Source organism: Glycomyces dulcitolivorans (genome assembly GCF_003265355.1).
GTDB classification, from domain to species: domain Bacteria; phylum Actinomycetota; class Actinomycetes; order Mycobacteriales; family Micromonosporaceae; genus Glycomyces; species Glycomyces dulcitolivorans.
On record NZ_QFRW01000068.1, the window covers coordinates 1 to 57,517 of the forward strand.

The 57,517-nt window shown below is 70.4% G+C and carries 51 protein-coding genes and 1 other RNA gene (1 of these 52 cut by a window edge); 29 read left to right on the top strand and 23 right to left on the bottom strand.

Annotation, left to right across the window (positions count from 1 at the left end; genetic code table 11):
* Positions 1-228 precede the first annotated feature (228 nt).
* A complete protein-coding gene (locus tag DI269_RS05015) occupies positions 229-1,695 on the top strand; it encodes an AAA family ATPase (protein WP_112134019.1) in 1,467 nt (488 codons plus the stop codon).
* A gap of 91 nt (positions 1,696-1,786) precedes the next feature.
* Here DI269_RS05015 and DI269_RS05020 read toward each other — a convergent pair whose 3' ends face one another.
* The 6 genes from DI269_RS05020 to DI269_RS05045 are packed head-to-tail and all read right to left on the bottom strand — an operon-like array spanning position 1,787 to position 9,271.
* Positions 1,787-2,203 carry a roadblock/LC7 domain-containing protein gene (locus tag DI269_RS05020; protein ID WP_112134020.1) on the bottom strand — a complete coding sequence of 139 codons (417 nt, stop codon included), beginning with the start codon at positions 2,201-2,203 and terminating at the stop codon, positions 1,787-1,789.
* A 14-nt stretch (positions 2,204-2,217) separates the two neighbouring features.
* Complete coding sequence (locus DI269_RS05025; RefSeq protein WP_157974767.1) at positions 2,218-4,728, bottom strand: sensor histidine kinase; 2,511 nt, start codon at positions 4,726-4,728, stop codon at positions 2,218-2,220.
* A 28-nt stretch (positions 4,729-4,756) separates the two neighbouring features.
* A complete protein-coding gene (locus tag DI269_RS05030) occupies positions 4,757-5,467 on the bottom strand; it encodes an ABC transporter ATP-binding protein (RefSeq protein WP_112134022.1) in 711 nt (236 codons plus the stop codon).
* Positions 5,460-7,160 (bottom strand): branched-chain amino acid ABC transporter ATP-binding protein/permease, encoded by a 1,701-nt coding sequence (locus DI269_RS05035; RefSeq protein ID WP_112134023.1) that lies wholly within the window; start codon positions 7,158-7,160, stop codon positions 5,460-5,462. Before DI269_RS05035 ends, DI269_RS05030 begins: the two co-directional genes overlap by 8 nt.
* A complete protein-coding gene (locus tag DI269_RS05040) occupies positions 7,160-8,038 on the bottom strand; it encodes a branched-chain amino acid ABC transporter permease (RefSeq protein WP_198667165.1) in 879 nt (292 codons plus the stop codon). The genes DI269_RS05035 and DI269_RS05040 overlap by 1 nt, the downstream gene beginning before the upstream one ends.
* Positions 8,039-8,095: 57 nt before the next feature.
* Positions 8,096-9,271, bottom strand: coding sequence for an ABC transporter substrate-binding protein (locus DI269_RS05045; protein ID WP_112134024.1), 1,176 nt, complete (start codon positions 9,269-9,271; stop codon positions 8,096-8,098).
* 322 nt (positions 9,272-9,593) lie between these two features.
* Between DI269_RS05045 and miaB the strand changes: the two genes are divergently transcribed.
* Together miaB and DI269_RS05055 are read left to right on the top strand one after the other, a co-directional pair.
* Positions 9,594-11,102: a tRNA (N6-isopentenyl adenosine(37)-C2)-methylthiotransferase MiaB gene (gene miaB / locus DI269_RS05050; protein WP_232822627.1), complete on the top strand. Its 1,509-nt coding sequence runs from the start codon at positions 9,594-9,596 to the stop codon at positions 11,100-11,102.
* 46 nt (positions 11,103-11,148) lie between these two features.
* Positions 11,149-11,949 carry a class I SAM-dependent methyltransferase gene (locus tag DI269_RS05055; RefSeq protein WP_112134025.1) on the top strand — a complete coding sequence of 267 codons (801 nt, stop codon included), beginning with the start codon at positions 11,149-11,151 and terminating at the stop codon, positions 11,947-11,949.
* Here DI269_RS05055 and DI269_RS05060 read toward each other — a convergent pair.
* From DI269_RS05060 to DI269_RS05075, 4 genes are all read right to left on the bottom strand, one after another.
* Entirely contained in the window at positions 11,946-13,817 is a 1,872-nt protein-coding gene (locus DI269_RS05060) for an ABC transporter ATP-binding protein (RefSeq protein ID WP_232822628.1), read from the bottom strand. The genes DI269_RS05055 and DI269_RS05060 overlap by 4 nt on opposite strands.
* Complete coding sequence (locus DI269_RS05065; RefSeq protein ID WP_112134026.1) at positions 13,814-15,532, bottom strand: ABC transporter ATP-binding protein; 1,719 nt, start codon at positions 15,530-15,532, stop codon at positions 13,814-13,816. The genes DI269_RS05060 and DI269_RS05065 overlap by 4 nt, the downstream gene beginning before the upstream one ends.
* Before the next feature lie 260 nt (positions 15,533-15,792).
* Complete coding sequence (locus DI269_RS05070) at positions 15,793-16,527, bottom strand: tyrosine-protein phosphatase (RefSeq protein WP_157974768.1); 735 nt, start codon at positions 16,525-16,527, stop codon at positions 15,793-15,795.
* 159 nt (positions 16,528-16,686) lie between these two features.
* The gene (locus DI269_RS05075) at positions 16,687-17,904 is read right to left on the bottom strand and encodes a DUF349 domain-containing protein (protein ID WP_112134028.1); all 1,218 of its coding nucleotides are present in this window, start codon (positions 17,902-17,904) and stop codon (positions 16,687-16,689) included.
* On the opposite strand from DI269_RS05075, the gene miaA reads away from it, so the two are divergent.
* Positions 17,903-18,973: a tRNA (adenosine(37)-N6)-dimethylallyltransferase MiaA gene (gene miaA / locus DI269_RS05080; RefSeq protein WP_408612264.1), complete on the top strand. Its 1,071-nt coding sequence runs from the start codon at positions 17,903-17,905 to the stop codon at positions 18,971-18,973. The two genes, DI269_RS05075 and miaA, sit on opposite strands and share 2 nt — an antisense overlap.
* On the opposite strand, the gene DI269_RS05085 is transcribed toward miaA, so the two are convergent.
* The 5 genes from DI269_RS05085 to nadA form a co-directional block, all read right to left on the bottom strand.
* Positions 18,930-19,925 (bottom strand): aldo/keto reductase family protein, encoded by a 996-nt coding sequence (locus DI269_RS05085; protein WP_112134030.1) that lies wholly within the window; start codon positions 19,923-19,925, stop codon positions 18,930-18,932. The two genes, miaA and DI269_RS05085, sit on opposite strands and share 44 nt — an antisense overlap.
* A 57-nt stretch (positions 19,926-19,982) precedes the next feature.
* Positions 19,983-21,062 (bottom strand): WG repeat-containing protein, encoded by a 1,080-nt coding sequence (locus DI269_RS05090; RefSeq protein WP_157974769.1) that lies wholly within the window; start codon positions 21,060-21,062, stop codon positions 19,983-19,985.
* 131 nt (positions 21,063-21,193) lie between these two features.
* Positions 21,194-21,847 carry a DUF3043 domain-containing protein gene (locus DI269_RS05095; RefSeq protein ID WP_157974770.1) on the bottom strand — a complete coding sequence of 218 codons (654 nt, stop codon included), beginning with the start codon at positions 21,845-21,847 and terminating at the stop codon, positions 21,194-21,196.
* A gap of 69 nt (positions 21,848-21,916) precedes the next feature.
* Complete coding sequence (gene murA / locus DI269_RS05100; RefSeq protein WP_112134085.1) at positions 21,917-23,242, bottom strand: UDP-N-acetylglucosamine 1-carboxyvinyltransferase; 1,326 nt, start codon at positions 23,240-23,242, stop codon at positions 21,917-21,919.
* Between the two features lie 349 nt (positions 23,243-23,591).
* Positions 23,592-24,758 carry a quinolinate synthase NadA gene (nadA, locus tag DI269_RS05105; protein WP_112134033.1) on the bottom strand — a complete coding sequence of 389 codons (1,167 nt, stop codon included), beginning with the start codon at positions 24,756-24,758 and terminating at the stop codon, positions 23,592-23,594.
* Between the two features lie 235 nt (positions 24,759-24,993).
* Here nadA and DI269_RS05110 point away from each other — a divergent pair, with 235 nt between their 5' ends.
* From DI269_RS05110 to DI269_RS05145, 8 genes are all read left to right on the top strand, one after another.
* On the top strand, positions 24,994-26,097 hold the full coding sequence (locus DI269_RS05110) for a glycerate kinase family protein (RefSeq protein WP_198667166.1): 1,104 nt from the start codon (positions 24,994-24,996) through the stop codon (positions 26,095-26,097).
* Between the two features lie 146 nt (positions 26,098-26,243).
* Positions 26,244-26,612, top strand: coding sequence for an iron-sulfur cluster insertion protein ErpA (erpA, locus tag DI269_RS05115; protein ID WP_112134035.1), 369 nt, complete (start codon positions 26,244-26,246; stop codon positions 26,610-26,612).
* A gap of 154 nt (positions 26,613-26,766) precedes the next feature.
* Complete coding sequence (locus DI269_RS05120) at positions 26,767-27,471, top strand: carbohydrate kinase family protein (RefSeq protein WP_157974771.1); 705 nt, start codon at positions 26,767-26,769, stop codon at positions 27,469-27,471.
* Between the two features lie 215 nt (positions 27,472-27,686).
* Positions 27,687-29,351 carry a peptide ABC transporter substrate-binding protein gene (locus tag DI269_RS05125; protein WP_112134037.1) on the top strand — a complete coding sequence of 555 codons (1,665 nt, stop codon included), beginning with the start codon at positions 27,687-27,689 and terminating at the stop codon, positions 29,349-29,351.
* 97 nt (positions 29,352-29,448) lie between these two features.
* Positions 29,449-30,459: an ABC transporter permease gene (locus DI269_RS05130; protein ID WP_112134038.1), complete on the top strand. Its 1,011-nt coding sequence runs from the start codon at positions 29,449-29,451 to the stop codon at positions 30,457-30,459.
* Positions 30,452-31,372 carry an ABC transporter permease gene (locus DI269_RS05135; protein WP_112134039.1) on the top strand — a complete coding sequence of 307 codons (921 nt, stop codon included), beginning with the start codon at positions 30,452-30,454 and terminating at the stop codon, positions 31,370-31,372. The genes DI269_RS05130 and DI269_RS05135 overlap by 8 nt, the downstream gene beginning before the upstream one ends.
* 5 nt (positions 31,373-31,377) lie before the next feature.
* Positions 31,378-32,415, top strand: coding sequence for an ABC transporter ATP-binding protein (locus DI269_RS05140; protein ID WP_112134086.1), 1,038 nt, complete (start codon positions 31,378-31,380; stop codon positions 32,413-32,415).
* Positions 32,405-33,445 (top strand): ABC transporter ATP-binding protein, encoded by a 1,041-nt coding sequence (locus tag DI269_RS05145; protein WP_112134040.1) that lies wholly within the window; start codon positions 32,405-32,407, stop codon positions 33,443-33,445. Before DI269_RS05140 ends, DI269_RS05145 begins: the two co-directional genes overlap by 11 nt.
* Positions 33,446-33,483: 38 nt before the next feature.
* Here the strand turns inward: DI269_RS05145 and DI269_RS05150 are convergent, their stop codons facing one another.
* From DI269_RS05150 to DI269_RS05160, 3 genes are read right to left on the bottom strand one after another with little or no spacing between them, the layout of a single operon-like run.
* Positions 33,484-34,347 carry a metallophosphoesterase gene (locus DI269_RS05150; RefSeq protein WP_112134041.1) on the bottom strand — a complete coding sequence of 288 codons (864 nt, stop codon included), beginning with the start codon at positions 34,345-34,347 and terminating at the stop codon, positions 33,484-33,486.
* Between the two features lie 9 nt (positions 34,348-34,356).
* Positions 34,357-34,890, bottom strand: a complete 534-nt coding sequence (locus tag DI269_RS05155; protein ID WP_112134042.1) for a hypothetical protein — start codon at positions 34,888-34,890, stop codon at positions 34,357-34,359.
* A 42-nt stretch (positions 34,891-34,932) separates the two neighbouring features.
* On the bottom strand, positions 34,933-35,412 hold the full coding sequence (locus DI269_RS05160; protein ID WP_112134043.1) for a GNAT family N-acetyltransferase: 480 nt from the start codon (positions 35,410-35,412) through the stop codon (positions 34,933-34,935).
* A 156-nt stretch (positions 35,413-35,568) separates the two neighbouring features.
* Between DI269_RS05160 and DI269_RS28565 the strand changes: the two genes are divergently transcribed.
* From DI269_RS28565 to DI269_RS05175, 3 genes are all read left to right on the top strand, one after another.
* Positions 35,569-36,093, top strand: a complete 525-nt coding sequence (locus tag DI269_RS28565; protein WP_408612265.1) for a TetR/AcrR family transcriptional regulator — start codon at positions 35,569-35,571, stop codon at positions 36,091-36,093.
* Positions 36,094-36,235: 142 nt separating this feature from the next.
* Positions 36,236-36,757 carry a hypothetical protein gene (locus tag DI269_RS05170; RefSeq protein WP_112134044.1) on the top strand — a complete coding sequence of 174 codons (522 nt, stop codon included), beginning with the start codon at positions 36,236-36,238 and terminating at the stop codon, positions 36,755-36,757.
* 67 nt (positions 36,758-36,824) lie between these two features.
* A complete protein-coding gene (locus DI269_RS05175) occupies positions 36,825-37,712 on the top strand; it encodes a Vgb family protein (protein ID WP_232822632.1) in 888 nt (295 codons plus the stop codon).
* A 70-nt stretch (positions 37,713-37,782) separates the two neighbouring features.
* Here DI269_RS05175 and DI269_RS05180 read toward each other — a convergent pair whose 3' ends face one another.
* Complete coding sequence (locus tag DI269_RS05180; protein ID WP_112134045.1) at positions 37,783-38,385, bottom strand: superoxide dismutase; 603 nt, start codon at positions 38,383-38,385, stop codon at positions 37,783-37,785.
* Positions 38,386-38,538: 153 nt separating this feature from the next.
* Positions 38,539-39,669 (bottom strand): cysteine desulfurase family protein, encoded by a 1,131-nt coding sequence (locus DI269_RS05185; protein ID WP_408612266.1) that lies wholly within the window; start codon positions 39,667-39,669, stop codon positions 38,539-38,541.
* Positions 39,670-39,800: 131 nt separating this feature from the next.
* Between DI269_RS05185 and ctaC the strand changes: the two genes are divergently transcribed.
* From ctaC to DI269_RS05200, 3 genes are all read left to right on the top strand, one after another.
* Positions 39,801-40,721, top strand: coding sequence for an aa3-type cytochrome oxidase subunit II (gene ctaC, locus DI269_RS05190; protein ID WP_112134047.1), 921 nt, complete (start codon positions 39,801-39,803; stop codon positions 40,719-40,721).
* Positions 40,722-40,731: 10 nt separating this feature from the next.
* Entirely contained in the window at positions 40,732-41,178 is a 447-nt protein-coding gene (locus DI269_RS05195) for a cytochrome c oxidase subunit 4 (protein ID WP_112134048.1), read from the top strand.
* Between the two features lie 78 nt (positions 41,179-41,256).
* The gene (locus DI269_RS05200; RefSeq protein WP_408612267.1) at positions 41,257-41,778 is read left to right on the top strand and encodes an NUDIX hydrolase; all 522 of its coding nucleotides are present in this window, start codon (positions 41,257-41,259) and stop codon (positions 41,776-41,778) included.
* Here the strand turns inward: DI269_RS05200 and rnpB are convergent.
* An RNA gene (gene rnpB / locus DI269_RS05205) (RNase P RNA component class A) lies at positions 41,767-42,155 on the bottom strand. The two genes, DI269_RS05200 and rnpB, sit on opposite strands and share 12 nt — an antisense overlap.
* A gap of 31 nt (positions 42,156-42,186) precedes the next feature.
* Here rnpB and DI269_RS05210 point away from each other — a divergent pair.
* From DI269_RS05210 to DI269_RS05225, 4 genes are all read left to right on the top strand, one after another.
* Positions 42,187-42,945 (top strand): sulfite exporter TauE/SafE family protein, encoded by a 759-nt coding sequence (locus DI269_RS05210; RefSeq protein ID WP_112134049.1) that lies wholly within the window; start codon positions 42,187-42,189, stop codon positions 42,943-42,945.
* A gap of 60 nt (positions 42,946-43,005) precedes the next feature.
* The gene (locus DI269_RS05215) at positions 43,006-44,754 is read left to right on the top strand and encodes an NAD+ synthase (protein ID WP_112134050.1); all 1,749 of its coding nucleotides are present in this window, start codon (positions 43,006-43,008) and stop codon (positions 44,752-44,754) included.
* A gap of 145 nt (positions 44,755-44,899) precedes the next feature.
* Entirely contained in the window at positions 44,900-45,760 is an 861-nt protein-coding gene (gene panB / locus DI269_RS05220) for a 3-methyl-2-oxobutanoate hydroxymethyltransferase (protein WP_112134051.1), read from the top strand.
* Between the two features lie 91 nt (positions 45,761-45,851).
* On the top strand, positions 45,852-46,532 hold the full coding sequence (locus DI269_RS05225) for an HAD family hydrolase (protein WP_198667170.1): 681 nt from the start codon (positions 45,852-45,854) through the stop codon (positions 46,530-46,532).
* 121 nt (positions 46,533-46,653) lie between these two features.
* On the opposite strand, the gene DI269_RS05230 is transcribed toward DI269_RS05225, so the two are convergent.
* Entirely contained in the window at positions 46,654-47,358 is a 705-nt protein-coding gene (locus tag DI269_RS05230) for an MOSC domain-containing protein (RefSeq protein ID WP_198667171.1), read from the bottom strand.
* Positions 47,359-47,465: 107 nt separating this feature from the next.
* Here DI269_RS05230 and glnA point away from each other — a divergent pair, with 107 nt between their 5' ends.
* From glnA to DI269_RS05255, 5 genes are all read left to right on the top strand, one after another.
* Entirely contained in the window at positions 47,466-48,818 is a 1,353-nt protein-coding gene (glnA, locus tag DI269_RS05235; protein WP_112134054.1) for a type I glutamate--ammonia ligase, read from the top strand.
* A 17-nt stretch (positions 48,819-48,835) separates the two neighbouring features.
* Positions 48,836-49,519: a type 1 glutamine amidotransferase gene (locus DI269_RS05240; protein WP_112134055.1), complete on the top strand. Its 684-nt coding sequence runs from the start codon at positions 48,836-48,838 to the stop codon at positions 49,517-49,519.
* The gene (locus DI269_RS05245; protein WP_112134056.1) at positions 49,512-52,151 is read left to right on the top strand and encodes a bifunctional [glutamine synthetase] adenylyltransferase/[glutamine synthetase]-adenylyl-L-tyrosine phosphorylase; all 2,640 of its coding nucleotides are present in this window, start codon (positions 49,512-49,514) and stop codon (positions 52,149-52,151) included. Before DI269_RS05240 ends, DI269_RS05245 begins: the two co-directional genes overlap by 8 nt.
* Positions 52,152-52,180: 29 nt before the next feature.
* The gene (locus DI269_RS05250) at positions 52,181-53,263 is read left to right on the top strand and encodes a CorA family divalent cation transporter (protein ID WP_112134057.1); all 1,083 of its coding nucleotides are present in this window, start codon (positions 52,181-52,183) and stop codon (positions 53,261-53,263) included.
* Positions 53,264-53,456: 193 nt separating this feature from the next.
* Positions 53,457-54,923: a glycosyl hydrolase family 18 protein gene (locus DI269_RS05255; protein ID WP_232822633.1), complete on the top strand. Its 1,467-nt coding sequence runs from the start codon at positions 53,457-53,459 to the stop codon at positions 54,921-54,923.
* A gap of 65 nt (positions 54,924-54,988) precedes the next feature.
* Here DI269_RS05255 and DI269_RS05260 read toward each other — a convergent pair whose 3' ends face one another.
* On the bottom strand, positions 54,989-56,293 hold the full coding sequence (locus tag DI269_RS05260; RefSeq protein ID WP_112134059.1) for a heparan-alpha-glucosaminide N-acetyltransferase domain-containing protein: 1,305 nt from the start codon (positions 56,291-56,293) through the stop codon (positions 54,989-54,991).
* 241 nt (positions 56,294-56,534) lie between these two features.
* Between DI269_RS05260 and DI269_RS05265 the strand changes: the two genes are divergently transcribed.
* Both DI269_RS05265 and DI269_RS05270 read left to right on the top strand, forming a co-directional pair.
* Positions 56,535-57,179, top strand: coding sequence for a response regulator (locus DI269_RS05265; protein WP_112134060.1), 645 nt, complete (start codon positions 56,535-56,537; stop codon positions 57,177-57,179).
* Positions 57,176-57,517: the beginning of a sensor histidine kinase gene (locus DI269_RS05270; protein ID WP_232822634.1), read on the top strand. It continues 753 nt past the right edge of the window; 342 of the gene's 1,095 nt are visible here — the first part of the coding sequence; its start codon is at positions 57,176-57,178; its stop codon lies off the right edge, out of view. The genes DI269_RS05265 and DI269_RS05270 overlap by 4 nt, the downstream gene beginning before the upstream one ends.

Sequence of the window (57,517 nt, forward strand, 5' to 3'; positions counted from 1 at the left end):
GCCGCGAAGCGGCGCCCGGCCCTCCGGTTCGCTTGAGTGCTGTTCGGACCGCAACCCGGCGCGGGAATGAGCTTCCCTGTTTCCATTTCCGGGGCGAGAAAGGCGGACATGGCACTGAGCATCGAAGGCCCGACTGCTGTCCGACCCCGCCCGGCGGGTCGATTCTTCCCGACATGGATTTGTAGGGGTACAGTTTTATAAACCGTACCCCTACAAGTTGGAGGCCGGGTGGAGAAGCCGAGCGAGATGTTCGACCGGGACGGCGAATGGGCGGCGCTGGACCGGTTCGTTTCGAACGCGAAGCCGGGCGCGACGCTCGGGGTGGTTTCGGGACGCCGAAGGCAGGGAAAGACCTTCCTGCTCGACGCGGTGGTCAGGGCGACCGGAGGCTTCTACTTCGGGGCCACCGAGGCTGCCGACGCCGAGTCGCTGCGGCGGTTCAGCGACTCGCTCACCAGGTACGCGAATCCGCCGAGCGCGTTCCACTTCGCCGACTGGTTCGAGGCGGTCGACGCACTCCTCGCACTCGGACGCGAGCGGCCGGTCCCGGTGGTCATCGACGAGTTCCCGTACCTCGCCCGCGCCAACCCCGAGCTGCCCTCGATCCTCCAACAGGCGTTCGGCCCGCTGCGGCCCGAGCGGACCGGGTCCCGGACCCGGCTGCTGCTGTGCGGCTCGGCGATGTCCTTCATGGGACGCCTGCTCTCGGGGTCGGCTCCGCTCCGCGGCCGCGCCGGACTCGAACTGCTGGTCGCGCCCCTCGACTTCCGGATGGCCGCCGAGTTCTGGGGAATCGGCGACCCTGCGCTGGCGGTGCGGACGCATGCGGTCGTCGGCGGCACCCCCGCCTATCCCAACGAGTTCCTCGGAGGCGATGTCCCGCGCGACCTCGACGACTTCGACGACTGGGTGGTCAGGACCGTGCTCAACCCGCAGACGCCGCTGTTCAGGGAAGGGCGCTACCTGCTCGCCGAAGAGGCCGACGTGCGCGACCCGGCGCTGTACCTCTCAGTGCTCTCGGCGGTCGCCGACGGCAACTCGACCCGCAGTGGGATCGCCTCCTACCTGGAGCGCAAGGCGGTCGACATCGCCCACCCGATCCAGGTCCTCGAAGACATCGGCCTGCTGCGGCGGGATGCCGACGCCTTCCGCCGCAACCGGTCGGCGCACCGCATCGCGGAGCCGCTCATCGCCTTCTACGCCGGGATCATGCGGCCGATGTGGGACCAGCTCCAGCGGCCGGGCATGGCCCGGCGGGTATGGCAGGCGAGCCGGCACCGGTTCGCCAGCAAGATCCTCGGACCGCACTTCGAGCAGCTCGGCCGGGACTGGGCGATGTACCACGCCGACCCCGACCTCTTCGGCGGCCTGCCGACGACGGTGGCGAGCGGCGTGGTTCCCGACCCGGCCGCCAAGACCTCGCACGAAGTGGACGTCGCGGTGATCGCCGCCTCCGACGAGGGGCGACCGCGACTGCTCGCCATCGGGGAGTCGAAATGGCAGGACACCATGGGCCGGGGCCACCTGGACCGGTTGGAGCGCATTCGGACCCTGCTGGCCGCGTCCGAAAGGTTCGACACTTCCGGCACTCGCCTCATGTGCCTCTCGGGTGCGGGATTCAACGGGCACCTCGCGGGGCTGGCCGCGGAGCGGAGCGACGTCCTCCTGGTCGGCCTCGACGATATGTACGCCTGAGTCCCTATAGCGCCAGGGGCCGGGAACCGCGAAGCGGTTCCCGGCCTTTTCTTGCACGTGCGATCTGCAGAACCGCAGACCTGACGAAGTGTCAGTGCTGCTGCTGGTACTGGGTGGCGTACATCTGGCGGGCCGCGGGGGTGAGGGCCGGGCCGACCTGGTTGATGAGGTTGGCGAGTTCGTGGCCGACCTGGCCGATGTCGCAGTTGAGGCCGGCGAGGGCGAGGATGCTCGCGCCGCTCGACACCGACATCGAGAACATGAAGCCGCCGTTCATCTCCGTGAGGTTGGAGATGACCGGGTCGGCCTGGAGCGACCGGGCCGCGCCGGCGAGGAGGCTCGTCAGACCGGAGGCGATGGCGGACAGGCGCTCCGCCTCGTCCCTGGGCAGGGTGTTGTTCGAGGCGATGAGCAGACCGTCCGCCGCCACGGCGATCACGTGCGTCACGTGCGGCACCCGGCCGACGAAGTCGTTGAGAAGGAAGTCCAGTTGCGCGCTAGTGGTCATGGTCGATCTCCGGGTCATTTCTCATTGTGGGGTCCAGCGGTCCTGCTACTCGAAAGGCCGCGGGCGTACGCGGAGTACGTCGCGCCGATGCTCCGGGGATTGCGTTCGATGGCAATGTTCTCCTGGCCCGGGCTCGGGGCGACCGCGCCGGGGACCAGGTTGGTCATCGGGTCCCGTCGCGGCAGGCCGTTCGGGCCGAACGCCGGTGCCGGTTTCGATTGGGGCAGCATCTGCCCTGCTCGCAGGGACGGGTCCGCGTGGACCACGGTGACATCGAACTTGATCTCCGGGAGCTCGGAGAGCAAGGCCGTCGTCGAGGTGGAGAGTACCGGGAGCGGACGGGTGTCGTCCACTGCGGAGACTCGCTGGCTCGGGCCGGCTGGAAGCGCCTTCTGTTCGGGCGCAACGTGTCTGGGCTGGCGCTGCTGCGGGACCTGGTTCGGGTCGCCGCCGTCGGGTCGGGCGAAGAGCGGGGCGTTGCGGCGCGGGCGCGGCAGCGGGATGGTGCGGCCGCCCTCGACCGAGCGCGCGGCGGGCGCCCGGCGCGGAGGCGGGGTGAACGAGAGCAGCGTCCCGGGGACGGCGATCTCGGCGACCACGCCGCCGCCGATGGACGGCCGCAGCTCGACCTCGATGCCGTGCCTCCCCGAGAGGAAGCCGACCACGGTGAGCCCCATGGCCTGCATGGCCTCCAGGTCCACCGGGGTGTCGCGGCGGAGGCGGTCGTTGAACCGCTCCATCCGGTCCGGCTCGATGCCGATGCCGTGGTCGCGCACCTGGATGATGACCTTGCCGGTCAGGACCCTGGCGGTGATCTCGGCGGCGGACTCGGAGTAGCGGGTCGCGTTGTCCATCAGCTCGGCGAGCAGCTGGACGACGTCGTCGACGTAGTCGGCCTTGACCCACGCGCCCTCGTCGGCGGCGGCCTCGATGCGCGTGTAGTACTCGATGCGGCTCTGGGCCGCGATGAGCACGTCGTCGAGCGAGGCGTCGGTGGTGCGGACCTTCGCGGCGGACGAGCCGCCGAGCACCAGCAGCGAGTCGTTCGCGCGCCCGATGAGCGAGGCCAAGTGGTCCAGGCGGAACAGCCGCTGGAGGCGCTCGGGGTCCTGCTCGTTCTGTTCCGCCGCATCGAGTTCGGCGGTGAGGCGGCCGGTGAGCGAGTGGCCGCGGCGGGCGAGCCGGACGAAGATCGCGCCGACGTGGTACCGCAGGAGGGCCTGCTGCGCCGAGACGCGGATGGCCTCGCGGTGGACGATGTTGAACGCCTCGCCGACCTCGCTGAGCTCGTCGTCGCCGCGGACCCGCATCGGCGGGGTCGTGCGCGCGGCGTACTCGAACGGGCTGAGCCCGCCCAGGCCCTGCTGCTGGTCGACGCGCTTGACGGCCTGCGGGAGGTCGACCATGGCGATCTGCCGGGCCGAGCCCGACAGGTCCCTGAGGCCGCGGGTGACGGAACGGCCGATGGTGAACGCGATGATGAACGCGATGGCGAGCGCGACGATCGCGATGCCCGACTCGATGAGCAGGCGCTGGATCGCGGCCTCGCTGACGGCGTTCGCCTCGTCGGTGGCCTCGTCGAGCGACTCGGTGATGAGCGCCGACGTGTCGGTGTGCCGGGCGTCGTAGGCGGCCATGAGCGCGTAGTGCTCGACCTCCTGCGACTCGTCGGATCGCGAGCCGGCGATCGTGGACTCGAACGCGTTGGCGTCGCGGGCGTCGGAGGAGCCGATGCCGCCCACTTCGAAGACGGCGGCGTCGGGGTCGGTCTGGGCGACGATGCGGCGGTACTCGTTCAGGGACTCCTCGCGGGCGGCGGTGAGCCGCATGAAGGTCCGGTGCTTGCCCGCGAGCGGCTTGCCGTCCTCAAGGGACAGCACCAGCATGCGGATCTGCTCGGAGTACTCGTCGATGGTCGACAGGAGGCTCGCGGTGCGCACGATCCGGGTCAGCTCGGCGGTCCCGGCGAGGTCGACCGCGTGGTCGAGCACGGCCGACAGGCGCCCGACCATCGAGTTGTACACCGTCAGGTGGACCGCTTCCACCGTGCCGCCCGAGACCGCGTCGCGCGCGGTCTCCAGCCGCTCCAGCGGGGCGTCGGCGCGGTCGAGCAGCGCCTCCGACTCCGCGTCGAGGGCGAGGGTCCGGCGGGTCGCGGCGAGTTCTTCGAGGGCCTCGCCGGTGGCGGCCTCGTGGTTCGCGAAGGACGTCGCGATCGCCTCGGCGTCGGTGCTGCCGGTCTGCTCCTGGTACACGAGCCTCGCGGCGTCCTTGCGCTCGGCCTGGATCGCGGCGATGACCGCGTTCACGTCGCGGGCGAGTTCGACCGCGTCGGCGGTCGCGCCGATGTCGCGGGCCTCGTCGGCCGACTCGACCAGCCGGAGCGCCACCATTCCGGCCAGGGTGAGGGCCGGGACGAGCAGCATGATCGTCAGTTTGGTCCGGATTCGCATGCGGGACCAGGGACCGCCGCGCGGCTGCCGCTTCGTTCGCGACGGCGGGGACTCGGCTAGCTCATCGTTCATCTAGGGGTTCCTTCGGCGGGCGCCGGCGCTATTCGACGCCCAGATAGGCTTTCACGACTCGGGGGTCTTGCAGGAGTTCGGAGGCGGGGCCGCTGTGCGCGATCTCCCCGGTCTCCAGGACGTGCCCGGTGTCGGCCGCCCGCAGCGCCCTGCGGGCGTTCTGCTCGACGAGCACCACCGTCACGCCCGAGGCGCGGATCTTCTCGATGACCGCGAAGACTTCGTCGACCATCTTGGGGGCCAGCCCCATCGAGGGCTCGTCCAGCAGGACGACCCGCGGCCTGGCGATCATCGCGCGGGCGATCGCCAGCATCTGCTGCTCGCCGCCGGACAGCGATCCGGCGGGCAGGGCCCGCCGCTCGGCCAGGACGGGGAACAGGTCGTACATCTCCGATTCGGGGGCCGCCTCGCGGCGGCGCCGGTGGGCGCCGAGGAGCAGGTTCTCGGCGACGGTGAGGGTCCCGAGGATCTGACGGCCTTCGGGGACGAGGACGAGCCCGGCGCCGATGCGGCGGTGGGCGGGCTTGCGGGTGACGTCGTCGCCGTCGAAGCGGACGCGTCCGGCAGCGGGCTTGACGAGCCCGGAGACGGCGGCGAGCACGGAGCTCTTGCCGGCGCCGTTGGCGCCCACCAGGGCCACGAGTCCGCCTTCGGGGACCGAGAAGGACACGTTGCGGACGGCCTGCACTCGGCCGTAGGCGACCCGCAGGCCCTCGACTTCCAGGATCGGCTCAGGCATGTTCGATCTCCTCGCGCTCGTCGTTCTGCGCGGCCTCGGTGCCCAGGTACGCCTCCACGACCCGCGGGTCGGAGGCGACCTCGCGGGGCTCGCCTTCGGCGATGACCTCGCCGAAGTCGAGGACGACGAGGCGGGTGCAGGCTTCGAGGACCATCTTCACGTTGTGCTCGATGAACAGGACGGTGACGCCGTCGTCGGCGAGGCCGCGGATGAGCGAGGCGAGCTCGGCCGCCTCGACGTGGTTCATGCCGGCGGCGGGTTCGTCGAGGATGAGCAGGGTCGGGTGCGCGGCGAGCGCGCGGGCGATTTCGAGGCGCCGCCGGTCGCCGTAGGACAGCGCGCCGGGGCGCAGTCCGGCGCGGTCGGCGAGGCCGACGCGCTCCAGTTGGGCCCAGGCGAGGGCGAGCGCGCGGCGCTCGTCGCGGCGGGCCGAGGGGAGCCACAGGAGCCGCCGCAGGTAGGTGGAGCGGCTGACGACGTGGGTCCCGACGAGGACGTTGTCGAGGACGGTGAGGCGCTCGAACAGCTTGGAGTGCTGGAAGGTCCGGCTGACGCCGGCCTGCGCGAAGCGGTGGGGGCGCGAGCCGAGCGGGACGCCGAGGATCTGGCCCTCGCCGGCGGTGGGCGGCTCCAGGCCGTTGAGCATGTTGACGAGGGTGGTCTTGCCGGCGCCGTTGGGGCCGATGACGCCGAGGACTTCGCCGGAGCGGATCTCCAGGTCGACGCCGCGGACGGCGTCGACGGCGCCGTAGCGCTTGGCGAGGCCGCGCACCTTCGCGATGGGCGTCCCGGGGTCGGGGAGCGGGTCGAGCGCGTCGAGGGGGGCGTAGTCGGGTCCGGGCCTCATCGGGGCGCGGCGCAGGCGGCTGAAGAGCGTCGACAGGCCGCCGGGGAGGAACAGGACGACCAGGAGCAGGAACACGCCGGTGACGAACGGGTGGATCCACCCGGCTTCGAGGCCGAGCGCGTTCTGGAGTTCCGGTACGGCCGTGAGGAACCCGGAGCCGAGGATCGGCCCGAAGAACACGAGGTAGCCGCCGAGGACGGCGGTGACGAGGCCGCTCACGGTGAGGCCGAAGTCGAACGTGGCGGGGGTGATGCGCCCGAAGAAGTAGGCGAACATGACCCCGTAGACGCCGGCGATGGCGCCCGAGGCGATGAAGGAGGCCATGCGGGTGCGCACGACGTCGACGCCCATGGACCCGGCGGCGAGCTCGTCCTCGCGGACGGCGGCGAACGCGCGGCCCGAGCGGGAGGGCCCGAGGCGCCAGAACAGGTACGCGAGGACGGCGACGACCATCCACGCGAAGTCGAAGGTCACCCACTTCTCGACGCGCATGCCGAGGGCGCCGTTCGTCCACTCGGCGTTGTTGATGACGACGCGGACCATCTCGCCGAAGGCGATGGTGGCGATCGCGAGGAACACCCCGCGCAGGCGCAGGACCGGCAGGCCGACGACGAACGCGGCGGCGGCGCCGACGAGGGCGCCGACCGGCAGGCCCACGACGACCGGCGAGATCGACCCGGCGATGGGCTCGGTCGGGACGACGAGCGTGGACGTGTAGGCCGCGAGGGACGCGAAGCCGGCCTGGCCGAGGCTGAGCTGCCCGGCCATGAGGACGACGTGGAAGGAGTAGGCGAGGATCGCGCCGAGGGCGGCGACCGTGATGAGGGTGTTGTACCCGTCGAGCATCAGACCTCCCTGACCTTGACGTGGCCGAAGAGGCCCCGCGGCCGGATCACGAGCACCGCGAACAGGAGCGCGAAGGCGACCATGCTCTTCCAGGTGGAGTCGAACAGGTGGATCGTCATGGCCTCGGCGACGCCGAGGACCACTCCGGCGGCCATGGCGCCCCACAGGGAGCCGAGGCCGCCGAGGATGATGACCGCGAAGCCGACCAGTTCGATCGAGGCGCCGAGGTCGCGCCCGGCCTGGCCGAGGTTGAGCGCGAGCAGGGCGCCGGCGACGGTGCCGAGGGCCGACGAGAGCGCGTACGTCCCGGCGGTCACCCGGCCCACGTTGACGCCGAGAACCTTTGCGGCCGTTGGGTTCTCGGCCACGGCCCGCATGGATCGCCCCAGCGGGGTGGCCGAGACGAGCCAGGCGAGTCCGAGCATGAGCACCAGGGCCAGAGCGAGCGTTACCAGCTGCGTCGAGGTGACGCGGATGCCGGCGAACTCGAAGAGCCGGCTGGGGAAGTAGTCCGTCGCGAAGCTCTTCGGCTCGGTGCCGTAGCGGGCCTGGAGCAGCGCGATGACGACGCCGCCGAGGGCGACGGAGGAGATGAGGCCGGCGAAGTGCTCGTCGTCCCGGCCGCGCAGCGGCCGGAACGCGATGCGCTCCACCAGGACCCCGGCGAGCGCCCCGAACAGCGCCACCACCGGGAACAGGATCCACACCGGGATTGCGGTCCGCGCCGCGACCTCGATGCCGACGAACGCGCCGGCCGTGAACACCGCCGGGTGGGCGAGGTTCAGGTGGCGGAGCACGCCGAAGACGAGCGTGAAGCCGATCGCGAAGAGCGCGTAGATCGAGCCTGCGAACACGCCGTTCGCCAACTGTTGCAGCATGTCTGTCCTGTACGGAGGTGGGGGGACGGGGGGTCCGCCGGGGTTCCGGCGAAGGTTCTAGAGGATGGTGAAGACGCCGTCGCGGATGATCTGGACGACGGGCTCCTGGTGGACCTCGCCGTTCTCGTCGATCGAGATCGGGCCGAGGATGGAGTCGTATTCGAGGATCTGGCCGAGGTTGTCCTTGATGGCCTCGCGGTTCGCGTCGCAGTCGGCGCGGATCGCCTGGTCGAGCAGGTAGGCGGCGGTGTACGCCTGGGCGGCGAACTGGTCGGGCGCGCGGCCGTACTTCTCGGTGTAGTTGGCGATGAACTCGGCGTTGCCGGTGGTGTCGGAGGCCGCGCTCCAGGCGCCGCCGACGATGAGGCCCTCGGCCGCGTCTTCGAGCAGGCCGATGAGGACGGGGGAGTTGAAGGCGTTGCCGCCGACGATGGGGGCTTCGATGCCGAGCTCGCGGGCCTTCTTGACGAGCGGGACGGTCGCGCCGGGCAGGGCCGAGAGGATGACGGCGTCGGGGTCGGCGTCCTGGACGGCGGTGAGCTGCGCCGTGAAGTCGGTGTCAGCGGTCTCGAAGGTCTCTTCGGCGACGATCTCGATGCCCTCTTCGGTGAGGACGTCCTTGATCGTGTTGAAGGCCGAGGCGGTGAACTCGTCGGCGCTGTCGTAGAGGACGGCGACCTTGGTCAGGCCCAGGGACTCCTTGGCGGCCGGGATGCTCGCGGCGAGGGCGACCTCTTCGGGCAGCGAGGCGCGGAAGATGTAGTCGCCGATCTCCGGGATGCCCTCGGCGGTCGTGGAGACGCCGAGCGCGGGGACGCCGGCGCTCTGCGCGTCGGTGTAGGTCGTGAAGGCCATGTTCGAGAGGGTCGGGCCGACGATGGCGCTGACCTCGTCGCGGTTGATGAGCTTCTCGAATGCGGCGACGGAGTCCTCGACGGTGGTCTTGTCGTCCTCCTGGATCACCTCGTAGGTGATTCCGCCGGCGGCGTTGAGCTCCTCGAAGCCCATTGCCAGTCCTTCTTGCTGGTAGGCGCCGGCGAATGCGGCGGCCTCGGTCAGGCTGAAGACGGCGCCGATCTTGACGGTCTCGTCGATGGTGCAGTCCTCGCCGGCGCCCGAGCCGGAGAGGGCGCTGTCGGAGGAGGCTTCATTCGTGTCTTCCGAGACACAGGCACCGGTCGCGAGCAGGGCGGCAACGGCCAAGGCCGCGCCGGTGGTGGATTTGAGGCGCATGTTCTTCCTTGATCGGAAAAGATGATTAGAGAGGCTGGTGGGGTCTTTGGTGGGGAAGCCGCCGTCTCGTGGGGGAAAGGGCGGCACGCAGGCCACCTTATAAGGACGGTCGGGCACGCACAAGACCGGACAAGAATAAGTTTTGTCGGCTTCTGGGCTTTACCGTGGTCAATAAGGGACGACATCGCGCATTCACAGAATTGTTGCGAACTGGTGTACGGGCGACAGTGCACTGTAGGCGGTCGCGCGATCACACTGCGTGCGCGTCCCGTCGCGCTCCCGGCCCTGATCGTGTGACGGCCCTCGCGTCTATCCTGGGGAGGTGGCTGTCAACGGTGTGAAGACGTACCAGGTGAAGACGTACGGCTGTCAGATGAACGTGCACGACTCCGAGCGCATCGGGGGCCTGCTCGAAGCGGCCGGGTACGTCCCGGTCGCGAGCGACGGCGCCCCCGACCTCGTCGTGTTCAACACCTGCGCCGTGCGCGAGAACGCCGACAACAAGCTGTACGGCAACCTCAGCCACCTGGCCCCCGCCAAGCGCGAGAACCCCGACATGCAGATCGCCGTCGGCGGCTGCCTGGCGCAGAAGGACCGCGGCGAGATCGTCAAGCGCGCCCCCTGGGTCGACGCCGTCTTCGGCACCCACAACATCGGCTCGCTCCCGGCCCTGCTGGAGCGCGCCCGCCACAACCGGGCCGCCGAGGTCGAGATCCTCGAATCCCTGGAGACGTTCCCCTCCACGCTCCCGACCAAGCGCGAGTCCACCTACTCCGGGTGGGTCTCGATCTCCGTGGGCTGCAACAACACCTGCACGTTCTGCATCGTGCCCGCGCTGCGCGGCAAGGAGAAGGACCGCCGCCCCGGCGAGATCCTCGCCGAGGTCCGCGCCCTGGTCGCCGAGGGCGTCACCGAGGTGACCCTCCTGGGCCAGAACGTGAACACCTACGGCGTCGAGTTCGGCGACAAGCTCGCCTTCGGCAAGCTCCTGCGCGCCTGCGGGGCGATCGAGGGCCTGGAGCGCGTGCGCTTCACCAGCCCGCACCCGAAGAACTTCACCGACGACGTCATCAGCGCCATGGCCGAGACCCCGAACGTGTGCCACTCGCTGCACATGCCGCTCCAGTCCGGCTCGGACAAGGTGCTCAAGGAGATGCGCCGCTCCTACCGGTCCGGCAAGTACCTGGAGATCATCGACAAGGTCCGCGCCGCCATGCCCGACGCGGCCATCACCACCGACATCATCGTGGGCTTCCCCGGCGAGACCGAGGAGGACTTCCAGGCGACCCTCGACGTGGTCGAGCAGGCCCGCTTCTCCAGCGCCTTCACGTTCCAGTACTCGATCCGCCCCGGCACCCCGGCCGCGACCATGGACGACCAGATCCCCAAGGCCGTCGTCCAGGAGCGCTACGAGCGCCTCGTCGCCCTGCAGGAGCGCGTCTCCTGGGAGGAGAACCGCAAGCTCGAAGGCACCGTCGTCGAAGTCCTCGTCACCGTCGGCGACGGCCGCAAGGACGAGGCCACCGGGCGCCTCTCGGGCCGCGCCCGCGACGGCCGCCTCGTCCACTTCAACGTCACCCCTTCGCAGGCCGACCCCACCGGGAACGCCGAGGGCGTCCGCCCCGGCGACGTGATCACCACCCGGATCACCTACGGCGCCCCGCACCACCTCGTCGCCGACGGTGAAGTCCTCTCGCACCGCACCACCCGGGCCGGCGACGCGTGGGCCTCCGGCAAGGCCACGAAGCTCCCCGGCGTCAGCCTCGGCATGCCCTCGATCGGCAAGAAGCCCTTGCCGAAGCAGGACGCGCCCGGCTGCGGCTCCTGCTGACGCGCCGCATGAGACGCCCGTCGCCCGCCCGTGCCAGAATCGGGCGATGGAACAGGAAATCGACGTACAGGCCATGCGCGACCAGATGTACGGGGAGCTGGACCTGGGGTCCCTGACGATCTTCTCGGGGTCCTTCATCAACTACGGGTACTGGGGCGACCTCGCCGCCGACCGCGACATCACTCTCGCGGAGCGCACCGCCAGCCAGGCCGAGCTGTACCGGCGGGTCGTCTCGCGCCTGCCCACGCCCCCGGGCGTGGAACTGCTCGAACTCGGCTCCGGGATCGGCGTCGGCACGGCCCTCGTCGCCCGCGAGTTCGCCGCCTACGTCTCGGGACTCGACCGCTCCGCGGCCCAGCTCGCCCGCGCCGCCGAGGCGAACGCCGACGACCTCGAACGGCTCTCGGGCCGCCTGTCCTTCCACGAGGGCTCGGTCACCGAGATCCCCTTCAAGGACGACTCCTTCGACGGCGTCTACTCCGTCGAGGCCCTCCAGCACGTCGACGACCTCGCCGCCGTCGCCCGCGAGGCCCGCCGGGTCCTCAGACCCGGCGGGCGCTTCGCGGCCGCGACGTTCTTCGCCCCCGACGACACCGACACCCCGGTCGCCGACCTCATCGAGACCGTCGCCTCCGGCGTCGACGTGGTCCGCCCCGTCGGCGCCTTCGCCGCCGACCTGGAGGCCGCCGGCTTCAAGGACGTCGCGGCCGAACCGATCGGCGAGCACGTGTGGCGCCAGTTCGACCGCTGGGTCGCCCAGACCGAGTACCGCGACTCCTGGGGCCGAAACTGGCTGCGCTGCTACGAGAACGGCTGGATCGACTACTACGTCCTGACCGCGGCCTAGACCAGCGAGTCCTCCCACTGGCGGTGGAGGACGGCGTACTCGCCGCCGCGGTCGATCAGCTCGTCGGGGCGGCCGTCCTCGATGATGCGGCCGTGCTCCAACACCAGGACCCGGTCGGCGATCTCCACCGTCGAGAGCCGGTGGGCGATGATGATCGCCGTCCGGTCGGCCAGGATCGTGCGCAGCGCCCGCTGCACCAGGCGCTCCGACGGGATGTCGAGCGAGCTCGTCGCCTCGTCGAGGATGAGCACCCGCGGGTCGGCCAGGAACGCCCGCGCGAACACCACCAGCTGCCGCTGGCCCGCCGACAGGCGCCCGCCCCGCTTGCGCACGTGCGTGTCGTAGCCCTCCGGCAGCGACTCGATGAACTCGTGCGCCCCGACCACCTTGGCGGCCTCGGTGATCCGCTCCCGGCTCGCGCCGGGCATCCCCAGTTCGATGTTCTCGGCGATCGTGCCGTTGAACAGGAAGTTCTCCTGGGTGATCATGACGATGTTCTTGCGCAGCTCGGCCTCGGAGAGGTCGCGCAGGTCCACGCCGTCGAGCCGCACCGTGCCCGAACCCGGGTCGTAGAAGCGGCTCACCAGCTTCGCGATCGTGGTCTTCCCCGCGCCGGTCGCCCCGACCAGGGCGAGGGTCTGCCCGCCCGCGATCCGCAGATCGAGGCCCGGCAGGACCACCTGGTCCTCCCGGTACTGGAAGTGCACGTCCTCGAAGCGCAGCTCGCCGCGCGGGTTCGCGATCGACTGCGGCGCTTCGGGCTCGGCCACGTCCACGGTCTCGTCGAGGACGCCCGAGAGCTTCTCCAAAGCCGAGGTCGCCGACTGGAGCACGTTGTAGAACTGCACCAGCTCGTTGAGCGGGTCGAAGAACCGCTTCATGTACAGCAGGAACGCCGCCAGCACGCCGAGCTCGGTGTTGCCCTGCATGACCTGCCAGCCGCCGAACAGCAGCACGACCACCGTCGCGAGGTGCCCGATGCCGCGCATCCCGCCGGACATGAACGCGTTCTGCTGGTGGCCCTTGGCCTGCGCGAACCGGTTGTCGGTGTTCAGCCCCGCGAACAGCTCCCGGTCGCGCGGCTCGCGCCGGTACGCCTGGACCGCGCGGACCCCGCCCATCGACTCCACGAAGTAGACGATCAGCAGCGCCACGGTCTCGCGGGCCTTGCGGTACGCCAGCGCCGACACCTTGCTGAACCAGCGGCCCAGCAGCAGCATCAGCGGGAACGTCACCAGCGTCGCCGCCGCCAGCAGCGGGTCGATCACGAGCATCACGATGGTGATGGTGACGACGTTGAGCGCGGCCAGGACCAGGTCGTCCACGCCGTTCTCGGTCATCTCCCGGATCGACTCCATGTCGGAGGACTGCCGGGCCGTGACGCGCCCGGACGTGAACCGCTCGTGGAAGGACACCGACAGGTCCTGGAACTTGCGGAACACTCGGTTCCGCAGCGCGAACAGCATCGCGTTGCCGACCTTCGCCGACTGCGCGATGTACAGCCGCACGCACACGTACTTCAGGACCGACACCAGGGCGAAGACGCCCGCGATCCCGACCAGCAGCGTGTAGTCGCCGCGCTCGGAGATCGCCGGGATGGCGTTGTCGATGCCGAACATGACCAGCAGCGGCGTGGCCATGCTGGTGAAGTTCTGCACCACCAGGATCGCGCACAGAAAGGAAATAGCCCTTCGATGCGGGCGCATCATCCAGCCCAGGAGGCGCCGGCTCTGGAGCCGCAGCTCCTTGATCGACTCGGCGTCGTCGGTCTCGGCGCTGGTCCGGTCGGCCTCGGCCGACTCGGCCCGCCCGCGCCACGACGCGTGCTTGTCAGGCTTTTCGATCTCAGTTTCGGTCGTGATCGTCACGCCGCCACCTCCTCGGACTCAGCGGAGAGCACCTCGACGTACTCGGGACTGGAGGCCATCAGCTCGGAGTGCGCCCCGAAGGCCGCGATCCGGCCCTCGTGGAGCAGCGCCACCTTGTCGGCCAACGCGACCGTGGACGGCCGGTGGACCACGACGAGCGCGGTCGTGTCGCGCAGGACCTGCGCCAGGGCCCGCTCGACGAGCTCCTCGGTGTGGACGTCGAGCGCCGACAGCGGGTCGTCGAGGACGAGCAGGGCCGGGCGGACGACGACGGCGCGGGCGAGCGCGAGGCGCTGGCGCTGGCCGCCGGACAGGGACAGGCCCTGCTCGCCGATGCGGGTGTCGAGCCCGTACGGCAGGTCGTACACGAACTCGGCCTGGGCGACCCTGACGGCCTCTTCGAGGTCGCGCTCGTCGGCGTCGGGGCGTCCGAGGGCGAGGTTCTCGCGCACGCTCATCGAGAAGAGCGTGGCCTCCTCGAACGCGGTGGTGACGACCGACCGGAGGTTATCCAGCCTGAGGTCGCGGATGTCGGTGCCGTCCAGGAGGATCCGGCCGCCGGTCGGGTCGTTCAGGCGCGAGGGGAGCGACACGAGCGTGGTCTTGCCCGAGCCGGTCTTGCCCGCGATGGCGACGGTCTCGCCGGGCTGGACCCGCAGGTCGACGCCGCGGAGGATCTCGCGGGAGTCGTCCTCGAACGCGAAGCGCACGTCCTCGAAGACGAGTTCGCCGCGCACGTCGCCGCGCTCGATCACCTTGGCGTTCGGCCGGTCCCTGATGGCCGGTTCGGTGTCGAAGACCTCGTAGACGCGGTCGGCGGCGGTCATGGCCTCGTTGCCGTGGGCCATGACCCAGCCGGTGGCCTCGATCGGCCACAGGAGCGCGAGCTGGAGCATGATGAACGCGGTCAGGTCGCCCACCGACAGCGTGCCGCCGGCGACCATGGTCGCGCCGAGCACGAGGACCCCGCCGACGGCGGCGGTGGCGATGGCGTCGTAGCCCGACCAGGACCGGGACGCGATCATGCTCTTGAAGATGCTGCGCGAGCGCAGCTCCTCGGCCTCCTTCTCGAAGCGGGCCGCCATGAGCGGGCCGCGTCCGAGCGCCTTGATGGCGCGGATGCCGAGCGCCGACTCCTCGGCGGCGCTGGAGACCTCGCCGGACTGGTCCTGCTCGGAGCGCGCCGCGGGCAGGTACTCGCGGAAGAACTTGCGGCCGATGAGGAACAGCGGGACGGCCGAGGCCGCGACGATGAGGGCCAGGTGCCATTCGATGAACAGCAGCTGCCCCATGATGATGAGGATCATGCCGGTGGAGGTGATCGCGAAGACCAGGCCGCCGGCGAAGAACCGCCGGATCATGCCGAGGTCGGAGGTGACGCGGGCGAGGAGCTGCCCGGTCTGCCACCGGTCGTGGAACCCGGTGTGGAGCACCTGGAGGTGCTCGTACAGGGCGCCGCGGATGTCGGCCTCGATGGCCATCGCGGTGGTGGTCTGGAAGTAGCGCCGCGTCAGCTGGAGGATCGCGTCGGCGGCGCCGAGGACGGCGATGACGGCGACGATCGACCACAGGCCGGCCATGTCGCCGTGGTGGATCGGCCCGTCGATCGCGCGGCCGACGAGCGGCGGAATCGCGAGGCCGGACACGATGTTGAGGAGCACCATCGTCCACAGCACGCCGAGGCGGTACCGGTACGGGTACAGGTACTTCTTCATCCGCCAGAGGTTCGTCAGCGCCGACCGACGGTCCGGGGGGAGGTCTGATTCGGGTGTATCTGGAGTTTTCAACCGCTCTGAGCCCACCGTCTTAAGTTACGAGCGGAGTGTGACATCCGGCAATCGAATTTCACCTGCCGACCGGTAAGTAACACTGCGGTGGGCGAACAGAGCCACCGGACCCGTTGCACCGCAACGGGTCCGGTAACCGCTTCGTCGGCGAGATTTAACATTCGCCCGTCCCAAAGAGCGGGCCGGGACTATTCCAGCAATTGCGAGCGAAGCGCATCGTCCCGGTCGAAACCGGTCGCCGCCACGTACTCGCGCATGGACCCGAAGCGGGCGTTCATCTCCGCGATCGTCTCCAGCATCGCCTCGGCCGGCGTCGTCAGGCCGCTCTCGGTCTCCGGCTTGCCGAGGTTCGCGTCGCGCCAGGTGCGCCACCGCGTGATCCCGAAGTTCGACAGCTCGTACTCGCGGGCGATGTCCGCCTCGCCGACGCCGAGCACCGACAGGAGCGCCGCGGCCACCAGGCCCGTCCGGTCCTTCCCCGCCATGCAGTGGAACAGGACCGGCTCCCCGGCCGCGATCACGTCGAGCGAGTCGCGGACCGCCAGGTACCCGGCCTCGTACATGCCCGAGTACCGCTGGCGCAGGAACGGCACCACGTCGGCGCCCGCCGGGTACTCGCGGCCGATGTTCTCCCACTTGACGTGCAGGAGCTCGAAGTGGTGGAACTCGACGCCGTCGATCTCGGGGAAGCGCCCGGCGATCTCCCACTCCTCGGCCCGGCGCAGGTCGATCACGTGGCGGACCCCGAGCCGGTTCACGAGCAGGTCGAGGTCGTCCTCGCTCGCCATCCCGAGGTTGTCGGAGCGGAACACCCGGCCGGTCCTGACCTTCCTGCCGTCCGCGGCGTCCCAGCCGCCGACGTCCCGGAGGTTGAAGACCTTCTCGGCGTCGATGAACTGCTGGGGGAGCGTTTCGAGGGTCATTCGGCTGCCTTCCTGTCTGGGGGACATGGTCGGTTCGGGCAAAGCGAACGGCGCGGACCGCACCGGTCCACGCCGTCGTAGCCCTCATCCCATTATCCCGACGAGTCCGTGAACGCCCTCATGCGTCCGAACCGACCCCGGGAGAACGGCGGCCGTCGTCTACTTCGCGCCCTCCGCAATGGCGAGGAACTGCTTCTTCCCCGCGAGCTCGGACTCGGCCTTCTTGATCCGGCCGGCGTTCCCGTCGGCCTTGGCGCGCGCGAGCTTCTCCTCGGCCTCGGCGACCTGCTGGCGCATCTGGAGCAGCAGCGGGTTCTCGTCGACCGGGACCTTGCGCCACGCCGTGTCGAGCGCGTCGCGGAGCTTGTCCTCGACGGTACGCAGGCGCCGCTGGAGCTTCGCCTGGTTCTTGCGCGGGACCGCGCCGATGTCGTGCCACCCGGCCTGGAGCTCGCGGAACGCGTTCTGCGCGGCCTTCGGGTCGGCCTCGATGTCGAGCGCCTCGGCCTGCTTGAGCAGCTCCTCCTTCGCGGCCTGGTTCGCCTCCAGCTCCGCGTCGCGGGCCGAGAACACCTCGGAGCGCGCGTTGAAGAAGACGTCCTGCGCCGCCCGGAACCGCTTCCAGGCCTTCTGCTCGGCGTCCGGCGCCAGCCGCCCGGCGTCCTTCCACTCGGCCATCAGGCCCTTGAGCGCGTCGGCCGTCGGCCCCCAGTCCTGCGAGGTCGACAGCGCCTCGGCCTGGGCGATCAGCTCTTCCTTCTTCGACCCGATCACCTTGCGCTCGGCGTCGAGCTGCGAGAAGTAGGCCCCGCGGTGGCGCGTGAACGTGTCGCGCGCGGCCGAGAAGCGCCGCCACAGCTTCTGATCGGTCTTCCGGTCGACCCCGTGGATCGCCTTCCACTCCTCGATCATCTCGCTGAAGCGCTGCCCGGACGCCTTCCAGTGGCTGTCGCGGGACGCCAGGTCCTCCGCCTCGGCCACGAGGGCCTCCTTGGCGGCGACGGCCTCGGCGCGCTCCGACTCCTTCGCGGCCTTGAACTCGCCGAGCTTCTCCTCGGCGTGCTTCGACAGGCCGTCCAGGCGGGTCGCGAGGCCCTCGACGTCCCCGACGACGGCGGCGGTGTCCAGGCCCTCGCGGAGCTTGCGCAGCTGCGAGGCCGCCTGCTCCACGTCGGCGGACTCCGAGTTCAGGCGGGCGGCGATGAGATCGACTTCGACCACGAGGTCGGCGTACTTGCGCGCGAAGTGCGCGAGGCCCTCCTCGGTGGAGCCGGCCTGCCACGAGCCGACCGCGCGCTCGCCGGAGGAGGTCTTCACATAGACCGTGCCGTCGGCGTCGATGCGGCCGAAGCTGGTCCAGTCTCCGAGGTCACTCATCGCGGTAATCTCAAATCCTTCACACGAACTTGGGGACGTATTTCCCGTACCTTACGGTGGTCGGCGGGTCGCCGCCAGCCGGGTCGGGGCCGCACGATTCGAGGGGGTCATTCAATTGAGGAGCGAAATCGGCGGCACACCCACCCTACAACCGCCGGTGATCGCCGTCGTAGGGCCCACCGCGGCCGGCAAGACCGCGCTGTCGGTCGCGCTCGCCGAAGCGCTCGACGGCGAGGTGGTCAACGCCGACTCGATGCAGCTCTACCGCGGGATGGACATCGGCACCGCGAAGATCACCGCCGAGGAGACCCGCGGCGTCCCCCACCACGTCTTCGACGTCCTCGACGTCACCGAGCCCGCCGACGTCGCCAGCTACCAGCGCCTCGCCCGCGAGGCGATCGGCGACATCCGAGCCCGCGGCAAGCGACCCGTCCTCGTCGGCGGCTCCGGCCTCTACGTCCAGGCCGCCCTCGACGAGATGGACTTCCCCGGCACCGACCCCGTCATCCGCGCCCGCCTCGAAGCCGAACTCGAACGCGACGGCTCGGCCGCCCTGTGGGAGCGCCTCAAGGAGCGCGACGCCGAGGCCGCGAAGGCGATCCTGCCCTCGAACGGCCGCCGCGTCGTGCGCGCCCTCGAAGTCGTGGAGCTCACCGGCTCCTTCACCGCCTCCCTGCCCGAACCCAAGGCCCACATCGAGGCCGTCCGCATCGGCGTCGACCTCGACACCCCCGTCCTCGACGAGCGCATCGAGCACCGCGTCCAGACCATGTGGGACGCCGGACTCCTCGCCGAAGTCCGTGAACTCGAATCACAGGGACTCCGCGGCGGCCGCACCGCCTCACGAGCCCTCGGGTACCAGCAGGTCCTCGCCCACTTCGCGGGGGAGTACGACGAGTTCGAGGCCTTCCGCCTCACCGTGCAGGGCACGCGGCGCTTCGTACGCCGCCAGCGCTCCTGGTTCAAACGGGACGGCCGCATCGAATGGTTCGATGCGGCCGATCCTCAGTTGTTCGCGAAGGCGCTCACGCGCGCGGGTTCGGAGCCGTCGTCTCTTTCGGGTCGGTGACGGCCACCGGCTCCAGCAGCTCGTTGATCTTGGCGTAGACCTCGTCGGAGAGCGTCACGCCGACGGCCTTGACGTTCTCGACGACCTGCTCGGGACGGGTCGCGCCGATGATCGCGGCCGAGACGTTCGGGTTCTTGAGGACCCACGCGAGCGACAGCTGCGCGATGGTCAGGCCCAGGTCCTCGGCGATGGGGCCGAGCTGCTGGACGCGCTCCAGCACGTCGTCCTTGAGCCAGCCCTCGACGAAGCGCCCGAACTTCGGGTCGGCGCCGCGCGAGCCCGCCGGGGCCGCCTGGCCCGGCATGTACTTGCCGGACAGCACGCCGCCGGCCAGCGGGGACCACACGATCTGGCCGATGCCCAGCTCCTCGGAGGCCGGGACGACCTCGGCCTCGATGACCCGCCACAGGGCCGAGTACTGGGGCTGGCTGGAGACGAGCTGGATCTTCAGGTCCTTGGCGAGCTCGGCTCCGGCGCGGATCTGGTCGGCGGTCCACTCGGAGACGCCGATGTAGTGGGCCTTGCCGGCGTGGACCACGTCGGCGAACGCCTGCATGGTCTCCTCCAGCGGGGTCTCCACGTCCCAGCGGTGGGCCTGGTACAGCTCCACGCGGTCGGTCTGGAGGCGCGTCAGGGAGTTGTCGATGGACTCCTTGATGTGCTTCGCGGACAGGCCGCGGTCGTTCTTGCCCGGGCCCATCGGCCAGTAGACCTTGGTGAAGATCTCGATGCCGTCGCGGCGCTGGTCCTTGAGGGCCCGTCCGAGGACCTCTTCAGCGGCGCCCTGCGCGTACACGTCGGCGGTGTCGAAGGTGGTGATCCCGGCGTCGAGGGCGGCGTTGACGCACGCGACCGCGGCGTCCTCCTCCACCTGCCCGCCGTGGGTGATCCAGTTGCCGTAGACCAGTTCGGAAATTACGAGGCCAGAGCGGCCGAGATGACGAAACTCCATGATCCGAAAGCCTACCTGCCGCGCGGCTAGCGGCAAAGGCAACCATGATCACAGCCCCTAGAGCGGCCCGTCGTCGATGGAGACGGCGCCGTCGAGCTGGCGCATGGCCTCGGCCCGGTCGACGCGGGCGGGGACGAGCTCGTTGCCGTCGAAGCCGAGGGCGCCCCACGAGTAGCCGTCGGTGACCAGGAACCCGGCGGGGTGGACCTCGATGCGCTGGTAGCGCGGGGGGACGACGACGCGGCCGGTCTTGTGGACGGCGAGGACCCGGCCGCGCTGGGCGGCGATGGCGACGCCGTTGACGAACCCGGTGACGGTGCGGCCGTCGGCGGTGGGGGTCTCCATGGCGCCGTAGAGCATGGGGACGACGACGGTGCCGTTCTTGTCGATGGCGCCCCAGTCGGCCTGGCAGACGGCGGCGACGCCGCCGCGGAAGTCCCCGGCCTGGCTGAACGCGGCCTGGACGACCGGGCGCCCGTCGGGGCCGAGGTACCCGTACCGGCCGGTCTGGGGGTCCTGGAACCGGTCGGGGGCGGGGTGCCCGGCGCGTTCGGCCCACCCGCGCGGGGGCGCGCCGAAGCCGTACTTGGCGGCGTGCTCCTCGATGAGGGACAGGGCGGTCTCGACGATCTGCATGACGAACCCGTGCGGGTTCTGCTCGGAGGCGCGCTGGACGTGGATGAGCGATTCGGTGATGCGGCCCTGGGCGATGCACGAGAGCCCGGCGTAGGCGCGGACGGCCCCGGTGAGGGTGCGCGGGAGCTCGCCGGCCTCGGCGAGCGCGAACAGCTGGTCGGCCTCCTCGTAGCGGCCGCGGACGCGGAGGATCTGTGCGAGGCGGGCGCGGGCGGGGGCCAGGAGCAGGTCGGCGCCGACGGCTTCGGCGTACTTGACGGCGGCCGCGGCGTCGACTTCGGCGCCGTCGAAGTCGCCGAGGACGCGGAGGATGACGGCCCGCACGCCGAGGAGCCGCGACTGGTCGGCTTCGGCGGCGTGCCGGGACAACCTGAGGGTGGCTTCCTCGCGTATCTGTTGCAGCGCGCCGGTGTCGGCGATGGCGTGGCGCATGGTGGCGCGATCGAGTGGGCCGAGGGCGCGGAACAGCCCCGCCCGCAAGTCCGCCGCGACATCAACCACGTTGACTACTTTCCGGGGTCAGAGAGGGCTACGTCAGTTTCGAGGGTAAGCCATCGCGACCGGGGAGGGACAGTCGAGCGACCCCGGGCACGATCGCTTTTCGGAGGCGGGGCCGGGCCGGCCCCGCCCGCTCATTTGACGATCTTGCCGAGGTCGTCCTCGGTCGCCTTGTAGCTCATGCGCGCGCGCGGGTTGCGCATCGAGCGCGGCATGATGCTCCGCTGGATCGCGTACCAGTAGAGGCCGCCCATGCGCTGCGTGGTCTTCGGGAAGCGCTTCAGGACGATGCGCTTGACCTTGCGGCTGAGGAACACCGACTCGATGACGATCGCGCCGGTGAGGGCGAGGAGGCCGATGAACAGGTAGCTCTGGAGCTGGATCGAGCCGGCGGTCGAGAAGATGAGGATCGCGAAGGCGCCGAACATGTAGTACTGGCCGATGGACCAGCGCGCGTCGACGATGTCGCGCACGAGCAGGCGCTCGGCTCCGCGGTCGCGGGGGAGGTGGTACTTGTCGAAGAGCGGGTCGCCCTTCCACTGGCCCTCGGCGATGCGGGCGCGCTCGGCTCTGACGTCCTCGCGCGCCTGCTTCTTCTGCTCCTTGGTGAGCGGGCCGCTCTTCTTGACGGCCTCCCGCTTCTCCTTGTTGGTGAGCGGGGGGTTGACCGGCGGCTTGGCCTTCGACTGGTTGGGCCGCTTGGGCGTGGCCTTCCCCTTCTTGTCCGTGGCCGAAACCGGCTTCGGTTCCTCGGTTTCAGGAGCTTCCTGTACGGACTTCTTGGCCACGGACGATCGGCCTTCCTCAACTCGCTGCGGGCGGTGGTCCCCCAAGCATACCTACGCCCGGATCACACCCTATTTCGTGACAGGTCGCTCGATCTTCGCGCCGAGGCCGAGGAGCTTCTCCTCGAAGTTCTCGTAGCCGCGGGTGATGTAGCGGTCGACGCCGTAGACGCGCGAGGTGCCCTCGGCGGCCATGGCGGCGATGAGGTGGCTGAAGCCGGCCCGCAGGTCGGGGATCTGGACGTCGGCGGCGTGGAGCTTCGAGGGCCCGGCGATGACGGCCGAGTGCAGGAAGTTGCGGCGCCCCCAGCGGCACGGGGTCCCGCCGAGGCAGTCGGAGTACAGCTCGATGTTGGCGCCCATGCGGCGCAGCTCGGAGGTGTAGCCGAAGCGGTTCTCGTACACGGTCTCGTGCATGATCGACAGGCCGTCGGCCTGGGTCAGGGCGACCACGATCGGCTGCTGCCAGTCGGTCATGAGCCCGGGGTGCACGTCGGTCTCCAGCGCGACCGGCTTGAGCGGGGTGCCCGGGTGCCAGAAGCGGATGCCGCCCTCGACCGGGTCGTCGTCGACCTCGTACGCGCCGCCGATGGAGCGGAACACGTTGAGGAACGTCATCATGTCGGCCTGCTGGGCGCCGCGCACGAACACGCTGCCCTCGGTCGCGAGCGCCGCGGAGGCCCACGAGGCGGCCTCGATGCGGTCGGGGAGCGCGCGGTGGCGGTAGCCCTTGAGCTCGTCGACGCCGACGATCTCGATCACCCGGTTGGTGTGGACCTTGATGATCGCGCCCATCTTCTGGAGGATGCAGATCAGGTCGATGATCTCGGGCTCGATCGCGGCGTTGCGCAGCTCGGTGGTGCCCTTGGCCATGACGGCGGTGAGCAGGACCTGCTCGGTGGCGCCGACCGACGGGAACTCCAGCTCGTAGCGGATGCCGTGGAGGCCGTTGGGGGCCGAGAGGTGGGTGCCGGCGGCGTCCTTCTCGACGACCGCGCCGAACTGGCGGAGCGCGTCGAGGTGGAAGTCGATGGGGCGGCCGCCGATGTTGCAGCCGCCGAGGTCGGGGATGAACGCGCGGCCGAGGCGGTGCAGGAGCGGCCCGCACAGGAGGATCGGGATGCGGCTGGTGCCGGCGTGGACGTTGATCTCCTCGACGCCGGCGGACTCGACCGAGGTCGGGTCCATGTAGAGCGTGTCGCCGTCGAGTTCGACGTCGACGCCGTGGACGCGCAGCAGCCCGGTGACGACCTCGACGTCGCGGATCGCGGGGACCGAGCGCAGCACCGAGGGGGAGGTGCCCAGGAGGGCCGCGACCATCGCCTTGGAGACGAGGTTCTTCGCGCCGCGGACGGTCACCTCGCCTTCGAGGGGGGTGCCGCCGTGGATGATCAGCATGTCTTCTGCGGGGGTGGCGTCGGTGCTGCTCAACAGGTCTCCTCGGATGGAGTGGAGTACTGGTACGGAAGCCGGGATGCGTCTATGCAAATTTACGGCTCGCAAGCTCGGCCGCGGCTGCGAAGGCCGGTTCCCGGGGAAGTGTTCGTTCACTGGGAGTCAACCGCCACGTCGCCTGCTTGCCGGACGTGAATCAGCGCGGCGGACCAACGATAACGGAATAGCCACAGGGAAAACGCCCAGGTAGCGGTATAACCCTCGGTGATCATGCGCACCCGCGGTACATCGATGACACGTTCGGGGGACCCGGAATCGTTCACCGTGTGGCGAACGACTCCGGGTGCGCGGTCTACGGCAGTGCGAGCATCCGGTCGAGGGCCTCGCGGGCGTAGGAGGCGGTCTGCGCGTCGACGGTGATGACGTTCGGCACCCGCCCGGCCACGAGTTCCTCAAGGGTCCACACCAGGTGCGGCAGGTCGATCCGGTTCATCGTCGAGCAGTAGCAGACGGTCTTGTCCAGGAACGAGATCTTCTTGTCCGGGAAGCGGTTCGCCAAGCGGCGCACCAGGTTCAGCTCGGTGCCGATGGCCCACGAGGAGCCGGGCTCGGCCGCTTCGAGCTGCCGGATGATGTACTCGGTCGACCCGACGTAGTCCGCGGCCTCGATGACCTCGTGCTTGCACTCGGGGTGGACGAGGATGTTCACGCCGGGGTCGGTGCGGCGCATCTCCTCGACGCATTCGACCGTGAAGCGCCCGTGGACCGAGCAGTGGCCCTTCCACAGGATGATCTTCGCGTTCCGCAGCTCGTCGTCGGTGAGCCCGCCGTTCGGCTTGTGCGGGTTGTAGAGCACGCAGTCGTCGAGCGAGTAGCCCATGTCGCGGACCATCGTGTTGCGGCCCAGGTGCTGGTCGGGCAGGAACAGGACCTTCTCGCCGCGGTCGTAGGCCCAGCGCAGGGCCCGCTCGGCGTTCGAGGAGGTGCAGACGATGCCGCCCTCGCGGCCCACGAAGCCCTTGATCGCGGCGGTGGAGTTCATGTACGTGACCGGGACGGTCGCCTCGGCGATCCCGACGCGCTTGAGGTCCTCCCAGCACTGCTCGACCTGGGAGGCGGTGGCCATGTCGGCCATGGAGCAGCCGGCGGCCAGGTCCGGCAGGATCACGCTCTGGTGCCCGCCGGTGAGGATGTCGGCGCTCTCGGCCATGAAGTGCACGCCGCAGAACACGATGTACTCCGCGTCGGGGCGCGCCGCGGCCTGCTGGGCGAGCTTGAACGAGTCGCCGGTGACGTCGGCGAACTGGATCACCTCGTCGCGCTGGTAGTGGTGTCCGAGGACGAAGACGTTGCCGCCCAGCGCCTCCTTCGCGGCCCTCGCCCGCTCGACCAGGTCCGGGTCGGACGGTGCGGGCAGCTCGCCGGGGCAGTCGACGCCGCGCTCGGAGCCGGCGTCGGAGCCCCGGCCCAGCAGCAGGAGCGCGGTCTGGGTGTTCGCAGGTTCAGTGAAGCCCGTCATGGCCGCAATCCTAGACCTTTCCGAGCCCTCCTCAGCCCCCTCGAATCCGGCCCGTCCTGTCACACCCGCCGGGCACCCTTGAGCCCGGGGGCCCAGCAGGCTCGATGCGATGCCGCCTGCCCGCAAACTCGTCCGGCCGTTCTCGTCACACCCCTCGGGCAGTCTTGAGACCGGGGGCGACTCAGGTCCGGCAAGCGGTTGCTTCGCACTCCCCGGCATCCACTACCCTCTACATGTGCGCATCCTCATAGCTCCCGACAAGTTCGCCGGAACCATGAGCGCCGGCGAAGCCGCCGACGCCGTCGCCGCAGGCTGGCTGCGGGCCCGCCCGGGCGACACCGCCGCGACCCTCCCGCTCGCAGACGGGGGCCCCGGCTTCACCGAGGTCCTCGCCCGCGCCAAGCCGAAGGCGCAGCTGCGCACCGTCGACACCGTCGACCCCCTCGGCCGCCCGATCAAGGCCGACTACCTCCTCGACGGCGACACCGCCTACATCGAGTCCGCCGCCGCCTGCGGCCTCCACCTCCTCGCCCCCGAGGAGCGCGACCCCGTCCGCACCACCACCTACGGCGTCGGCCTGCTCATCGCGCACGCCGTCGAGAGCGGCGCCCGCCGCGTCGTCATCGGCCTCGGCGGCTCCTCCACCAACGACGCCGGCGCCGGGATGCTCACCGCCCTCGGCTGCGTCTTTCGCGACATCGCCGGCGAGCCCGTCCCCTACGGCGGCGGCGGGCTCATCTCGGTCCACGGCGTCGAGGGCCAGCCCCGCACCCGCGGCGTCATCTTCACCGCCGCCACCGACGTCGACTCGCCCCTCCTCGGCCCCCACGGCGCCACCCGCGTCTTCGGCCCCCAGAAGGGCGCCGACCCCCGCGCCGTCGAGGCCCTCGAACGCGCCGTCGCCCACTTCGCCCGCACCCTCGAAGACACCCTCGGCCTGCACGGCGCGGCCGAGAACCCCGGCGCCGGGGCCGCCGGCGGCATGGGCTTCGCCCTGTTCCTCCTCGGCGGCTCCCGCGAGTCCGGGGCCCGCCTGACCTGCGACGCGGTCGGCCTCGACGCCGAGATCGCCGCCGCCGACCTCGTCATCACCGGCGAGGGCTCCTTCGACGCCCAGAGCCTGCGCGGCAAGCTCGCCGCCGAGGTCGCCGCGGGCGCGGCCGCCCACGGCAAGCCCTGCCTCGTCCTCGCCGGGCGCTCGGACCTCGACGCCCACCCGGGCCTCGCGGGCGTGTACTCCGTCACCGGACTCCTCGGCAGTGCGGAGGAGGCCATGGCCAGACCGGTCGAGGGACTGACCTCGCTCGCCGAGAAGGTGGCGAAGGAATGGCATGCATAGGTACCGTCGGATACCGGCCGGGATGATGCGTCTCACCGTTCCCCGTCTGATAGCGGGAATAGCGACGCCGCTGATCCGGTTGGGTACTGTTGACGGGTCGATTGGACCCGGTCGACCCGGGTTCGCACACATCAGAGGAGTAGCAAGTGAGCGCCACTCAGCAGGCTGACGAGGTCAAGGACAACGCCAAGGTCGGCGTCGTGCTCACCGAGGCCGCGGCCGTCAAGGTCAAAGCCCTGATCCAGCAGGAAGGCGAAGAGGGCCTCCGCCTGCGCGTCGAGGTCAGCCCCGGCGGCTGCTCCGGCCTGCGCTACGGCCTGTTCTTCGACACCGACGTGCGCGACGGCGACATCGTCCAGGACTACGAGGGCTTCGGCGTGATCGTCGACAAGATGAGCATCCCGTACCTCATCGGCGCGAGCATCGACTTCGCCGACCGGATCGACGCCCAGGGCTTCACCATCGACAACCCGAACGCCCAGGGGTCCTGCGCCTGCGGCGACTCGTTCCACTAGGCCTCCGGCCAGACTTTCGAAGCCCGGTCGGACGCTTTCGCCGGCCGGGCTTCGCCGTGCGCTAGGCTGGGCGACCCCCGGCGGGCGATCCGCTTTCGTCCCGCATTTTCCGAATCCGAACTTCCCGTCCCCGACCGTAACGAGGACCCTTTCAGTGGCACTTGTCGTGCAAGGCATGAAGACCGCCGTCACCGGAACGACCGCCGAGGCCGTCGGCCACGGCATGGCCCGCCTCGGGCAGGCCCCGGTCGTCCTCGGCGCCGAAGAGCTCGACCTCATCGAGGTCATGGAGCGCGGCGGGTCCCTCGGGCTCATCCACATCGGACCGGCCGAGGCGAAGGCCATGCACGCCTACGCCGACCAGGCCCGCGACCTCGGCCTCGAATTCAGCGCCGACCCCGGCGACCTGGAGGGCGATGAGGCCGTCGAGTTCCTCACCGGCGCCAAGTTCCTCGTCACCAGCGAGCACCGGTACCACCTGCTCCAGGCCACGACCGGCCTCGCCGACGACGACATCCTCGGACGCGTCCGCGTCCGGGTGACCACACTGGACCAGGACGGCGTCGAGATCGCCGGCCACGACATGGACCGCGTGCGCGTCCCGTTCGCCCGCGCCCACGAGATCATCGACCCCGCAGGGGGAGTCGAGGCGTTCACCGCCGGGCTCCTGTCCGGGCTCGGCTGGGGCATGAGCCTGCGCCGCGCCTCCGAGGTCGGCAGCCAGCTCACCGCGCTGGCGCTCGAATCGGTCGGGCCGCAGGGGTACGCGGTCAACCCGGTGGACTTCGTGAACCGCCTGGAGCAGTCCTACGGACCCGCCGCCGCGGCCGAGGCCTCCGCCTACCTGTTGCCCGAGTGAACTCACGGGTCCTATTGACCCGCAACGGAAACACTCGTCTCATAAAGCGGGATTTAGGCGGCAATACCGCCGCAACAATGCATGCGCAAGGTCTCTGGTTACCGTCCGGCGGGTAACGATTTCACAACGTACTCTTTTCTTTAGTTGTGTTGTGCGACATGGTGTGAGTTATCCCACGACCCACTCACACCCTTGGAGCGTTCCCAGTGCGACGAATGCGAATGACGGTGGCCGCCATGGCGGTCGCCGGGCTCGCGGTATCCACCGCTGCCTGTACCGGCGATGAAGGCGATGTCGACGGCGAGGGCGGCGGCAGCGGCGGCACCGTCAACATGCAGATCGGCGAGATCCGCAGCCTCGTCCCGGGCGGCTCCGGCGAGTCCGAGGGCTACCGGATCATCAAGAACGTCTACGACGGCCTGGTCTACTACGACCGCGAGACCGGCGAGCCGGAGAACCTCGTCGCCGAGGAGATCACCTCGCCCGACAACCAGGTCTGGACGATCAAGATCAAGGACGGCCTGACCTTCCACAACGGCGAGCCGGTGAACGCCGACGCCTTCATCCGCTCCTGGGACCGGACCGCGCTCGCCTCGAACGCGCTGCCGCTGAACTACTTCTTCGGCACCTTCGAGGGCTACGCCGAGATGAACCCCGACCCGCTCCCCGAGGACCAGTGGGCCGACCCGGAGGTCACCGAGTGGGCCCCGATCGACGTCACCCACCTCTCCGGCGTGACCGCCGTCGACGACCTGACGATCGAGGTCAAGCTGGCGGCGCCGTTCATCGGCTTCCCGACCATGCTCGGCTACGAGGCGTTCTACCCGGTCGCCGAGGCCTGCCTGGCCGACCTCGAAGCCTGCGAGGCCCAGCCGATCGGCAACGGCCCCTTCATGTTCGAGGAGCCTTACGACATCGAGGCCGGCGGCACCGCCGTCCGCTGGGAGGACTACGCGGGCGACATGCCGGCGCAGATCGACGCCGTCAACTGGAAGGTCTACCTCGAAGGCGACGACTGCTGGGCGGACTTCCTCACCGGCGACATCGACGTCTGCCGCCCGACCGCGGCCGACTACGAGAACGCCATGAACGACCCCGACCTGGAGTCGCGCCACATCCAGCAGGACGACCCGAGCATCCTGATGCTCGCGTTCCCGCTGTACGACCCGCAGTACCAGGACGTCAACCTGCGCCGCGCCATCTCGATGGCGATCGACCGCGAGGGCGTCGCGAACGTCGTCGGCCCCGAGCGCTTCTACGCCCTCGACCAGTGGGTGCCCGACTCGATCCTCGGCGGCGGCACGCACTCCTGCGGCGAGTTCTGCACCTACGACCCCGAGGCCGCGGCCGCGCTCCTGGAGGAGGCCGGCGGCTGGCCCGAGGGCGAGAAGATGCAGATCTGGGTGAACGACGCGGCCGACAACGTGGACATCTTCCGCGCCATCGGCGACTCGATCTCCCAGTCGCTGGGCATCGAGTACGAGCTCGTCACGCTCGACTTCCCCGAGTTCCTCGCCACGCGTGAGGAGCACGGCGTCGACGGCCCGTTCCGCTCCGGCTGGGGCCCGGACTACAACCTGAACGAGAACTACCTGGAGCCGATCTACGGCGGCGGCCCCGACGTGAACGACCAGGGCTGGGCGAACGCCGACTACGACGCGAAGATCCTGGAGGCCGGCGCGGCCGCGACCCTCGACGAGGCCGTCGCGCTCTACGCCGAGGCCGAGGCGATCCTCGCCGCGGACATGCCGAGCGTCCCGGTGTTCGGCGAGCGGTTCAACTACTTCTACACCGAGCGGCTCGAGAACGTGTACGTCCACCCGATCTACAGCGGACCGGGCGGCGACTGCGAGCTGCGCGAAGTCACGATCGCCGAGTAGCGCCCGACAACTGAAGACCGCCCGGGCGAGGCCGCCGCGGCTGCGAGAGCATGCCGCGGCGGCCCCGCCCCGGGGTCCTCTGGAATTGGAAAGAACCATGGGACGCTATGTGATCCGCCGCCTCCTCCAGGCGCTTCTGACCCTCGGGATCGTGCTCTTCCTGCTCCACTACCTGACCGTGCTGTCCGTCCAGATCAGGGGGAACCCGGCGCTGCTGTTCTTCGGCGGCGACCGGACGCCCGACCCGAACATGCTCGCGCAGGTCGAACGCCTCTACGGCCTCGACAACAAGTGCTACGAGCGGGTCGGCGACCCGTGCCTGGCGCCGTTCGTCGACCGCCTCCAGAACTTCGTGCAGGGCGACTTCGGCACCACCCTCAACGGCAACCGCGACGTCGGCCAGCTCCTCGCGATCTACATCCCGAACACGTTGCGGCTGTTCATCTTCGCGACCGTGACGCTGGTGACGGTCGCGATGGTGCTCGGCACCTGGGCCGCCCGCCACCGCGGCAAGTTCATCGACCACACCGTGCGCGGCACCACGATCCTCGCCGACTCGATCCCGGTGTTCCTCATCCTGCTGTCCTACGTGTACATCATCGCGGTCCCGCTCACCCGCTGGGCCAGGGACATCTGGGGCACCGAGTCGTTCATGGGCCAGGTGTTCAGACCCAACTACAACCCCGACTACCCGTGGACGACGATCATCATCCCGGGCATCATCGTCGGCACGGTCGGCCTCGCCACCATGACCCGCCTCATCCGCGCCAGCCAGCTGGAGAACCTCGGCTCGGACTTCGTGCGGACCGCGAGGGCCAAGGGCCTCAAGCCGATGCGCATCACGATCGTGCACGTCATCCGCAACTCGATGATCCCGATCATCACCGGCATCGGCTTCCTGTTCGCGTTCATGCTCTCCGGCGCCGTCCTCACCGAGGGCGTCATGGGCATCCCCGGGATGGGCCGCATGATCTTCCAGGCGGTGCAGCGCCAGGAGGGCAACCTCGTCATCGTCGGCCTCACGGTCTCGGCGGTCGTCGTGGTGTTCGTGAGCCTGATCGTCGACCTCCTCTACGCCGCACTCGACCCGAGGATCCGCTATGAGTGAGCTGACCGCCCCGACGCCGACCGCGGAGCGGCAGGCGTCCCTCTGGTCGGACGCGTTCCGGACCATGCGCAAGCGCCCCGACGTCATCATCGCGACCCTGGTGCTGCTCTTCGTGTTCGCGATGGCCGCACTCCCGGGCCTGTTCACCGACAAGGACCCCACGGTCTGCATCGGCCGCGAGGCCAAACTGCGGCCCGACACCTGGTTCACCGGGGACCACCCGCTCGGCACGGACGCGTTCGGCTGCGACTTCGCCGCGACCCTCGTCCACGGCACCCGGCCCACGATCACCCTGGCGCTGGTCGTCATCGTCGCCTCGGTCCTCGTCGGCCTGGTCCTGGGCATCCTCTCGGGCTACTACGGCGGCTGGATCGACACGCTCATCTCGCGCGGCCTCGACGTGTTCATCGTCATCCCGATGCTCATGGGCGCGGTCCTGATCCTGAGCCTGTTCCGCGGCCGCGTCGCCGCCGACAACCTGTTCGAGACCATCGCGCCGGCCGCGATCTCCCTGGCGCTCTTCGGATGGATGGAGTTCTGCCGGTACACGCGCGCGGCCACGCTGGAGACGAAGAACCTCGACTACGTCACGGCCGCCAAGTGCCTCGGCGCCAGCGACCGCCGGATCATGTTCAAGCACATCCTGCCGAACGCGATCGTCCCGGTCACCGCGGTCGTGCCCACCACCATCGGCGGCATCATCGTCACCGAGGCGGCCCTCGCGGTCCTCGGCATCGGCGTCCAGCCGCCCGCGACCAGCTGGGGCGTGCTGCTGTCCAAGGGCACCGAGTGGGCGGGCGGCGGCTACGTCTACCTCTTCGCCTGGCCGCTGGGCATGCTCGTCCTGACCGTGTTCGCGTTCGCGACCTTCGGGGACGCCCTGCGCGACGCCCTCGACCCGAAACTGAGGTGATCCCGGTGGCAGAGACCGTCCGCGTCATCGGCGACACCCTCCCGGGCGCCGACTTCAACTCCCCGCTGCTCGAAGTGGACGACCTGCACGTGGAGTTCCGGGTGCGCGGCCAGCGCATCCCGGCCGTCCGCGGCGCGAGCTTCACCCTGGAGCAGGGCCGCACGCTCGCCGTCGTCGGCGAGTCCGGCTCGGGCAAGTCGGTGACCTCCCAGGCGATCATGGGCATCCTCGACACCCCGCCGGCCAAGATCACCGGCGGGGCCGTGCGCCTCCACGGCGTCGACCTCCTGGAGCAGAACGAGGAGACGCGCAGATCCGTGCGCGGCAACCACATCGCGATCGTCTTCCAGGACGCCCTGTCGGCCCTGAATCCCCTGTGGTCGGTCGGCTTCCAGATCGGGGAGCTGTTCCGCGTCCACCGCGGCGCCACCCGCAAGGAGGCGCGGCTCAAGGCGATCGAGCTGCTCGACCAGGTCGGCATCCCCGACGCGAAGAACCGCGTCGGCCACTACCCGCACCAGTTCTCCGGGGGCATGCGCCAGCGCGTGATGATCGCGATGGCGCTCGCGCTCGACCCGGAGGTGCTCATCGCCGACGAGCCGACGACCGCGCTCGACGTGACGGTGCAGGCGCAGATCATGCGGCTGCTCAAGCGGATCCAGTCCGAGCGGCGCATGGGCCTGATCCTCATCACGCACGACCTCGGCGTGGTCGCCGACGTCGCCGACGAGGTCGCGGTCATGTACGCGGGGGAGGTGGTCGAGCGCGCGGGCATCCGCGACGCGTTCAAGCGCCCGGCCCACCCGTACACGAAGGCGCTGCTGCGGGCGATCCCGCGCGTGGACACCGTCGGCCAGGAGCTGGAGGTGATCGGCGGCCTGCCGCCGAACCCCGCCCGGCTGCCGGGCGGGTGCCCGTTCCACCCCCGCTGCTTCGCGGCGGAGGACAAGTGCGCGACCGAGGTGCCGCCGTGGGTCGAGCCCGCCGAGTTCCACGGTGCGCGCTGCCACTTCGCCGAGGAGGTCTACACCGATGAACGCTGAACTGGGCCAGGCCGGTACGGGGGCCGAACCGGTCCTGGAGGCCGTGGATCTGGTCAAGCACTTCCCGATCCAGAGCGGTGTGGTCGTCAAGCGCACCATCGGGCACGTGCAGGCCGTGGACGGCGTGGACCTGAAGCTGTACCCGGGGCAGACGCTCGGGGTGGTGGGCGAGTCGGGCTGCGGGAAGTCGACGCTCGCGAAGCTCCTGGTCGGGCTCGAGACACCGACGTCGGGTTCGATCAAGCTGCTGGGCAAGGAGATCGGGAACCTGTCGGCGCGGCGGATCAGGCCGTTCCGGCGGGACATCCAACTGGTGTTCCAGGACCCGTACACCTCGCTCAACCCGCGGCTCACCGTCGGCGACATCGTCGGGGAGCCGTTCGCGATCCACCCGGAGGTGGTGCCGAAGGCCAAGCGCGCCGACGAGGTGAAGGAGCTGCTGGACATGGTCGGGCTGAGCCCCGACCACGTCAACCGGTACCCGCACCAGTTCTCGGGCGGGCAGCGGCAGCGCATCGGGATCGCCCGGGCGCTGGCGCTGCGCCCGCAGGTGCTGGTGTGCGACGAGCCGGTGTCGGCGCTGGACGTGTCGATCCAGGGGCAGGTCATCAACCTGCTCGAACGCCTGCAGAACGAGCTGGGCCTGGCGTACGTGTTCATCGCGCACGACCTGTCGGTGGTGCGCCACATCGCCGACGAGGTCGCGGTCATGTACCTGGGCAAAGTGGTCGAGCGCGGGACCGGCCCGGACATCTACGACCACCCGAGGCACCCGTACACGCAGGCGCTGCTGTCGGCGGTCCCCGTCCCGGACCCGGACCTGCGCGGGCGCCGCGAGGAGATCGTCCTGCAGGGGGACGTGCCGTCCCCGATCAACCCGCCTTCGGGCTGCCGCTTCCGCACCCGCTGCTGGAAGGCGACCGACCACTGCGCCGAGGAGGTCCCGACGCTTGACGTGGGCGACGGCGGCACGCATCCGACGGCCTGCTTCTACGCGGAGGAACGCGACGTCACGCACGCGGTGAAGTGACCCGCGGGGAGGCCGGACCGCCCCCGGTCCGGCCTCTCTCAGTCTTCAGGACTGGTGTGCCGCAATGCTTCCCGGAGCTCGTCCCCGCCGATCTCGGCGAGCGTCTCGCCCGCTTGGAGGGTGTGGAAGACGGGGGCGTCGAGGTCGGCGAGGTCGATGAGGGTGGCGGCGGAGCCGCGGACGTAGCGGACGGCCTCGTCGCCGCAGGAGAGGTCGCGGCGGTTGACGACGGCCGGGCCGGTCCAGACGGCGGCGTCGCCGAGGCGCCCGGCGAGCTGGAGGTGGTAGTGCCCGCACAGGATCACGCGCACATCGGTTCCGGCGATCGCGTCGGCGAGGTCGCCGGGGTCGGCGAGCGTCGGGGGTTCCTGGACGGCGTTGGGGAACCGGATGGGCGGGTGGTGGAACGCCAGGACGGTGCCGCGCGGGGCCGGGGCGGCGAGGAGGCCGCGGAGCCATGAGAGCTGGGCGGCGCTGATGCGGCCGTGGACCTTCCCGGGGACGAGCGTGTCGAGGGTGATGAGCCGGACCCCGTCGACGGCGCTGGCGGCGGCGCGCTCGGGGGAGTGGACGGCGTCGACCGCGGCATCGCGGAGGTCGAGGTCGAGGTGCCCGCTGCCGAGGACTTCGGTGAAGGCGTCCCGGTCGTCGGCGTTGCCGGTGGTGAAGACGGCCGGCGCGCCGCGCTCACTCGCGAAGGCGCCGATGAGGTCCCGGGCCAGGCGGTACGCCCCGGCCGACCCGTCGTCGGCGACGTCGCCGGTGACCACGACGAGGTCGATGCGCCGCAGCGGTTCAAGGTGCGCGAGCAGCCCGGTCAGGGCCTCGGCGGCGTCGACGCCGGTGCGGTGGCGGCTGCCGTCGCCGGTCAGGTGCGTGTCCGAAAGATGCAGAACCCTCATCCGGTGAGGCTATCGAGTCAGGGCGTCCAGGAGTGCGAGGAGCCCCGAGACGAGGAGGATCGGCCCGGTCGTGGCGCCGACGACGGCGCTGACGGTGAGCGAGCGGGCCCTGGCGATGAACACCGATACGACGGAGGCGATCGCGACCAGCGCGGCGGTGACGTGCAGGGCGGGGATCTCCAGGAGCACCGCGACGGGGAAGAAGTGGACGCCGACCACGAACGCGATCCACGCCGACGTCAGGTGCGACTTCTTGCGGACGGCGAGGAACGCCGCGCCGAGGCCGGCGAGCGCGAACTCGACGCCGACGACGATCCCGAACTTCGGGCCCACACTGGCGTCGATGACCGACCCGTCGGACCAGTGCCGCCACAGCAGCAGGCCGCCGGCGACGGCGGTGAGTCCGCTGAGGATGGAGCCGATCCGCAGGGGCCACAGCCATTTCGCGGGCGGGTCCTCCTGCGCCCAGCCGAACCAGGCCATGGCGAAGAAGCCGAACACGGCGGCGGTGCCCGCGGCGTCGCGGAGGAATTCAGGGGTCACGGGGGGCCGATCTGCGAGGAGTTCCGGGGTGGCGGACCCAGGTTACCGGTCGAGGCGCTTCTCGTAGCAGATGGAGATGTCGGAGTCGACGTAGTGGCCGTAGCGGGGGATCCGCAGGTAGCCCTCGCGCTCGTAGAAGCGGTTCGCGTCGGGCATGCGGGCCTCGTCGCCGGTCTCCAGCCGCAGCGTGTGCCACCCGCGCTCGCGCGCGGTCGCCTCCAGGGCCGCCAGCAGCGCCGGTGCGACGCCCGAACCGCGCGTCTCGGGGCGCACGAACATCCGCTTCACTTCTGCCGTACCGGGTTCGAGCTCGCGGAGCCCCCCGCAGGCGACGGCCGCGCCGTCCTCGCCGACGGCCACGAGGAAGACCTCCATGTCCGAGGCGGAGGGGACCGGGCCCGGTTCGTGGTCGTCGCGGCCGAAGCGCGCGTCGAGTTCGGCGCGCTGGCCGGCGCGCAGCGCGACGCCCTCGGGGTCGTCCCAGGCGCGGGGCTCGATCCGCCAGTCGGTGGTGGTGCGCATGATGGTCGTCCGTTCGGTCGGGCCCGGGGCGGGCTTGTCGGAACAAGTGTTACCGTAACAGATGTTACGGAGTCGGGGAAGAGGAGGACCGCCATCGCACGCCGCGCCGATCCGCAGTCCCAGCAGGAGCGGATCTCCGAAGCCGTCTGGAGCATCCTGGCGCTCAAGGGGATCGAGCACCTGACGATCCGCGCCGTCGCCGCCGAGGCCGGCTGCACCACCGGCCTGGTCATGCACCGGTTCCCCGGCCGTCGCGCCCTCCTCGTCCACGCCCGCGACCTCCTCCACGCCCGCACCCGCGCCCGCGTCGAACGCCTCGAAGCCGAGGCCCCGACCCCGCGGGCCGCGCTCCGCGCCGTCCTCGCCCAGGGCATGGCCCTCACCGAGGACTCCTCCCAGGAGGCCCTGGTGTGGGTCGGGTTCCTCGCGGCCGCCGTCGGCGACGAGGAGCTCGCCGCCCTGCACCGCAGGAACAACCGCGCCTGGCGCGACCGCGTCGCCCGCCTCGTCCGCGAGTCCGCGCCCGGCCTCGACGGGCCCGAAGTCGACACCGCCGTCCTCGCCCTCACCGGCGCCACCGAAGGCGCCGCGCAGCTCGCCAGCGTCGACCCCGACTCCTACAGCGCCGCAACCCAGGAAGCGATGCTGGACGCCATGCTGGACGCGTTCGGCCTGGCGTGAGCCGCGCCGCCCCGTCGAGCTGGCCCCGAACGGCGCGGCCTCGTAGGATGGAGGTTCGCAGCGATGATCGGAGACACCCTTGTTCCGACCACTGACCGGACTCCCGGACCCCGCCCCGCGCCGATCGCGGACGGCCTTCCTGATGGCGTCGGCGATAGCCGCGGTCTCCCTGATCAGCGCGGTCGCGGTGTGGATCGCCGCCGCCGAGGCCCGCGCCGGGGCCGCCGAGCGCCTGCGCGCACGCGGCGACGACTTCCTGGAGCTCTACCTGCTCCACCTCGACGAGATCGTCCGCTTCCGCTTCACCGACTCCGCGGTCGCCTACCTCGCCGCCGCCGTCCTGTTCGCCTCGCTCGCCGTCGCGATCCGCTTCGGTCCCCAGTGGTCGGTCATGGCCACCGGGACCCTCAGCGCCGCAGGCACCTCCATCATCGCCTGGTTCGGCCTCACCAAGCTCGCCGACGGGCTCCCCCTCGGCGACTGGGCAGGGTACGAGCTCACCGCGATGCTCCAGGAGGCCGCCCCCGCCTGGTACGCCCCGGCCGACCACCTGCCGCTCATCGCCACCGCCACGGGCCTTCCGCTCGTCGCCGTCCTCCTCGCCGCGGGCCACTTCAAGACGCGCGCCGAGTACCACCCCGAGGACGCCGACCTGCGCTGGTGATTCCAGGCTGCGCCCCGCCCCGCCGTCCGGTATCGTCGCCCCTCGGCAACGGATTGGAGCGAACCTCTTGACCCGCATCGACATCACCACCGTCCAGGTCGCCGACGACAAGAGCGGCCCGTACGCGATCACCACCGGCCCCGACCGGGCCCTGTGGTACACCCTCGTCCACTCCGGACAGATCGGCCGCCTCGTCCCCGGCGGGCAGCCGCAGGCGTTCGACCTCGACCCCGGCTGCGGCCCCACCGTCATCGCCACCGGCCTCGACGGGAACCTCTGGTTCACCGAGTACCAGGCCGGGCGCATCGGCCGCATCACCGCCCGCGGCGAGGTCACCGAGTTCGACCTCCCCGACCGGAGCGCGAACCCCTTCGGCATCTGCCCGGGCCCTGACGGCGCGCTGTGGTTCACCGAGACCGTGACGAACCGCGTCGGCCGCATCGGCGTCGACGGCGAGATCACGGTCTTCGACATCCCCGTCGAGGGCGCGTTCCCCTCGGCCATCACCGCCGGCCACGACGGCGCCCTGTGGTTCACCATGAACGCCGCCAACGCGATCGGCCGCGCCACCGTCACAGGTGAGATCACCGTCCACCCGCTCCCCACCGAGGGCGCCGCCCCGGTTGGCGTCTGCGCGGGCGGCGACGGCGCCGTCTGGTTCGTCGAGATCGGTGCCGGCCAGATCGGCCGCATCGACGCCGCAGGCGCCGTCACCGAGCACCCGCTGCCCGACCGCACCGCCCGCCCCCACGCCATCGCCCCCGGCCCGGACGGGGCCCTGTGGTTCACCGAATGGGGCGCCAACCGCATCGGCCGCATCACCACCGGCGGCGAGATCACCGTCCAGGACCTCCCCGCACCCGACAGCGAACCCCACGGCCTCGCCGCCGGACCCGACGGCGCCCTGTGGTCCGCCCTGGAGACCGGGCACCTCGCCCGCTGCACGCGCGCCTGACACGCGACCGGGCCGCGGCCGCACGACGGGGGGACGTGCGGGCCGCGGCCCGGAACCGAAGGGGCCGTTCCTAGACGGCCTTCGCCGCCTCGTACCGGGCGGCGACATCCTGCCAGTTCACGACCTCCCACATCGCCTTCACGAAGTCGGGGCGGACGTTCTTGTACTGGAGGTAGTACGCGTGCTCCCACGCGTCGAACGCCAGCAGCGGCACCGACGTCTGGGCCACGTTCCCGTGGTGGTCGTAGACCTGCTCCACGATGAGCCGCTTCGAGGTCGGCTCGTACGACAGCACGCCCCAGCCCGAGCCCTGCACGAGCGTCGTCGCCGCCGAGAGCTGCCCGTGGAAGCCCTCGAACGACCCGAAGTACTCGTCGATCGCCTCCGCGAGGTCGCCCTCGGGGCGGTCCCCGCCGTCCGGGCTCATGTTCTCCCAGTAGAGGGAATGCAGCACGTGCCCTGAGACGTTGAACGCGAGGGTCTTCTCCAGGCCCACGATCGACGTGAAGTCGCCCTTGTCGCGGGCCTCGGCGATCCGCTCCAGGGTGTCGTTGGCGCCCTTGACGTACGCCGCGTGGTGCTTGTCGTGGTGCAGCTCAAGGATGTAGCCGTTGATGTGCGGCTCCAGCGAGCCGTAGTCGTAGGGCAGGTCCGGAAGCGTGTAGACGGTCATCGTCGCCTCTCTCTGTCGCGGCAGTTCGAACACTGTCGCCACAGTTTCACAACTGCAAGTTCTTTGCAATAGAGAGCGGCACGAGTCGCCCCGTGATCCCGATCGTCTTAGGACCTAAGTCCGAGTCCGCCTCGCAACCGAAGCGGCCCAACGTCACCGGGCCAGCCGCCGGATCGACTCCACGATCCCCGGCAGCACCTCCAGGAACCGCTCCACCTCGTCCTCCGTGCTCTCCCGGTGCAGCGACACCCGCACGTTCCCGTGGCTGAGCACCCCCATCGCCTGGAGCACGTGCGAGGGCCGCAGCCGCGTCGACGCGCACGCCGACCCCGACGACACCGCGAACCCCGCCCGGTTCAACTCCGTCAGCAGCACCTCCCCGTCCACCCCCAGGCACGAGAACGTGACGATGTGCGGCAGCCGGTCCACCGGATCGCCCGGCAGCTCCACCTCGGGGATCTGGGACGCGATGTGCTCCCTGATCCGCTCCGTCAACGCGCGCATCCGCTTCGACAGCTCCTCGCGCTCCGCGACGACCGCCCGCAGTGACGCCGCCGCGGCCACCGCCGCCGGCACGTCGATCTCCCCGATCGCCTCCCGGATCGACGAGTCCTCCCCGGGGAACGGATTGCGCCAGCGCACGCCCTTGCGCACCACCAGTAGCCCCGCCCCCGACAGGCCGCCCCACTTCCGCGCGCTGGCCGCGAGCACCGACCAGCCCGCGGGCACCGGCTCCCACGGCAGGCTCGCCGCCGCGTCGACCACCAGCGGCACGTCCGTGCCCGCCGCGATCCCGGCGACCGGCTGCCGGGTCCCGACCTCGTGGTTCGCCGACTGCACGACCAGCACCGAAGCGCCGTCGCCGCCCTCGACCCCCGCGAGCGGATCGGGATCGACCCGGCCGAGCCGGTCCACCGGGACGACTGCCACGGCGCCCCCGCGCGCTTCATGCCACTGGGCCGCGTGGAGCACCGCCGAGTGCTCGACCGCGCTGTGGACCAGCGGTCCGGGCTCGCTGCGGGCCGCGATGACGCCGAGTACGCCGGCGTGCACGGCCTGTGTCCCGCTCGATGTGAAAGTGACCTCATCGGCGCTCACGCCCAGCGACGCGGCCGCGGACTGGCGGGCGGCCTCCAGCAGCATCCGGGACCGCCGGCCCAATGTGTACAGTCTGCCGGGCCCGGCCCAGCCCTCCGACAAAGCCGCAGCATAGGCGTCGCGGGCCGCCGGATGGACCGGCTGAGCGGTCGCGCCGTCGAAGTAGGTCTCGGTCACGGTTCCAATCTAGAAGACACCCGATCCCGAACCCAACCCCTTGCGCCCCGCTTCACGAGCAAAGCAGTAGGCTCTTGCCGTCAAGTCCGTGCCATGTCGCCTGCCCGGCGGCGGACGCGGAGCCGAGCGCTGAGAAAGGCATGAGACAGGTGGTCGGAACACCGTCCCGAGAACGTCGCGGCCGAGCCCGCCGCGCGATAGGTCTCACCGCAGTCGCCGCGCTGCTCCCGGTCGTCCTCGCGGGTTGCAGCCTTGACGACGCCTTCTACCTGGGCTGGCCCCGGACCCGCCCCACCGACCAGTCCGAGCAGATGTTCGACCTGTGGGTCGGCTCGACGATCGCGGCCCTCGCGGTCGGCGTCGTCGTCTGGGGCCTGATCTTCTGGTGCGTCGCGGCCTACAAGAAGAAGGACAGCGACACCGAGCTGCCCCGCCAGACCCACTACAACCTCCCCGCCGAGCTGACCTTCACGGCCCTGCCGTTCGTGCTCATCGGCATCCTCTTCTACTACACGGTCATCGTCCAGGACAACGTGACCGAGTTGAGCGAGCAGCCGAAGGCCTGCACCGAGGTCACCGCGTTCAAGTGGAACTGGCAGTTCACCTACACGGACGAGAACTGCGAGGCCCTGACCGGCGCCGACGGCCAGCCCGTCACCGAGACCGGCGACTCGGACTACATCCCGATCATCGTGGTCCCCAACGAGGACGACGTGCGCTTCGTCGGCAACGCCGAGGACGTCATCCACTCCTTCTGGGTCCCCGACCTGCTCTTCAAGCGCGACCTGATCCCCGGCGGCGACGCGCAGACCACCCAGTGGGAGGTCGACTTCAACTCCGAGGGCACCTTCGTGGGCCGCTGCGCCGAGCTGTGCGGCGCCTACCACGCCTTCATGAACTTCGAGATGCGCGTCGTCTCCCCGGAGGACTACGAGACCTTCGTGAACGCCCGCGTCGAAGGGGCCACCACCCCCGAGGCGCTGGAGCTCATCGGCCAGGACCCGTACGCGACCACGACGCACCCGTTCAACACCGACCCGGCCTCGGGCGAAGCGAGCTAGGGGACCAGCGATGAAGACCGAGTACAAACTGTTCGCGATCGTCGCCGTGACGATGTTCATCTTCGCGGGCATCTACGCCTACTGGACCTCCCTGAACGAGAACCCGGCCTACGGCGTCCCGAACGAGGTCGAATGGGTCGGCACCGTCGGCCTGATCTTCTCGGGGCTCCTGACCGGCATGGTCTGGCTCTTCTTCGCCGTGATCGCCCGCCGCATCGACCCGCGCCCGGAGGACCGCCCCGACGGCGAGATCTCCGACGTCTCGGGCGAGGTCGGCTTCTTCAGCCCCGGCTCGTACTGGCCGCTGGGCCTGGCGCTCACCGCCGTCCTCACCGGCGTCGGCCTCGTCTTCTGGCTCCCGTGGCTCATCACGACCGGCGTCGTGGCGCTCCTGCTCGCCGTCGGCGGCCTCGTCTTCGAGTACTACACGGGCACCCGCAAGCTCGGCCCGCAGTAGCGAACGCACGTTGCAAGGCCCGGAGCGCGATGCTCCGGGCCTTTCGCGCGTCGGTAGGGTGTGCGGGTGACTCCCTCTGTGCGGCGCCGGAAAGCGCCTCTGCTGCGGCGTTTCGTGGGCTCGGTGTTCTACCGCCTCCCGCATCCGATGCGCCGCCGGATCGTCCGCATCGCCACGCCGACCTACACGCTCGGCTCGGTCGTCCTCGTCATGGACGCGAAGCGCACGCAGCTCCTGATGCTCCAGCAGCCCCCGGGCAAGCGCTGGTCGCTCCCCGCCGGCCTGCTGAACCGCCGCGAGCAGCCGATCGAAGGCGCCCGCCGCGAACTCGCCGAGGAGACCGGCATCGAAGCCGACCTCGCCGAACTGGTCCCGGCCGACCCGTGCGCGGTCGTCCACACCAACGGCCGCTGGGTCGACAACGTCTTCCGCCTCGACCGCGACCCCCAGACCACCGAGATCATCGTCGACGGCCACGAGGTCTGGGACGCCGGCTGGCACCCGGTCGACGCCCTCCCCGAGATGACCCGCGCTACGGCGAAACTCCTGTCGCACTACGGCCTCGGGCCGCTGGCGCAGGAAGAAGAGGGAACGAGATGACCGATACGCCGGGTTCTGTCATTGAGCGGCCATCCATCTAGGCGCACCGTTGCCGGTGCGCTCAAGCGGTCTACCCGTGAAGGCGCCCTAGCGGGCTCGGGCGGGCCGCCCTGTGTGGCCTTCACGCAGCGTCCGAAGACGCCTCTTGACCTTGCTCCGGGTGGGGTTTACCGAGCCGCCGCCGTCACCGGCGGCGCTGGTGGTCTCTTACACCACCGTTTCACCCTTACCAGCGCAAGCGCCGGCGGTCTGTTCTCTGTGGCACTGTCCCGCGGGTCGCCCCGGGTCGCCGTTAGCGACCACCCTGCCCTGTGGAGCCCGGACGTTCCTCGACAGTAGTGGTCTCCCGTCACTGCCGCGACCGCCTGGCCATCTCGTTCCAGTGGTCGAGCGTACGCTGTCCGGGCCATGAATCTGCTCCAGGTCTCCCTACTGCTGCTCGCGGGCCTGCTCGGCGGCGGCCTCAACGCCGTCGCGGGCGGCGGGTCGCTCATCACGTACCCCACGCTGATGGCCGTCGGCGTCCCCCCGCTCCAGGCCAACGCCACCAACGGCATCGCCGTCGCCCCCGCGTACGCCGCCGCCGCGTTCGGATCGCGCGAGAACCTCCTGCCCCAGAAGCGCCGCGCCCTCCTGCTCATCCCGACCGCGCTCGTCGCCTCGGTCTGCGGCGCGCTGCTGCTGCTCAACACCCCGCACTCGGTGTTCGAGGCGATCGTGCCGTTCCTGGTCCTCGCCGCGACCCTCCTCATGGCCGTCGGGCCCTGGATCAACCGCAAGGTCACCGCCCTCAACGGCGGCCGCGACCTGCACCCGCTCGTGCTGCACGCGGGCGTGTTCGCCGGGTGCTTCTACGGCTCCTACTTCAACGCCGCGCTCGGCCTCATCCTCATCGCCGTCATCGCCATGAGCGTCTCCGAGAAGCTCGCGAAGGTCGGCGCGCTCAAGAACTTCTGCACGATGATCGTCGGCATCGTCACCAGCGTCATGTACGGCGTGTGGGCCGACGTCGCCTGGTGGGCCATCGGCGTCCTCGTCCCCGCGACCTTCATCGGCGGCTACATCGGCGCCCGGATCTTCCAGCGCCTCCCCGAGTGCCCGCTGCGCTGGGGCATCGTGTTCTACGGGCTCGTCCTGTCCGGAATCCTGCTCGTCCGATCCCTCTAGCCGAACGGACTTCGCGCAAGTCACATGACGTCGCGTGCGAAAGCGCGGAAGAATAGGCGCATGCCGACGCTCCGTATCGCACTCGCCCAGGACAACCCGGTCGTAGGCGACCTCGACCGCAACGCCGACCTCATCCGCAGCGCCGCGACCGCGGCGACCGCGGCCGGGGCGTACCTGCTCGCCACCGGCGAGCAGTCCCTCACCGGGTACCCGGTCGAGGACCTCGCCCTGCGCCACTCCTTCGTCGAGGCCAGCCGCGAGCGCCTCGTGCGCCTCGCCGAAGAGATCGCCGCCGACGGGAACGGCGCACTGCCCGTCGCCGTCGGATACCTGGACGCCGACGGCCCCGTCCCCGCGAACATCGGCGCGGTCGGCGGACGGGGCATCCGTAATGCGCTGGCGCTGATACAGGACGGCAAGGTCCTGTTCCGCTACTACAAGCGCCACTTCCCTAACTACGGCGTCTTCGACGAGGAGCGGTATTTCGTTCCGGGGCACGAACTGCACCTCGCGCGCATCGGCGGGGTCGACGTGGCCTTCACCATCTGCGAGGACCTGTGGGGCGGGGTCCCGATCACGGCGTCCGCGCAGGCCGCGGCCGGTCTGGTGGTCAACGTCAACGCCTCGCCGTACGAGCAGGGCAAGCAGGAGCGGCGCCTCGCCGTCGCCCGCGAGCGGGCCGCCGAGGTCGGCGCGCCCGTCGCGTACCTGAACATCGTCGGCGGCCAGGACGAGCTGGTCTTCGACGGCGGCTCGTTCATCGCCGCCCCCGACGGGAAGATCCTCGCCTCGGGCCGCCGCTTCGGCTCCGAGCTGCTCATCACCGACCTCGAACTGGCCGCCGCGGCCGACGGGGACGTCGCGAACCACTCCGCGACCGCGATGAGCACCTCGCTGCACGTCCTCTCCACCGAGGCCGCGCCGCTCCAGACCCGCATCGAGCCGCCGTTCGCCGCCGACCTCGACCGCCTTGAGGAGATCTGGGAGGCGCTGCGCCTGGGACTGGGCGACTACGTGCGCAAGAACGGCTTCAAGTCGGTGATCTTCGGGCTCTCCGGCGGCATCGACTCGGCCCTGACCGCGGTCCTCGCCAGGGACGCGATCGGCGCCGACCAGGTCCACGTCGTCTCGATGCCCAGCCAGTACTCCTCGGGGCACTCGCTCGACGACGCCGCCGACCTCGCGCAGCGCTGCGGCCTCACCTACTCCGTGGAGGCGATCCAGCCGATCGTCGACGCCTATCTTTCGGAGATCGCCGTCTCGGGGCTCGCGGTCGAGAACCTCCAGGCCCGCGTGCGCGGGACCCTGCTCATGGCCCTGTCGAACCAGCACGGGCACCTCGTGCTCGCGCCGGGCAACAAGAGCGAGTACGCCGTGGGCTACTCGACGATCTACGGCGACGCGGTGGGCGGGTTCGCGCCGATCAAGGACGTCTACAAGACGCTCGTCTACGACCTCGCGACCTGGCGCAACGAGAAGGCCCGCAGCCTCGGCGAGACCGAGCCGATCCCGGAGAACACGATCCTGAAGCCGCCGAGCGCGGAGCTGCGGCCCGACCAGAAGGACTCCGACTCCCTGCCCGACTACGAGGTCCTGGACGGCATCCTCGCCGGGTACGTCGACGGCGACGCCGGCCGCGAGGACCTCGTCGAGCAGGGCTACCCGGCCGACGTCGTCCAGCGCGTCGCGGGCCTGGTCGACAACGCCGAGTACAAGCGCCGCCAGTCCGCGCCGGGCACGAAGATCACCGTCAAGTCCTTCGGGCGGGACCGGCGCCTGCCGATCACGAACCGCTTCCGAGGGAAGTAGTGAGTCACCCCGGGGGTCCTCCCCGGGGTGATTTGTCACATCGGTGTTGCGGACGCGTGACATAGACATCGATGAGCGTTAGTTTTGTTCAGTAACCACCCGGGGACCGGCGAGCCGGCCACGAGGAGATTCTGGAGCAGCGACGATGACGTCATCATCGATTTCGACTTCCCCCGACGAGATCCCGAGCCTGTACGGGCCGGGCAAGACCGTCAAGCGGGTCCGCACCCGCCACCTCATCGAAGCCAAGGAGCGCGGCGAGAAGTGGGCGATGCTCACCTCTTACGACCAGTACACGGCCTCGCTCTTCGACGAGGCCGGCATCCCGGTCCTGCTCGTCGGCGACTCGGCCGCGAACAACGTCTACGGCTACGAGACCACCCTCCAAATATCGGTCGACGAACTGCTTCCGCTGGTCGCGGCCGTGGCCCGCTCGACCCAGCGGACCCTGGTCGTCGCCGACCTGCCGTTCGGCTCCTACGAGGCCGGGCCCGCGCAGGCGCTGGAGACCGCCGTCAGGTTCATGAAGGCCGGCGCCCACGCCGTGAAGCTCGAAGGCGGGCGCCGCATGGCCGCCCAGATCCGGGCGCTCACCGGCGCGGGCATCCCCGTCATGGGCCACATCGGGTTCACGCCGCAGAGCGAGCACACCCTGGGCGGCTACCGCGTCCAGGGCCGCGACGCCCACGCCGCCGAGATCGAGGCCGACGCGCACGCCGTCGCCGACGCGGGCGCGTTCGCGGTGGTCCTGGAGATGGTGACCTCCACGGTCGCCGCCGAGATCACCAAGCAGCTGCCGATCCCCACGGTCGGCATCGGCGCCGGACCGGACACCGACGCGCAGGTCCTCGTCTGGCAGGACATGGCCGGCCTGAACCGCGGCAAGCCGCCGCGCTTCGTCAAGCGCTACGCCGACCTCGCCACCGTCCTCCAGGACGCGGTGAAGGCCTACGCCGACGAGGTGCGCTCGGGCGGGTTCCCGACGAAGGAGCACGGGTTCGAATAGGACTCGCCTTCACAGGTGAAATTCTGAAACTCCCGTGAGTCTGGTCGCCTTCCCCTTTGGGGGAGGCGGCCTCTCGCGTAGCGTTTTCACAGTGAACGACGCCATCCTGCTCTTCGACTACGACGGCACCGTGCGGCTCGGCTCCGAGCACGCGACGCACTACGCCCGCCTCGTCGCCGCCGAACTCGAACCCGAGGACGAACGCGCCTTCCTCGCCGCCCACGCCGCGTTCGTCGCCGGCAAGCCGACGACCGCATCCACATTCGACGCCTTCGACGCCGACAACGCCGTGCGCCGCCTCGCCGGCGAGTACGGCGTCCCCGACGCGGTCCGCGCCGCCCACTACGAGGCCACGCGCGAGCGCATGGCCGGGGGCCACTTCGACATCTGGGCGCCGGAGGGCTTCGCGAAGTTCATCTGGAGCCTGCCGCGCTCGATCGAGGTCCGCCTCGTGACGAACGCCCCGGAGGCGAGCCTGGAGCCCGTGCTCGACCGGCTCGGCCTCGACGGCCTGTTCGACCAGGTCGTCGGCGACGCCGCCAAGCCTGTCGGCCTGGAACGGATGCTCGACGACCTGCTGGAGGACCGCAAGCCCGAGCACGTCCTCAGCGTCGGCGACATCCCCGTCAACGACCTGGCCCCGGCCGCCGACCGCGGCTGCGTCACCGCCTACATCGACCACTACGGCCGGCCGTGGCCGCGCGCGACCGCTTCGGGGCGTTCGCTGGAGGACCTGTACCCGTTCATCCACCGCTGGGCGACCGAGATCTGAAACGCGTGCACGTGAGCGTCGCGCGCGTCACGGGCTCGTGAACCCAGGATGTCGCACGCGGCGTTTATGCTGGGATTGCGCCCTGAGCCGACCGATCCCCGGCTCAGGGCGTCTTACGCGCTCAGCCCGAGATCGGGTCGCCGACCTGGATGGTCGCCCGCTCGGCCGTCTTGACGTAGATCCCGAAGTGGTTGTCCAGCTCCTTGATGATGTGCCGGTGCAGCTCCATGTCCCGCTCGTTGGAGCCGTCGGGGGACCAGCTCGGCAGGACGCACCGCTCGCACGGCTTGTGGAGCGTGAAGTCGTCGTCGCCCAGACGAATCCGGGTGCCCGGTTCGAGCTTGTACTCGGCGAACGGCTCCAGGTCCGCTTCGACCACGACGTTCGGGCGGAACCGGGCCGCGACGATCTCGCGGCCCAGCTGCTCGCTGAGCTTGCGCAGGCTCGCCTCGAAGATCACGAGCATGCGCCCGGCGCTGCCCTGCGTCTTGCGGAGCTCGACGCCCTTGTCGGCGCCGATCGTCTCGGCCAGCCGGGCGGGGAGCCCGGGGTCGTCGAGGGCCCAGGCCGCGCCGCCGGGCTCGTAGAAGACGGGGTCGCCGGCCGCGGAGTCGGCGCAGCTGCACTGCGCGGGGTGCGCGGCCTCCCAGCCCATCATCCTGGGGTGGCTGCCGCCCCAGACGGCCTTGTCGGTGCCGGGCTCGTAGAGCCCGAGGAGCCGGTCGCCGGCCAAGCCGTCGACATCGACCACCGCGGACCGCAGGGATTCGCCCCTGAGCCCCTTGACCGGATACCGCCACAACTGCTTGATCTCACCTGCGAACACGCTCCCGAATGTACCTCCTCTCACGTTTTGGAGTCGGTCCGGCCGGGTTAACTCCACCGTCATAATCGGGTGAGACAATTGCCGCCCCAGGACAGAGGAGTAAGGCCATGGAACGGCAGAAGGAGTTCGTGCTTCGCACGCTCGAAGAACGCGACATCCGATTCGTTCGGCTGTGGTTCACGGACGTCCTCGGCACGCTCAAGTCCGTGAGCGTCGCTCCGGCCGAACTGGAGTCCGCGTTCGAGGAGGGCATCGGCTTCGACGGCTCCGCGATCGAGGGCTTCGCGCGCGTCTACGAGTCCGACATGGTCGCGATGCCCGATCCCACCACGTTCCAGGTCTTCCCGTTCGAGGGCCGCGGCATCGGCGAGTCCGCCCGCATGTTCTGCGACATCCTCACCCCCGAGGGCGCCCCGTCGTGGGCCGACCCGCGCCACGTGCTGCGCCGGGCCCTCTCCAAGGCCGCCGACCGCGGGTTCACGTTCTACGTGCACCCCGAGATCGAGTTCTTCCTGTTCAAGGACATCTTCCCGGAGACGGGCGCCAAGCCCGAGCCCGTCGACGACGGCGGCTACTTCGACCACACGACGCACTCGGTCGCGCGCGACTTCCGCCGCCAGGCCATCCTCGCCCTGGAGCGCGTCGGCATCTCCGTCGAGTTCTCCCACCACGAGGTCGCCCCCGGCCAGCAGGAGATCGACCTCCGCTACGCCGACGCGCTGACCACGGCCGACAACATCATGACGTTCCGGCACGTCGTCAAGGAGATCGCGATGACCTCCGACGTCACCGCGTCCTTCATGCCCAAGCCGTACAACACGCAGCCCGGCTCGGGCATGCACTCGCACCTGTCGCTGTTCGAAGGCGAGGACAACGCCTTCCACGACCCGGGCGACGAGCAGCGGCTCTCCAAGACCGCCAAGGCGTTCATCGCCGGACTCCTGCGCCACGCGCCCGAGTTCACCGCGATCACGAACCAGTGGGTCAACTCCTACAAGCGCCTGTACTCCAGCGCCCAGCCCGGCCAGATCTCCGAGGCGCCCTCGTACGTCTCCTGGGGCAAGGCCAACCGGTCGGCGCTCGTGCGCGTCCCCGTCTACGGCAAGCCGAACTCGGCCCGCGTCGAGATCCGCTCGCTCGACTCCGCGACGAACCCGTACCTCGCCTACGCCGTGCTCCTCGGCGCCGGCCTCAAGGGCATCGAAGAGGGCTACGAGCTGCCCCCGGGCACCGAGGACGACGTCTCCGCGCTCACCAGCGCCGAGCGCGTCGCCGCCGGGTACCAGCCCCTCCCGGGCAACCTCGCCGAGGCCCTCGACAAGATGGAGTCCTCAGAGCTCGTCGCCGAGGTCCTGGGCGAGCACGTCTTCGACTACTTCCTGAAGAACAAGCGCCAGGAGTGGGAGGACTACCGCACCCAGGTGACGGCCTTCGAACGCAAGCGCTACATCAACCTCTGACCGATTACAGTGGGTGGGTGACCACCGCACTCGTCATCGAGAACGATCCTCAGCAAGGTCTCGGCAGAGCCGCAGCTTGGCTCGCCGAGGCCGGCATGGAACTGGACACGGTACGGCCCCACCTCGGTGAGGCCGTGCCGAACTCCGCCGGGGGCCACGAGGCCCTCATCGCCCTCGGAGGCGGTCGCGGCAAGGACTGGAGCGACGACCTCTCCGGGCTCCTGACCACGGCCGTCGCCGACCAGACCCCGACTCTCGCGATCTGCTCCTCCGCGCGGATGCTCGCCGCCGCGTTCGGCGGGCGGGTCGAGGACTTCGGCGCGCCCAACGGGCCGCGGATGCTCGGCAAGCGCGACGCCGCCGGGCACGACCTCGTGTTCGGGCCCGCGCCCATGACCATCGACGTCATCCGCTGGCGGCGCCAGGAACTCGTCGAGCTCCCTGACGAGGCCACGCTGCTGGCGGCGTCTCCCCAAGGGGCCCTTGAGATCTTCCGCATCCGCGAGAGCGCCTGGGGCGTGCAGTCGCACTTCGAGTTCACGCCGGAGCAGCTGGCCGGGTTCGGCGCCTTCGACGAGGCCGCGCTCGCCAAGGCCGCCGAGGTCGACGAGCACATCGTCCACACGTGGAAGCCGATCCTCCAGCGGTTCGTGAAGGTCGCCGCCGGCGAGAAGAAGGCGCTCCCGCTTCTCGATGCCTGACAGCGGACACGCCCTGAACGCGGACGAGGCCCGCCTCGCGGTCGTCGCGGCCAGCAACGCGCTGGGCGACTACCTGCGCGCCCATCCCGAGTCCGAGCCGGCGCTCACCGAGGACGAGGACGCCGGCTTCGCGCGCGTCCGCGCCGCCGGGCCCTTCCAGCTGAACACGGCGTGGAAGGAGAACCTCCTCCGCATCGCCGCCGCCGATTTGACCGGCGCCACCGACCTGCGGTCCACTTCGGACTCGCTGTCGCGCCTCGCCGACGCCGTGCTCGCCAGGGGCCTCGAACTCGCCCGCGAGGAGCATCCCGGCCAGACCCGGCTCGCGGTGATCGCCATGGGCAAGACCGGGGCTGAGGAGCTCAACTACGTCTCCGATGTGGACGTCGTCTTCGTCGCCGAAGGGGACCTGAACCTCGCGACCCGCCAGGCCGCCCGCATGATCCAGATCGTCGGGCCCGCGACGTGGCCCGTCGACGCCGGGCTGCGGCCCGAGGGCCGCTCGGGCGCCCTGGTGCGCACCGTCGAGTCGTACACGGCCTACCTCAAGGACTGGGCCCGCACCTGGGAGTTCCAGGCGCTCCTCAAGGCCCGGCCCGCCGCCGGGGACCTGGAGCTGGGGCTCGAATGGCTCGCGGCCGTGCAGCCGTTCATCTGGGGCGCGGCCGACCGCCCCGGCGTGGTCGCCGACATCCGCGACATGCGCCGCAAGGTCGTCGACTCCGTCCCCGCGGCCGAGCGCCGGTACGAGATCAAGCTCGGTCCGGGCGGCCTGCGCGACATCGAGTTCGCCGTGCAGCTGCTGCAACTCGTCCACGGCCGCGGCGACCCCGCGCTCCGCGTACGGTCCACACTGGACGCACTGGACGTCCTCGTCGCGGGCGGCTACCTCGCCCGCCGCGACGGCGAGGACCTCGCCGACACGTACGTCTTCCTGCGCACCGTCGAGCACCGGCTCCAGCTCCAGCGGCTCCTGCGCACCCACCGCGTCCCCGACGGCGGCGAGCCGCTCCACCACCTCGCCCGGACCCTCGGCTACACCACCGACGAGGGCTTCCTCGCCGCATGGCGCGCCCACGCCACGACCGCGCGCCGCCTGCACGAGAAGCTGCTCTACAAGCCGCTCCTCGACGCCGTCACCCTCGTTCCCACCCACGAACTGCGCATGAGCGAGGCCGAGGCCGCCGGGCGCCTCGCCGTGCTCGGCTTCAACGACCCCGCGAGCGCGCTCACCCACATCAAGAAGCTCACCGCGGGCCTGTCCCGCACGGCGACCGTGCAGCGCGCGCTCCTGCCGGTCGTCCTCCACGAGCTCGCCGACTCGCCCGAGCCCGACCGCGGGCTCCTCGCCTACCGGCAGGTCTCCGACAAGCTCGGCTCCACCCCCTGGTACCTGCGGCTGCTGCGCGACGGCGGCCCCGCCGCGGTCCGGCTCGCGCGCCTGCTCGGCACCTCCCGGTACTTCACCTCGCTGCTTCTGCATGTGCCGCAGTCGCTCCGGTACCTCTCCGACAACGCCGACCTGACGCCGCGCCCGCGCGCCGAACTCGCCATGGGGATGCGCCAGGCCGCGACCCGCCACTCGGACCCGACCGCCGCGATCGGCGCCGTCCGCGCGATCCGCCGCCGCGAACTCATCCGCATCGCCGCCGCCGACATGCTCGGCCTCCTCGACGACCAGGCCGTGGGGCTCGCGCTCTCGGACCTGACCGACGCCGTCCTCCAAGCGGCCCTTGAGATCGGCGCGCGCGACCTCGCCGACGCCCCGCCGATGCTCGTGGTCGGCATGGGCCGCTTGGGGGGCCGCGAGACCGGCTACGGCTCCGACGCCGACGTCGTGTTCGTCCACACCGGGGAGACCGACGCTGAACGCAAGGCGGCGGCGAAGATCGTGGAGTCGGTCCGCACGCTCCTGGCCGCGCCCACCGCGGACCCGCCCCTGGAGATCGACCTCGACCTGCGGCCGGAAGGCAAGGGCGGCGTCATCGCGCCGAGCTTCGCCGCGTACCGCCGCTACTACGCCGACCGGGCCCGCCTGTGGGAGCGCCAGGCGCTCCTGCGCGCCCGCCCCGTCGCCGGGGACGAGGACCTCGCGGCGGCCTGGACCGAGTTCGCCGACGGCGTCAGGTACAAGCCCGGGGGACTCACCGAGGCCGAGCGCGTCGAGTTCCGGCGCGTCAAGGCCAGAGTGGATTCCGAGCGGCTGCCGCGCGGCGCGGACCCCAACGGCCACACCAAACTCGGACGCGGGGGACTGGTCGACATCGAGTGGACCGCGCAGCTCCTGCAACTGGAGCACGGCGACGTCCCCGCGATCCGCACCACCCGCACCGTCCCGGCCCTCGAAGCCGCCGCCGCGGCCGGGCACCTCAACGCCGCCGACCTGCTGTCGCTGCGGGAGGCGTGGCTGTTCGTCTCGCGGGTACGCAACGACATGACGCTCGCGCGCGGCGTCCCCCGTGACGACCTGCCGCGCTCGGGCCCCGAACTGGCCGCGCTCGCGCAGACCCTCGGCTACGGCGACGACACCGAGCACTTCGTCAACGACTACCTGCGCCTGACCCGCCGCGCCCACGAAGCCGCCCAACGGATCGTCTACGGAGCCCAGGCCGGGCCGGGGAAATCGGCCTAGACTCGGACCGAGCGGGATCGGGGGAGCGGATGATCGACTACACCGTGGTGACGGCGGAGGCGGGCGAGTCGCGGCGCGGGAGCGGCGACGAGCTCCGGGACGCCGCCGCGGCCGAAGGCGCCTACGCCTGGGCCGCCTTCGACTCGCCCGACGCCGACGGCATCCAGGATGCGCTCGCCGCGCTCGGCCTGGACCGCTTCGGCACCTTCCCCGTCGGCGTCGTCCACACCAGACCCAAAGTGGAGTTCAGGGACGGCGAGGTCGTGCTGCTGCTCAAGACCGTCTGGTACATCGAGGCCACCCGCCAGGTCGAGACCGGCGACCTCGTGGTCTTCACCGACGGCCGGAACCTCGTCACCGTCCGAAGCGGCCTCGTCGACCCCGTTCCCCATGTGCGCGAACGGCTCCAGGAAGCCGAATTCCGCGCCGGCGGGGTCGCCGAGGTCGTCCACGCGCTCTTCGACGCCGTGGTCGAGCACTACGACGGCGCCGTCGAGGACCTCGCCGACGACGTCAGCGACCTGGAGCGGCTGGTCTTCTCCGGCCGCCGGATCGACCGCAACCAGGACATCTACTTCCTCATCCGCGAGACCCTCGAATTCCAGAACGCCGTCCGCCCCCTGGCGACGTTCGCGCACTCGCTGCGCGACCGGCGCTCGGGCCAGGACGTGTTCGCGCACCCGGGGTTCACCGAGGTCGCGGGGCACCTGCTGCGGGTGGACGCGTCGATCGAGACGTGCATGAGCCTGCTGACGACCGTCCTCACCGCGCACCAGGGCCAGATCGGGACGTGGCAGAACGAGGACACGAAGAAGATCTCGGCGTGGGCGGCGATCGCGATCGCGCCGACCATCATCTCGGGGATCTACGGCATGAACTTCGACGAGATGCCGGAGCTCCACTGGGCCATCGGATATCCGCTCGCGCTGGCCGCCATGGTCGTCGTGTGCCTTCTACTCTTCCGAGGTTTCAAACGGAACGGCTGGCTGTTACGGATTGATGTCCGTGAATCGCAATGGGTGAAAGCGAGGGGCGGAGCCGCTGCGCGCCGCATCGCTGACGATGCCCTTGCGCGGCGGATCCGCCCCTCCGGCCCTGCCTGCCTTCGTTGAACACCATAGCGAACCGTCGCAAAGCGAAAGCGTCGAGCCAATGGTGACGGTGCGTGTGCGCCGCGGTCGCGCTCCCAATTCGGTAGCAAAGCCGCCATTGAAATTTTTCAATCCGAATGCTTGACTTTCCCCCAGGCCTCCCATAAAAATAAAGATACCTATCAGTTAAGTCTCTTTACTTTTGGGAGGAACATTGAGACGACTGAGGACCCGGCGGTTCATCGCCGTCGTGACCGCGGCCCTGGCCCTGTTCACGACCGGCTTGATCTACACCGTCGCGAATCCCTTCTCAGCGAACGCCGCCGTCACCTGCAACACGCCGTGGGTCTCCTCGGCGGTCTACGTCGGCGGCAACCTGGTCAGCCACGAGGGCTACAACTACAAGGCCAAGTGGTGGACCACCAACGAAGAGCCCGGCACCACCGGCGAATGGGGCGTCTGGCAGACCCTCGAAGCCTGCGGCGGCGGGACCGACCCGACGACCAGCGCGCAGCCCACCAGCCAGGAACCGACCGAGGACCCGACCGGCAACCCCGGCACCGGCGGCGCCATCAACGCCGCTTACTTCACCGAGTGGGGCGTCTACGGCCGCAACTACCACGTGAAGAACCTCGTCACCTCCGGTTCGGCCGAGGACCTCACCCACATCGTGTACGCGTTCGGCAACGTCCAGAACGGCCAGTGCACGATGGGCGACTCCTACGCGGCCATCGACAAGTTCTACGACGCCTCGTCCTCGGTGGACGGCGTCGCCGACACCTGGGACACCGGCGCCCTGCGCGGCAACTTCAACCAGCTGCTCAAGCTCAAGGAGATGTACCCGGACCTCCAGATCGTGTGGTCCTTCGGCGGCTGGACCTGGTCCGGCGGCTTCACCCAGGCCGCCCAGAACCCGACCGCCTTCGCCGAGTCCTGCTACAACCTCGTCAACGACTCCCGCTGGGCGGGCCTGTTCGACGGCATCGACATCGACTGGGAGTACCCGAACGCCTGCGGCCTCTCCTGCGACACCTCCGGCACCTCGGCCTACCCGAACCTCATGAAGGCGCTGCGGACCAAGTTCGGCTCGGGCGCCCTCGTGACCTCCGCGATCACCGCCGACGGCACGTCCGGCGGCAAGATCGAGAAGGGCGGCTACGACGCCGCGGCCCAGTACGTCGACTTCTACATGGTCATGACCTACGACTACTTCGGCGCCTGGGACGCCGACGGGCCCACCGCCCCGCACTCGCCGCTCAACAGCTTCAGCGGCCAGCCCATCGCCGGCTTCGACGGCGCCACCGCGATCGCCAAGCTCAAATCGCTCGGCATCCCGTCGAGCAAGCTGCTCTTGGGCATCGGCTTCTACGGCAGAGGCTGGACCGGCGTCACGCAATCGGCGCCAGGAGGCACCGCCACCGGCGCGGCACCGGGCACCTATGAGGCCGGCATCGACGACTACGAGGTCCTCAAGACCGAATGCCCGGCCACCGGCACCGTCGGCGGCACCGCATACGCCAAGTGCGGCAGCGAATGGTGGAGCTACGACACCCCCGCGACGATCGCGACCAAGATGACCTGGCTCGACAGTCAGGGCCTCGGCGGCGCGTTCTCCTGGGAGCTGTCCGGCGACACCGCCAACGGCGAACTCATGAACGCCATCGCAGCCGGGCTGAACTAAACCCGGAGCGCTGACCCGACAGGTCGGCGGAGGGACCGCGGCGCCGGTCCCTCCGCCGACCGCTTTCATTTGACGAACTTCGCGGGCTTCGTCGCGAGGGCCATGATCCATTCGAGGGGGCCGCGCTTGAGGAACCGCCTCCAGATGAGGGCGAAGACCATGGCGCCCACCACGAACACGCCCCACATGCGCCAGCCCGTCAGGTAGCCGGTGCCGTTGACGGGGTGGTCGACGAGGTACCAGACGGCGGCGATGTGGGCGACGTAGACCGTGAGGGACATCGAGCCGACCGCGATGAGCGGGGCGAGGATGCGGCGCGACCACACGCTCGCCTTGCCGCAGTAGCCGAGGAGGGCGATGAGGCCGACGATGACCGAGATGGCGACGCCGATGTTGCCGGCGAGCTCGAACGGGGTGCCCGAGTGCGGGGAGGCGGCCGTGAGGCTGGCCCAGTCGAAGCCGGTGGCCTCGTCGGGGAGCTTGTCGTAGATCCAGGCGTTCTTCTCGTCGAACTCCTTCCACTGCTCCTCGGTCCAGTTCATCGAGTCCTGGCCCGCGAGGGCCTTGGACCACGCCTCGTCGAACGCGGTGTAGTCGGGCTCGGCCGCGGCCGGGATCAGCTTGCCGGCGAGCCAGGCACCGCCGTAGCCCAGGAGCGCGAGCGAGGGGCCGATGATCGCGAGGCGGACGCGCACGGCCTTGCGGGCGAAGTCCAGGCGGCCCAGGGCCATGCCGGCGAAGATGTACGCCATCCAGGAGACGGCCGGGTAGGTCCCGTTGAGCGCCAAGGAGAGCAGGCCGTCGCCGCCCCAGATCGCGAGCGGGTCGCGCGCGTCGAAGCCCTCCATCCAGGTCGTGGTCACCGTCCACAGCCACTGGATCAGGATCGGCCCGCCGAGGCCGACGACGACCGCGAGGATCGCGAGCGTGCGGGCCCGCAGCTTCACGAACGGGAGCGCGAGCAGGAAGTACAGGCCGTAGAACGCCAGGATCACCACGATCGACGTGCCCGTCGCCGTCAGCCACGTCCCCAGGGCCAGCAGCAGGACCGCGCGGATCGCGATCTTCACGACCGCCTGCCGCAGCGGCCGGCCCGTCTTCGGCCGCGAGCCGCCCGCGATGAGCACCAGCGAGAGCCCCGCGAGCGTCGCGAACAGCGCCGAGGACCGCCCGTGCGGCAGGTCCATGAGGAAGGACTTCCAGTCGCCCGTGGTCTCGGCCCACGGGCCGACGTGCGAGTAGTACATGCCGAAGACGGCGATGGCGCGGGCCGCGTCGAGCCCGACGATGCGGCCCAGCGAATCGGGCTTCGCCGGCGGCGGCTCCGCGAGCGCGGGCTCCCGCGGCTGCAAGGCGATGGTGTCAGTCATGCAGTCCAAGGTGCGGCGGACGCGGGCCCGTTCCCATCCGGCGATGCGCGGGACGTCTCCCGCCGCCGGGCCGCAACCGTCCCCCCGCCCGGCCGTTCCGCACCCCCCGATCGGCGGGTATGCGCGCCGTCCCGCGAAGCCGACCTGCGAGAACGCCCACACCGGTTCGCCCGCCGGGCGGCGGGAGGTGGCGGCGGCGTGCTACGAATCGTGTCCGAGCACCAATGAGAGAGGAGGCCGCATGATCCGGGTCCTGGTCGTCGACGACGAAGCCCTCATCCGCACCGGTTTCCAGCACATCCTCAATGCGGCCGGTGACATCGAGGTGGTCGCCGCCGTCTCGGGCCGCCAGGCCCTCGCCGAGACCGGGCGCCTCCACCCCGACGTCGTCCTCCTCGACATCCGCATGCCCGACGTCGACGGCCTCACCATTCTGGAGCGCCTCCGCGCCCTCCCCAGCCCGCCCGTGGTCGCGATGCTCACCACCTTCGACACCGACGAGTACGTGGCCGCGGCCCTGCGCATGGGCGCGGCCGGGTTCCTGCTCAAGGACACCGACCCCGAGCACCTCGCGCTCCAGGTCCGCACCCTCGCCGCCGACGGCGTCGTCCTCTCCCCGAAGGTCACCTCCACCGTGGTCGACGGGTACCTGGCCGGGCGCACCCGCTCGACCGGGGCCGTCGACCGCCTCAGCGCCCGCGAGCGCGAGATCCTCGTGCTGCTCGCCGACGGCCTCTCGAACGGCGACATCGCCGCCCGGCTCTACCTCGGCGTCGGGACCGTCAAGGACCACGTGAGCGCGATCCTCACCAAGCTGAAGGTGACCGGCCGCGTCCAGGCCGCCCTCGTCGCCGAGCGCGCCGGGCTCCTGCGGGGCGACCGGTGAAGCGCCGCTGGCGCCCGTGGATGACGGACGCGGCGCTCGTCGCGGTCGCCGCCGCCGACCTCTGGTTCGCGTCCTGGTGGACCGAACTCGGGTGGGAGCCGGTGCTGACCTCGCTCGGCGTGCTCGCGCTGGCGGTCCGCCGCCGCTTCCCCCTCGCCGTGTTCGTCGTGACCCTGCCGACCGCGTACTACCTCGGCGAGACCGCGGCGCCGCTCATCGCGCTGTACACGCTCGCGGTCGCCTCGCACAAGCGCTGGTTCCTGGCGGTGTGCTCGCTGGTCCTGGCCGCGTGCATGATCTGGCCGATCGGGTCCGGTCCGGCGATGATCTTCGCGGAC

What these genes read in the sequence shown, in the direction of transcription:
- DI269_RS05150 (WP_112134041.1), bottom strand. Translation starts at nt 34,347, where the DNA reads ATGAGGGTTCTGCATCTTTCGGACACGCACCTGACCGGCGACGGCAGC.
- ctaC (WP_112134047.1), top strand. Translation starts at nt 39,801, where the DNA reads ATGAGACAGGTGGTCGGAACACCGTCCCGAGAACGTCGCGGCCGAGCC.
- DI269_RS05055 (WP_112134025.1), top strand. Translation starts at nt 11,149, where the DNA reads ATGGAACAGGAAATCGACGTACAGGCCATGCGCGACCAGATGTACGGG.
- panB (WP_112134051.1), top strand. Translation starts at nt 44,900, where the DNA reads ATGACGTCATCATCGATTTCGACTTCCCCCGACGAGATCCCGAGCCTG.
- DI269_RS05210 (WP_112134049.1), top strand. Translation starts at nt 42,187, where the DNA reads ATGAATCTGCTCCAGGTCTCCCTACTGCTGCTCGCGGGCCTGCTCGGC.
- DI269_RS05265 (WP_112134060.1), top strand. Translation starts at nt 56,535, where the DNA reads ATGATCCGGGTCCTGGTCGTCGACGACGAAGCCCTCATCCGCACCGGT.
- glnA (WP_112134054.1), top strand. Translation starts at nt 47,466, where the DNA reads ATGGAACGGCAGAAGGAGTTCGTGCTTCGCACGCTCGAAGAACGCGAC.
- DI269_RS05145 (WP_112134040.1), top strand. Translation starts at nt 32,405, where the DNA reads ATGAACGCTGAACTGGGCCAGGCCGGTACGGGGGCCGAACCGGTCCTG.
- DI269_RS05250 (WP_112134057.1), top strand. Translation starts at nt 52,181, where the DNA reads ATGATCGACTACACCGTGGTGACGGCGGAGGCGGGCGAGTCGCGGCGC.
- murA (WP_112134085.1), bottom strand. Translation starts at nt 23,242, where the DNA reads ATGCTGATCATCCACGGCGGCACCCCCCTCGAAGGCGAGGTGACCGTC.
- DI269_RS05215 (WP_112134050.1), top strand. Translation starts at nt 43,006, where the DNA reads ATGCCGACGCTCCGTATCGCACTCGCCCAGGACAACCCGGTCGTAGGC.
- DI269_RS05130 (WP_112134038.1), top strand. Translation starts at nt 29,449, where the DNA reads ATGGGACGCTATGTGATCCGCCGCCTCCTCCAGGCGCTTCTGACCCTC.
- DI269_RS05040 (WP_198667165.1), bottom strand. Translation starts at nt 8,038, where the DNA reads ATGCTGCAACAGTTGGCGAACGGCGTGTTCGCAGGCTCGATCTACGCG.
- DI269_RS05030 (WP_112134022.1), bottom strand. Translation starts at nt 5,467, where the DNA reads ATGCCTGAGCCGATCCTGGAAGTCGAGGGCCTGCGGGTCGCCTACGGC.
- DI269_RS05160 (WP_112134043.1), bottom strand. Translation starts at nt 35,412, where the DNA reads ATGCGCACCACCACCGACTGGCGGATCGAGCCCCGCGCCTGGGACGAC.
- DI269_RS05180 (WP_112134045.1), bottom strand. Translation starts at nt 38,385, where the DNA reads ATGACCGTCTACACGCTTCCGGACCTGCCCTACGACTACGGCTCGCTG.
- DI269_RS05125 (WP_112134037.1), top strand. Translation starts at nt 27,687, where the DNA reads ATGCGAATGACGGTGGCCGCCATGGCGGTCGCCGGGCTCGCGGTATCC.
- DI269_RS05260 (WP_112134059.1), bottom strand. Translation starts at nt 56,293, where the DNA reads ATGACTGACACCATCGCCTTGCAGCCGCGGGAGCCCGCGCTCGCGGAG.
- DI269_RS05195 (WP_112134048.1), top strand. Translation starts at nt 40,732, where the DNA reads ATGAAGACCGAGTACAAACTGTTCGCGATCGTCGCCGTGACGATGTTC.
- nadA (WP_112134033.1), bottom strand. Translation starts at nt 24,758, where the DNA reads ATGACGGGCTTCACTGAACCTGCGAACACCCAGACCGCGCTCCTGCTG.
- DI269_RS05245 (WP_112134056.1), top strand. Translation starts at nt 49,512, where the DNA reads ATGCCTGACAGCGGACACGCCCTGAACGCGGACGAGGCCCGCCTCGCG.
- DI269_RS05135 (WP_112134039.1), top strand. Translation starts at nt 30,452, where the DNA reads ATGAGTGAGCTGACCGCCCCGACGCCGACCGCGGAGCGGCAGGCGTCC.
- DI269_RS05035 (WP_112134023.1), bottom strand. Translation starts at nt 7,160, where the DNA reads ATGCTCGACGGGTACAACACCCTCATCACGGTCGCCGCCCTCGGCGCG.
- DI269_RS05045 (WP_112134024.1), bottom strand. Translation starts at nt 9,271, where the DNA reads ATGCGCCTCAAATCCACCACCGGCGCGGCCTTGGCCGTTGCCGCCCTG.
- DI269_RS05085 (WP_112134030.1), bottom strand. Translation starts at nt 19,925, where the DNA reads ATGGAGTTTCGTCATCTCGGCCGCTCTGGCCTCGTAATTTCCGAACTG.
- DI269_RS05020 (WP_112134020.1), bottom strand. Translation starts at nt 2,203, where the DNA reads ATGACCACTAGCGCGCAACTGGACTTCCTTCTCAACGACTTCGTCGGC.
- DI269_RS05065 (WP_112134026.1), bottom strand. Translation starts at nt 15,532, where the DNA reads ATGAAGAAGTACCTGTACCCGTACCGGTACCGCCTCGGCGTGCTGTGG.
- DI269_RS05070 (WP_157974768.1), bottom strand. Translation starts at nt 16,527, where the DNA reads ATGACCCTCGAAACGCTCCCCCAGCAGTTCATCGACGCCGAGAAGGTC.
- DI269_RS05170 (WP_112134044.1), top strand. Translation starts at nt 36,236, where the DNA reads ATGGCGTCGGCGATAGCCGCGGTCTCCCTGATCAGCGCGGTCGCGGTG.
- DI269_RS05025 (WP_157974767.1), bottom strand. Translation starts at nt 4,728, where the DNA reads ATGAACGATGAGCTAGCCGAGTCCCCGCCGTCGCGAACGAAGCGGCAG.
- DI269_RS05075 (WP_112134028.1), bottom strand. Translation starts at nt 17,904, where the DNA reads ATGAGTGACCTCGGAGACTGGACCAGCTTCGGCCGCATCGACGCCGAC.